Source organism: Nonomuraea sp. NPDC049269 (assembly GCF_043197155.1).
Taxonomy (GTDB): domain Bacteria; phylum Actinomycetota; class Actinomycetes; order Streptosporangiales; family Streptosporangiaceae; genus Nonomuraea.
Genome location: NZ_JBICSO010000005.1, coordinates 1 through 54845, shown reverse-complemented (window position 1 = coordinate 54845; position 54845 = coordinate 1). Strand labels below are relative to the sequence as shown.

The 54845-nt window shown below is 68.7% G+C and carries 58 protein-coding genes and 2 pseudogenes (1 of these 60 running past the window's edge); 39 read left to right on the top strand and 21 right to left on the bottom strand.

Annotated features, from left to right (window positions below; all coding sequences use genetic code 11):
- The 3 genes in view from ACGFNP_RS27825 to ACGFNP_RS27815 are tightly spaced (at most 18 nt apart) and all read left to right on the top strand, a layout consistent with a single transcriptional unit that may run on beyond the window.
- Positions 1–432: the 3' portion of a mannitol dehydrogenase family protein gene (locus ACGFNP_RS27825; RefSeq protein WP_393323802.1), read on the top strand. 1035 nt of this gene lie to the left of the window's left edge; only the last 432 of its 1467 coding nucleotides appear in the window; its start codon lies beyond the left edge, outside the window; its stop codon occupies positions 430–432.
- Between the two features lie 18 nt (positions 433–450).
- Positions 451–1833: an MFS transporter gene (locus ACGFNP_RS27820; RefSeq protein ID WP_358313669.1), complete on the top strand. Its 1383-nt coding sequence runs from the start codon at positions 451–453 to the stop codon at positions 1831–1833.
- On the top strand, positions 1830–2882 hold the full coding sequence (locus ACGFNP_RS27815) for an L-idonate 5-dehydrogenase (RefSeq protein WP_393323798.1): 1053 nt from the start codon (positions 1830–1832) through the stop codon (positions 2880–2882). Before ACGFNP_RS27820 ends, ACGFNP_RS27815 begins: the two co-directional genes overlap by 4 nt.
- 160 nt (positions 2883–3042) lie before the next feature.
- On the opposite strand, the gene ACGFNP_RS27810 is transcribed toward ACGFNP_RS27815, so the two are convergent.
- The gene (locus tag ACGFNP_RS27810) at positions 3043–4179 is read right to left on the bottom strand and encodes an FAD-dependent oxidoreductase (RefSeq protein ID WP_358313675.1); all 1137 of its coding nucleotides are present in this window, start codon (positions 4177–4179) and stop codon (positions 3043–3045) included.
- A gap of 85 nt (positions 4180–4264) precedes the next feature.
- On the opposite strand from ACGFNP_RS27810, the gene ACGFNP_RS27805 reads away from it, so the two are divergent.
- The gene (locus ACGFNP_RS27805; RefSeq protein ID WP_358313678.1) at positions 4265–4822 is read left to right on the top strand and encodes a TetR family transcriptional regulator; all 558 of its coding nucleotides are present in this window, start codon (positions 4265–4267) and stop codon (positions 4820–4822) included.
- A gap of 80 nt (positions 4823–4902) precedes the next feature.
- Here ACGFNP_RS27805 and ACGFNP_RS27800 read toward each other — a convergent pair whose 3' ends face one another.
- Positions 4903–5550, bottom strand: a complete 648-nt coding sequence (locus ACGFNP_RS27800) for a dienelactone hydrolase family protein (protein WP_393323794.1) — start codon at positions 5548–5550, stop codon at positions 4903–4905.
- 89 nt (positions 5551–5639) lie between these two features.
- Here ACGFNP_RS27800 and ACGFNP_RS27795 point away from each other — a divergent pair, with 89 nt between their 5' ends.
- On the top strand, positions 5640–6473 hold the full coding sequence (locus tag ACGFNP_RS27795) for a transglutaminase-like domain-containing protein (protein WP_393323791.1): 834 nt from the start codon (positions 5640–5642) through the stop codon (positions 6471–6473).
- A 19-nt stretch (positions 6474–6492) separates the two neighbouring features.
- A complete protein-coding gene (locus ACGFNP_RS27790; protein WP_393323788.1) occupies positions 6493–6711 on the top strand; it encodes a type II toxin-antitoxin system VapB family antitoxin in 219 nt (72 codons plus the stop codon).
- 246 nt (positions 6712–6957) lie between these two features.
- Here ACGFNP_RS27790 and ACGFNP_RS27785 read toward each other — a convergent pair whose 3' ends face one another.
- Positions 6958–7335, bottom strand: a complete 378-nt coding sequence (locus tag ACGFNP_RS27785; RefSeq protein WP_358313687.1) for a TraR/DksA C4-type zinc finger protein — start codon at positions 7333–7335, stop codon at positions 6958–6960.
- A gap of 168 nt (positions 7336–7503) precedes the next feature.
- On the opposite strand from ACGFNP_RS27785, the gene ACGFNP_RS27780 reads away from it, so the two are divergent.
- Genes ACGFNP_RS27780 through ACGFNP_RS27770 form a run of 3 tightly spaced genes read left to right on the top strand, consistent with a single transcriptional unit; the run spans position 7504 to position 9641 of the window.
- Positions 7504–7881: a hypothetical protein gene (locus tag ACGFNP_RS27780; protein ID WP_358313689.1), complete on the top strand. Its 378-nt coding sequence runs from the start codon at positions 7504–7506 to the stop codon at positions 7879–7881.
- Positions 7882–7922: 41 nt separating this feature from the next.
- Entirely contained in the window at positions 7923–9113 is a 1191-nt protein-coding gene (locus ACGFNP_RS27775; RefSeq protein WP_393323784.1) for a serine hydrolase domain-containing protein, read from the top strand.
- 45 nt (positions 9114–9158) lie between these two features.
- Complete coding sequence (locus tag ACGFNP_RS27770; RefSeq protein WP_358313695.1) at positions 9159–9641, top strand: hypothetical protein; 483 nt, start codon at positions 9159–9161, stop codon at positions 9639–9641.
- Here ACGFNP_RS27770 and ACGFNP_RS27765 read toward each other — a convergent pair.
- The 4 genes from ACGFNP_RS27765 to ACGFNP_RS27750 form a co-directional block, all read right to left on the bottom strand.
- Positions 9619–10089: a hypothetical protein gene (locus ACGFNP_RS27765; protein WP_393323781.1), complete on the bottom strand. Its 471-nt coding sequence runs from the start codon at positions 10087–10089 to the stop codon at positions 9619–9621. The genes ACGFNP_RS27770 and ACGFNP_RS27765 overlap by 23 nt on opposite strands.
- Positions 10090–10347: 258 nt before the next feature.
- The gene (locus ACGFNP_RS27760) at positions 10348–12243 is read right to left on the bottom strand and encodes a protein kinase (protein WP_393323778.1); all 1896 of its coding nucleotides are present in this window, start codon (positions 12241–12243) and stop codon (positions 10348–10350) included.
- Positions 12244–12248: 5 nt separating this feature from the next.
- Complete coding sequence (locus ACGFNP_RS27755) at positions 12249–13985, bottom strand: hypothetical protein (RefSeq protein WP_393323774.1); 1737 nt, start codon at positions 13983–13985, stop codon at positions 12249–12251.
- Between the two features lie 5 nt (positions 13986–13990).
- Positions 13991–15886, bottom strand: coding sequence for a protein kinase (locus ACGFNP_RS27750; RefSeq protein ID WP_393323771.1), 1896 nt, complete (start codon positions 15884–15886; stop codon positions 13991–13993).
- Positions 15887–15920: 34 nt separating this feature from the next.
- Between ACGFNP_RS27750 and ACGFNP_RS27745 the strand changes: the two genes are divergently transcribed.
- Together ACGFNP_RS27745 and ACGFNP_RS27740 are read left to right on the top strand one after the other, a co-directional pair.
- Positions 15921–17441 carry a hypothetical protein gene (locus ACGFNP_RS27745; protein ID WP_393323768.1) on the top strand — a complete coding sequence of 507 codons (1521 nt, stop codon included), beginning with the start codon at positions 15921–15923 and terminating at the stop codon, positions 17439–17441.
- Positions 17442–17679: 238 nt separating this feature from the next.
- Positions 17680–18600 carry a hypothetical protein gene (locus ACGFNP_RS27740; protein WP_393323765.1) on the top strand — a complete coding sequence of 307 codons (921 nt, stop codon included), beginning with the start codon at positions 17680–17682 and terminating at the stop codon, positions 18598–18600.
- On the opposite strand, the gene ACGFNP_RS27735 is transcribed toward ACGFNP_RS27740, so the two are convergent.
- From ACGFNP_RS27735 to ACGFNP_RS27725, 3 genes are all read right to left on the bottom strand, one after another.
- Positions 18597–19127 carry a PadR family transcriptional regulator gene (locus tag ACGFNP_RS27735; protein WP_358313714.1) on the bottom strand — a complete coding sequence of 177 codons (531 nt, stop codon included), beginning with the start codon at positions 19125–19127 and terminating at the stop codon, positions 18597–18599. The genes ACGFNP_RS27740 and ACGFNP_RS27735 overlap by 4 nt on opposite strands.
- Before the next feature lie 79 nt (positions 19128–19206).
- Entirely contained in the window at positions 19207–20307 is a 1101-nt protein-coding gene (locus ACGFNP_RS27730) for a hypothetical protein (protein ID WP_393323761.1), read from the bottom strand.
- 210 nt (positions 20308–20517) lie between these two features.
- Positions 20518–21525, bottom strand: coding sequence for an alpha/beta hydrolase (locus tag ACGFNP_RS27725; protein ID WP_393325073.1), 1008 nt, complete (start codon positions 21523–21525; stop codon positions 20518–20520).
- A 175-nt stretch (positions 21526–21700) separates the two neighbouring features.
- Here ACGFNP_RS27725 and ACGFNP_RS27720 point away from each other — a divergent pair.
- The 7 genes and pseudogenes from ACGFNP_RS27720 (at position 21701) to ACGFNP_RS27690 (ending at position 28425) form a co-directional block, all read left to right on the top strand.
- A pseudogene (locus ACGFNP_RS27720) lies at positions 21701–22422 on the top strand (response regulator).
- Positions 22423–23294: 872 nt separating this feature from the next.
- Positions 23295–24461 (top strand): glycosyltransferase, encoded by a 1167-nt coding sequence (locus ACGFNP_RS27715; protein WP_358313725.1) that lies wholly within the window; start codon positions 23295–23297, stop codon positions 24459–24461.
- Positions 24458–25777, top strand: coding sequence for an aromatic ring-hydroxylating dioxygenase subunit alpha (locus ACGFNP_RS27710; RefSeq protein WP_393323757.1), 1320 nt, complete (start codon positions 24458–24460; stop codon positions 25775–25777). Before ACGFNP_RS27715 ends, ACGFNP_RS27710 begins: the two co-directional genes overlap by 4 nt.
- The gene (locus ACGFNP_RS27705) at positions 25774–26286 is read left to right on the top strand and encodes an aromatic-ring-hydroxylating dioxygenase subunit beta (RefSeq protein WP_393323754.1); all 513 of its coding nucleotides are present in this window, start codon (positions 25774–25776) and stop codon (positions 26284–26286) included. The genes ACGFNP_RS27710 and ACGFNP_RS27705 overlap by 4 nt, the downstream gene beginning before the upstream one ends.
- A 7-nt stretch (positions 26287–26293) precedes the next feature.
- Positions 26294–27502 carry an MFS transporter gene (locus tag ACGFNP_RS27700; protein ID WP_393323751.1) on the top strand — a complete coding sequence of 403 codons (1209 nt, stop codon included), beginning with the start codon at positions 26294–26296 and terminating at the stop codon, positions 27500–27502.
- 3 nt (positions 27503–27505) lie between these two features.
- Entirely contained in the window at positions 27506–27892 is a 387-nt protein-coding gene (locus ACGFNP_RS27695) for a carboxymuconolactone decarboxylase family protein (protein WP_358313737.1), read from the top strand.
- On the top strand, positions 27889–28425 hold the full coding sequence (locus ACGFNP_RS27690; RefSeq protein ID WP_393323747.1) for a hypothetical protein: 537 nt from the start codon (positions 27889–27891) through the stop codon (positions 28423–28425). Before ACGFNP_RS27695 ends, ACGFNP_RS27690 begins: the two co-directional genes overlap by 4 nt.
- Here ACGFNP_RS27690 and ACGFNP_RS27685 read toward each other — a convergent pair.
- Both ACGFNP_RS27685 and ACGFNP_RS27680 read right to left on the bottom strand, forming a co-directional pair.
- Positions 28368–29060 (bottom strand): flavodoxin family protein, encoded by a 693-nt coding sequence (locus ACGFNP_RS27685; protein ID WP_393323744.1) that lies wholly within the window; start codon positions 29058–29060, stop codon positions 28368–28370. The two genes, ACGFNP_RS27690 and ACGFNP_RS27685, sit on opposite strands and share 58 nt — an antisense overlap.
- A 169-nt stretch (positions 29061–29229) precedes the next feature.
- Positions 29230–29391: a hypothetical protein gene (locus tag ACGFNP_RS27680; RefSeq protein ID WP_393323741.1), complete on the bottom strand. Its 162-nt coding sequence runs from the start codon at positions 29389–29391 to the stop codon at positions 29230–29232.
- Here ACGFNP_RS27680 and ACGFNP_RS27675 point away from each other — a divergent pair.
- From ACGFNP_RS27675 to ACGFNP_RS27665, 3 genes are all read left to right on the top strand, one after another.
- Positions 29384–29623: a hypothetical protein gene (locus ACGFNP_RS27675; protein WP_393323738.1), complete on the top strand. Its 240-nt coding sequence runs from the start codon at positions 29384–29386 to the stop codon at positions 29621–29623. The two genes, ACGFNP_RS27680 and ACGFNP_RS27675, sit on opposite strands and share 8 nt — an antisense overlap.
- An 823-nt stretch (positions 29624–30446) precedes the next feature.
- Complete coding sequence (locus ACGFNP_RS27670) at positions 30447–30800, top strand: DUF6247 family protein (RefSeq protein ID WP_393323735.1); 354 nt, start codon at positions 30447–30449, stop codon at positions 30798–30800.
- On the top strand, positions 30793–31056 hold the full coding sequence (locus tag ACGFNP_RS27665; RefSeq protein WP_393323732.1) for a hypothetical protein: 264 nt from the start codon (positions 30793–30795) through the stop codon (positions 31054–31056). Before ACGFNP_RS27670 ends, ACGFNP_RS27665 begins: the two co-directional genes overlap by 8 nt.
- A gap of 171 nt (positions 31057–31227) precedes the next feature.
- Here the strand turns inward: ACGFNP_RS27665 and ACGFNP_RS27660 are convergent.
- Both ACGFNP_RS27660 and ACGFNP_RS27655 read right to left on the bottom strand, forming a co-directional pair.
- A pseudogene (locus ACGFNP_RS27660) lies at positions 31228–31473 on the bottom strand (IS110 family transposase); the annotation flags it as partial.
- 147 nt (positions 31474–31620) lie between these two features.
- Positions 31621–31968: an Imm8 family immunity protein gene (locus tag ACGFNP_RS27655; RefSeq protein ID WP_393323729.1), complete on the bottom strand. Its 348-nt coding sequence runs from the start codon at positions 31966–31968 to the stop codon at positions 31621–31623.
- Positions 31969–32613: 645 nt separating this feature from the next.
- Between ACGFNP_RS27655 and ACGFNP_RS27650 the strand changes: the two genes are divergently transcribed.
- Entirely contained in the window at positions 32614–34149 is a 1536-nt protein-coding gene (locus ACGFNP_RS27650) for an aldehyde dehydrogenase family protein (protein ID WP_393323726.1), read from the top strand.
- A gap of 107 nt (positions 34150–34256) precedes the next feature.
- The gene (locus tag ACGFNP_RS27645; RefSeq protein WP_358313770.1) at positions 34257–35573 is read left to right on the top strand and encodes a CehA/McbA family metallohydrolase; all 1317 of its coding nucleotides are present in this window, start codon (positions 34257–34259) and stop codon (positions 35571–35573) included.
- A 65-nt stretch (positions 35574–35638) separates the two neighbouring features.
- On the opposite strand, the gene glnII is transcribed toward ACGFNP_RS27645, so the two are convergent.
- Entirely contained in the window at positions 35639–36658 is a 1020-nt protein-coding gene (gene glnII / locus ACGFNP_RS27640; RefSeq protein ID WP_358313772.1) for a glutamine synthetase, read from the bottom strand.
- 151 nt (positions 36659–36809) lie between these two features.
- On the opposite strand from glnII, the gene ACGFNP_RS27635 reads away from it, so the two are divergent.
- Positions 36810–37361, top strand: a complete 552-nt coding sequence (locus ACGFNP_RS27635; protein WP_358313774.1) for a hemerythrin domain-containing protein — start codon at positions 36810–36812, stop codon at positions 37359–37361.
- A gap of 36 nt (positions 37362–37397) precedes the next feature.
- Here the strand turns inward: ACGFNP_RS27635 and ACGFNP_RS27630 are convergent, their stop codons facing one another.
- Both ACGFNP_RS27630 and ACGFNP_RS27625 read right to left on the bottom strand, forming a co-directional pair.
- On the bottom strand, positions 37398–40376 hold the full coding sequence (locus ACGFNP_RS27630; protein ID WP_393323721.1) for an AAA family ATPase: 2979 nt from the start codon (positions 40374–40376) through the stop codon (positions 37398–37400).
- Positions 40377–40386: 10 nt separating this feature from the next.
- The gene (locus ACGFNP_RS27625) at positions 40387–41034 is read right to left on the bottom strand and encodes a hypothetical protein (RefSeq protein ID WP_358313780.1); all 648 of its coding nucleotides are present in this window, start codon (positions 41032–41034) and stop codon (positions 40387–40389) included.
- Between the two features lie 274 nt (positions 41035–41308).
- Here ACGFNP_RS27625 and ACGFNP_RS27620 point away from each other — a divergent pair, with 274 nt between their 5' ends.
- Positions 41309–41644 carry a carboxymuconolactone decarboxylase family protein gene (locus ACGFNP_RS27620; protein ID WP_358313783.1) on the top strand — a complete coding sequence of 112 codons (336 nt, stop codon included), beginning with the start codon at positions 41309–41311 and terminating at the stop codon, positions 41642–41644.
- Here ACGFNP_RS27620 and ACGFNP_RS27615 read toward each other — a convergent pair.
- Positions 41604–42731 carry a PQQ-dependent sugar dehydrogenase gene (locus ACGFNP_RS27615; protein WP_393323716.1) on the bottom strand — a complete coding sequence of 376 codons (1128 nt, stop codon included), beginning with the start codon at positions 42729–42731 and terminating at the stop codon, positions 41604–41606. The genes ACGFNP_RS27620 and ACGFNP_RS27615 overlap by 41 nt on opposite strands.
- A gap of 82 nt (positions 42732–42813) precedes the next feature.
- Between ACGFNP_RS27615 and ACGFNP_RS27610 the strand changes: the two genes are divergently transcribed.
- From ACGFNP_RS27610 to ACGFNP_RS27585, 6 genes are read left to right on the top strand one after another with little or no spacing between them, the layout of a single operon-like run.
- A complete protein-coding gene (locus ACGFNP_RS27610) occupies positions 42814–43380 on the top strand; it encodes a TetR/AcrR family transcriptional regulator (protein ID WP_393323713.1) in 567 nt (188 codons plus the stop codon).
- 3 nt (positions 43381–43383) lie between these two features.
- Positions 43384–44571, top strand: a complete 1188-nt coding sequence (locus ACGFNP_RS27605) for a cytochrome P450 (RefSeq protein ID WP_393323710.1) — start codon at positions 43384–43386, stop codon at positions 44569–44571.
- 14 nt (positions 44572–44585) lie between these two features.
- Positions 44586–45359 (top strand): SDR family oxidoreductase, encoded by a 774-nt coding sequence (locus tag ACGFNP_RS27600; protein ID WP_393323707.1) that lies wholly within the window; start codon positions 44586–44588, stop codon positions 45357–45359.
- Positions 45356–46666, top strand: coding sequence for a cytochrome P450 (locus ACGFNP_RS27595; RefSeq protein WP_393323704.1), 1311 nt, complete (start codon positions 45356–45358; stop codon positions 46664–46666). Before ACGFNP_RS27600 ends, ACGFNP_RS27595 begins: the two co-directional genes overlap by 4 nt.
- Positions 46663–46857 (top strand): ferredoxin, encoded by a 195-nt coding sequence (locus ACGFNP_RS27590; RefSeq protein WP_219539621.1) that lies wholly within the window; start codon positions 46663–46665, stop codon positions 46855–46857. Before ACGFNP_RS27595 ends, ACGFNP_RS27590 begins: the two co-directional genes overlap by 4 nt.
- Before the next feature lie 4 nt (positions 46858–46861).
- A complete protein-coding gene (locus ACGFNP_RS27585) occupies positions 46862–47413 on the top strand; it encodes a hypothetical protein (RefSeq protein ID WP_393323702.1) in 552 nt (183 codons plus the stop codon).
- Positions 47414–47441: 28 nt separating this feature from the next.
- Here ACGFNP_RS27585 and ACGFNP_RS27580 read toward each other — a convergent pair whose 3' ends face one another.
- Entirely contained in the window at positions 47442–48113 is a 672-nt protein-coding gene (locus ACGFNP_RS27580) for a hypothetical protein (RefSeq protein WP_358313805.1), read from the bottom strand.
- 23 nt (positions 48114–48136) lie between these two features.
- Between ACGFNP_RS27580 and ACGFNP_RS27575 the strand changes: the two genes are divergently transcribed.
- From ACGFNP_RS27575 to ACGFNP_RS27545, 7 genes are all read left to right on the top strand, one after another.
- The gene (locus ACGFNP_RS27575) at positions 48137–49621 is read left to right on the top strand and encodes an aldehyde dehydrogenase (protein ID WP_393323698.1); all 1485 of its coding nucleotides are present in this window, start codon (positions 48137–48139) and stop codon (positions 49619–49621) included.
- The gene (locus ACGFNP_RS27570) at positions 49618–50355 is read left to right on the top strand and encodes an SDR family oxidoreductase (protein WP_393323695.1); all 738 of its coding nucleotides are present in this window, start codon (positions 49618–49620) and stop codon (positions 50353–50355) included. The genes ACGFNP_RS27575 and ACGFNP_RS27570 overlap by 4 nt, the downstream gene beginning before the upstream one ends.
- Complete coding sequence (locus ACGFNP_RS27565) at positions 50352–51191, top strand: NAD(P)-dependent oxidoreductase (protein ID WP_393323692.1); 840 nt, start codon at positions 50352–50354, stop codon at positions 51189–51191. The genes ACGFNP_RS27570 and ACGFNP_RS27565 overlap by 4 nt, the downstream gene beginning before the upstream one ends.
- Positions 51188–51541: a carboxymuconolactone decarboxylase family protein gene (locus tag ACGFNP_RS27560; protein ID WP_358313815.1), complete on the top strand. Its 354-nt coding sequence runs from the start codon at positions 51188–51190 to the stop codon at positions 51539–51541. The genes ACGFNP_RS27565 and ACGFNP_RS27560 overlap by 4 nt, the downstream gene beginning before the upstream one ends.
- Before the next feature lie 86 nt (positions 51542–51627).
- Positions 51628–51813 (top strand): hypothetical protein, encoded by a 186-nt coding sequence (locus ACGFNP_RS27555; RefSeq protein ID WP_393323688.1) that lies wholly within the window; start codon positions 51628–51630, stop codon positions 51811–51813.
- Positions 51814–51891: 78 nt separating this feature from the next.
- Complete coding sequence (locus tag ACGFNP_RS27550) at positions 51892–52677, top strand: hypothetical protein (RefSeq protein ID WP_393323685.1); 786 nt, start codon at positions 51892–51894, stop codon at positions 52675–52677.
- 118 nt (positions 52678–52795) lie between these two features.
- Complete coding sequence (locus ACGFNP_RS27545) at positions 52796–53215, top strand: hypothetical protein (RefSeq protein WP_393323682.1); 420 nt, start codon at positions 52796–52798, stop codon at positions 53213–53215.
- 102 nt (positions 53216–53317) lie between these two features.
- Here ACGFNP_RS27545 and ACGFNP_RS27540 read toward each other — a convergent pair whose 3' ends face one another.
- Complete coding sequence (locus ACGFNP_RS27540) at positions 53318–53743, bottom strand: nuclear transport factor 2 family protein (protein ID WP_393323679.1); 426 nt, start codon at positions 53741–53743, stop codon at positions 53318–53320.
- A gap of 92 nt (positions 53744–53835) precedes the next feature.
- Positions 53836–54429 (bottom strand): TetR/AcrR family transcriptional regulator, encoded by a 594-nt coding sequence (locus ACGFNP_RS27535; protein WP_358313829.1) that lies wholly within the window; start codon positions 54427–54429, stop codon positions 53836–53838.
- Positions 54430–54645: 216 nt separating this feature from the next.
- Here ACGFNP_RS27535 and ACGFNP_RS27530 point away from each other — a divergent pair.
- A partial coding sequence (locus ACGFNP_RS27530) for a TCP-1/cpn60 chaperonin family protein (RefSeq protein WP_308016158.1) occupies positions 54646–54845 on the top strand: 200 nt, incomplete at its 3' end.

Below are 54845 nucleotides of genomic sequence, written 5' to 3'. Positions count from 1 at the left end.
GCACCGACACTGCCAGCCGACGGGCCGAACCCGGCCACGTACACTGACGACCTGGTCGAGCGGTTCCGCAACCCCGGGATGCGGCACCTGCTCCGGCAGATCGGCTCCGACGGCTCCCGGAAGATCCCGGAACGCTGGTTCGGCGCCCTCCGCTCGCTGCGCGCCGCCGCCGCCGCCACTCCGACGCTCGAGCTCGCGCTCGCCGCCTGGGCGAACGCGACCCGGCCCGCCGGCGGCGAGCAGCTGTTCGGCACGACGGACCCCGCCGCCGCGGAGCTGGCGGCCTGCTGGCACGAGACATCCGATCACGAAGACACCATCCGCCGGCTGCTCAGCGTGCTGGGCGCGGCGGACCTGGCCGGGGACGGCGCACTCGTCTCCGGCACCGCCGCCCGGCTCCCCGCACTGCGGGCCGGCCGCGTCGAGATCTGAACCCACCACGGAGTTCCCATGAAAGACAGCACACAGACGGAGCCCGCGGGCCCCGTGACAAGGACGACCCGTGACCTCGTCAGGGCGGCCATGTCCGGCTGGCTCGGCACGGCGATGGAGTTCATGGACTTCCAGCTCTACTCGCTGGCGGCCGCCATCGTCTTCAACAAGATCTTCTTCCCGGACGTCAGCCCGGCGATCGGGCTGATCGCCGCCATGGCCACCTACGGCGTCGGATACGTCGCCCGGCTGGCCGGCGCCATCTACTTCGGCCGGATGGGCGACCGGATCGGCCGCAAGAAGGTCCTGATCACCACCATCCTGCTGATGGGCGCGTCGACCACGCTGATCGGCGTGCTGCCGACCTACGCGGTGATCGGCATCCTGGCCCCGATCCTGCTGGTCGTCCTGCGGCTCATCCAGGGCTTCGGGGCCGGCGCGGAGATCGCCGGAGCCACGGTCATGCTCGCCGAGTACGCCCCCGTGAAGCGGCGCGGCCTGGTCGCGTCGCTGGTGTCGCTCGGCACCAACACCGGCACGCTGGCGGCGTCGGGCCTGTGGGCGATCCTGCTCGCCGTCCTCAGTGAGGAGCAACTGCTCACGTGGGGGTGGCGGCTGCCGTTCCTGCTGAGCTTCGTGCTCATGGTGTTCGCGGTATGGGTACGCCGCAATCTCAAGGAGAGCCCGGTCTTCGAAGAGCGGCCCGACGTCGTGGACGGCGTCGCGATGTCCCGTACCGAGGCCGAGGCCGTCTTCCAGGAGGAGAACAAGAGCGTTCTCGAGGCCGGGCTCCGGCAGCGCAAGGGCAAGGCGTTCTTCCTGGCCCTCGGGTTGAGGTTCGGTCAGGCCGGCAACTCGGGCCTGGTCCAGACCTTCCTCGTCGGCTATCTCGCCACCACGCTGCTTGTCGACCGGTCGATCCCGACCAGCGCCATCGTCTACGGCTCGTTGCTGGGGTTCGCCACCGTGCCGCTGGTCGGCCTGCTCGGCGACCGGTTCGGCCGCCGCCCCATGTACATCGCGGTGACCCTGCTGACCGTCGCCTTCGCGTTCCCGATGATGCTGCTGATCACCTCCGGCAGCACGGCCGCCCTGATGCTGGGCATGATCTTCGGGCTGAACATCGGCGTCCTGAGCCTGTTCTCGCTGGAGAGCGTCACGATGGCCGAGCTGTTCGGCTCCCGGACCCGCTTCACCCAGCTCGCCCTCGCCAAGGAGATCGGCGGCATCCTGGCCACCGCCATCGGCCCGGTCGTCGCGGCGACCCTCACCGCCGTCACCGGTAGCTGGTGGCCCATCGCGGCGATGCTCGTCGTCTACTCCCTCATCACCCTGCTGTCCACGATCCTCGCCCCGGAGACCCGCGGACGCGACCTGGTCCTTCTGGAGGACGCAGCATGAAGTCCGTCGTCGTGCACGGCCCCGGCGACCTCCGGATCGACGAACGCCCCGATCCGGTGCCCGGGGAAGCGGAGGTCCTCCTCGCCATGGAATGGGGCGGGATCTGCGGCTCCGACATCACGTACTGGAAGCACGGGGCCTCCGGGACCGCCGTACTCAGGCACCCGCTGGTGCTCGGGCACGAGGTCGCCGGCCGGATCGCCGGCCTCGGCCCGGGTGTCCGCGGTCTCGCGGTGGGCCAGCCGGTCACCGTGCACCCGGCCGAGCTGATCGGTGACGGCCGCCTGCCCGACCGGCTCGCCGGCCGTACGAACCTCTACCCCCGGATCCGCTACTTCGGATCGGCCGCCTTCGATCCCCACACCGACGGCGTTTTCAGCGAGTACCGCGTGGTCCGCGCGGCCCAGGTCCGGCCCCTGCCCGAAGGCGTCGGCACCGAGCACGGCGCCCTCGCCGAGCCTCTGGCCGTGGCGATGCACGCCGTGTCCCGCGCCGGGGATCTGCGTGGGAAGACCGTGCTGGTCAACGGCGCCGGCTCGATCGGCTCACTGGTCGTGGCCGCCGCGAAACACCGCGGAGCGGCCACGGTCATCGCCACGGACATCGCCAAGACCTCCCTCGCCGTCGCCCGCGCCATGGGCGCGGACGAGACCTTCGACGTCAGCGGCGACGCGGCGCTCCCCGAGGATGTCGAGCTGGTCTTCGAGGCCTCGGGTGCGCCGGCCGCGCTCGGCTCCGTCCTGCGGGCGACGGCCCGCGGCGGCACCCTCGTCCAGGTCGGCAACCTCCCCGGGACGCCCGCCCTCGCGGCCCTGGGCGACCTGGTGACCAGGGAGATCACCTGGATCGGCTCGTACCGCTTCGCCGAGGAGATCGACGAGGCCCTGGACGCGATGCGGGACGGCCTCGACGTCTCCCCGATCATCAGCCACCGCTTCACCCTCGACCAGGCCGCCGAGGCACTCGTCGTCGCCGCCGACCCGGCGAGCGGCAGCAGCAAGGTGATGCTGCGGCTGGGCGGGACGGCCTCGGAAGCCGGGGACGCGTAACGAAGCCGGCCATGACTCGCCGGAGTCGCGGGCAACGAAGCCGGCCATGGCTCACCGGAGTGGCGGGCAAGGAATCCGGCCATGGCTCGCCGGAGTGGCGGGCAACGGAGCCGGTCATGGCGGCTCGCCGGATCGGACGTCCGGTCAGCCGCCCGCGAGCTCATCGGCGGTTCAAGCCGGACAGCTGCCAGGCCAGACGGTGCCGAACGGCGGGGATCTTCCCCGCCAGCCTCAGGACCAGATTACGCAGCAGCCGCTTCCCGGACGCGGCCGTGGCCAGGGCGGTGAGCGTGCCGGCCAGGGCGACCACCTTCTCGGCCTGCGGCCGCTGGCCGGTGGCGTAGCCGTCGAGCAGGTCGGGCGAGGCGCCCCGCAGCACGCGGGAGAGGGTCTCGCCCAGGGTGACGGCGTCGTCGATGCCGAGGTTCATGCCCTGGCCGCCGGCGGGAGAGTGGACGTGCGCGGCGTCGCCGGCCAGCAGGACGCGGTCCTTGCGGTAGGTGGCGGCGATGCGGTGGTGCACGCGGAAGCGCGATCCCCAGAGGACCTCGTGCACGACGGCGGGCTCGGCCTCGGGCCCGCGTTCGTCCAGCAGCCGCTGGACGAACGCGGCATCGGGCCGCTGGGGCGCCTGGTCCACCGTGGCGACGATCCGGTAGGACCCGCCGGGCAGCGGCGCGACGACGACCAGCCCCGCGGGTGAGAAGTAGAGGATGACCTCGTTCCGCGGAACACCACCGGAAAGGCGCACGTCGGCGAGCGTGAACGACTCCTCGTAGGCGCCGCCGTCGAAGGCGATCCCGGCGCTCTCCCGGACCATGCTGTGCATCCCGTCGGCGCCGATCAGGTAGGCGGCACGGATCCGTTGCCCGTCGTCGAGGGTGGCGGTGACGCCTTCGGCGTCCTGCTCGATGCCGGTCACCGTGGCGGGGCGCAGCACCTTGCCGCCGAGCTCCGCCAGCCTGGCCAGCAGGAACGCCTCGGTGTCCGCCTGGGAGATCATCAAGGTGTAGGGGAAGGGCGTGTCCAGGCCGTCGAAGGGCACCGGGACGAGCACGCGGTCCCGGTCGCGGATGGTGAAGCGCGGGGTGTGGAGGCCGTGCGCGGTCATCGCCGACGCCACGCCGTACGGCCTGAGCAGTTCGAGGGTACGCGGGTGCACGACGGCGGCTCTGGAGGTGTTGAGGCTCTCGGCCTGCGCGTCCACGATCGTGACCTGGTGACCCTGCTGGGTCAGGACGATCGCCGCGGTCAGCCCGACGGGCCCGGCCCCAACGATCAGTACGTCCGAAACCATCGCTCCTCCTTGGTCAACGCTTGTTGGCATAACGCTAACCCCGGGCGAATTGGAAGTCAACAGGCGTTGGCCTACACTTGTTGACATGAGGAGATCTTCGGAGCAGACCAAGGCGCTCATCCTGGCCGCGGCCCGCGAGCGCTTCGCCGCGGACGGCTATGAGCGGGCGACGATCCGGGCCATCGCCACCGACGCGCGGATCGACCCCGCGATGGTCATGCGGTACTTCGGCAGCAAGGAGAAGCTGTTCGCCGTGGCGGCCGAGTTCGACCTGCGCCTGCCCGACCTGACCGGCATCGACCGTGAGCAGGTGGGCGCCGCCCTGGTGCGCCACTTCCTCGACCGCTGGGAGGCCGACGACGCGCTGCAGGCGCTCCTGCGTACCGCTGTCACCAACGAGGCCGTGGCCGAACGCATGCGCGCCATCTTCGCCGAGCAGCTCGCCCCGCTGGTCGTCAAGCTGACCGGCGACCCCGAGCAGACACCGACCCGCGCCGCGCTGATCGGCGCTCAGATTCTGGGCATCGCGCTGGTGCGGTACATCCTCGCCTTCCCGCCCGCGCGGCAGATGTCCGGCGACGAGACGGTCGCCTGGCTCGGCCCGACGATCCAGCGCTATCTCACAGGCCCCGCCCCGGCATAGACGGACGCCGACGGGCCTCCCCCAGCGCAGACGGACCGTCGGCGGGCCTCCCCCCGCGTTGACGGACCGTCGGCGGGCCTTCACAGCCGGGTGACGAACCAGTCCGTGGCCAGGCGGGCCACCTCCTCCAGCGTGCCGGGCTCCGCGAACAGGTGCGACGCGCCCGGCACGATCTCCAGCCGGACCTCGCCGGGCAGCCGCTGCCGCGCCCAGCGGTTGAGGTCGATGACCACCGCGTCGTCACCACCGACGATGAGCAGAGTGGGCTGGCGCACCTCGGCGAGGAAGTCGCCGGCCAGGTCGGGCCGACCCCCTCGGGAGACGACCGTACGCACCGCGTCCGGCCGCTCCGCCGCGGCGACCAAGGCCGCGGCGGCGCCGGTGCTGGCGCCGAAGAGCCCGATGCCGAGGTCCGCGGTCCTGGAGTCGGCCCCGGCCCAGTCGGTCAGCGTGGCCACGCGGCCGGCGAGCAGGCCGATGTCGAACCTGAGCTCACCGGTCACGGCGTCACGCCGTTCCTCCGCCGCGGTCAGCAGGTCGGCCAGCACGGTGACCAGGCCGGCGGCCTGGAGCTGCGCCGCGACGAACCGGTTGCGCGGGCTGTGCCGACCGCTGCCACTGCCGTGCGCGAACAGCACCACCCCGCGCGGCTCACCGGGCACGGCGACATCGGCGTCCAGCGCCACGTCACCGACCGGGATCCGCACCTCGGTTTCCGCGATGTCCATGGTCTCCCTTTCTCCCCCTCCCCTTCCCTCCCTTGGACAATCAGTCGCGGCTCCACTGGCTTGTCAGTGACCCTCGCTACAGTGCCGACATGGCAGCGAGCGCAATTGATTACAGCGGTCCAGGTGTCTTCACCCGCCTTGATGCCGATCAGTTACCACTCACCAAAGGCCTCCCGACCGCCCCAGTCGACATCTGCGAGATCGCCCAAGGCCTCGTCATCCAACCGCACGATGCCGCCTCCCTGCCGATCCCCCAGGAACGCCTGGCCGAGAAGAACCTCCGCAGCACAAGCGACATCATCCGATCGCTCACCAGCCTCGACCCCGCCCCACTGGATGTCCCACGGCCCGCGCACCTGCGAGTGGTAGGTACATGCCGCCACTTCGCCCTTCTCAGCTGCGCCCTTCTCCGCCTCCAGGGCATCCCCGCTCGCGCCCGCTGCGGCTTCGCCACGTACTTCGTCCCCGGCAAGAGCGTCGACCACTGGATCACGGAGTACTGGCGTACCGACGAACAACGTTGGGTGCGTATCGATACTGAGATCCTCGGCAGCCAAAACCTGGTCACCGCCCCCGAAGACCTGGCCACCGGAGAGTTCCTGACCGGCGGCGAAGCCTGGAGCCTCTATCGACAAGGCTCGGCCGACCCTGACTCGTTCGGCGTCACGGGAGTCGCGCACGCGTGGGGCGTGGCCGAAATCCGCGGCAACGCGATCCGCGACCTGGCGGCCCTGCAGAAGATCGAAATGCTGCCGTGGGACGAATGGGGCCGCATGGAGACTTCCTACCAGGGCGCCACCGGTCCCGATTACGACTCGCTCATGGACGTGATCGCCACGACCTGCGCCGCCGACAACCCCGAGGCCATGGCTCAGCTCTACGAGAGCGAAGACCTTGAGGTCCCGACGCACATGATCTACTGACTAAAGGCGAGCTGGCATCATGACCGAAACCCTGATCGACCTCGATGACGAAGCACCGGCCGAGGCCGCGAGGTTGCTCGGCACCTCATCCAAGAAGGACCCGGTCAACGCCGCCCTACGAGAGGTCGTTGACCGACGCAGACGGGCAGCGGCCGTAGCTCGTATGCGTGCAATGGTCGCGGCGGGTGAGATCGACTACTCGGCCCTGGACAAGGGCGATGGTGCACAGGTCGCTTGACGGAGCTGTATCTCATCGATACCGGCGCCATCTAATACAGCTGAATACGAGTGATGACACAGTGCGGCTCTGCCAGATCTACCACGACGACGTACTCGGCGACGCCCAAGTGGCCATCCTTACCGAGCGGGACCCTGCGCTGTTGCGGCCACTGAGCAGAAGCTGTATGTCCGGATATATCACCTTTCGTCTCGTTGATCTCAACGGACAGTTTGGCTATTGCCGAGAACAAGGTAGCGGCGCAGGTCAGCGGCGGCCGGAAGCGCAGCTGACGCAGGTCTTGGTGGCCGGGAGGATCATCAGGCGCTCGAAGGCGATGCGTTGCCCGCATCTCGCGCAGCTCCCGTAGGTGCCATCGCGTAGCCGCTCGAAGGCGAGGTCCAGCTCGGCGAGGTGGTTCAGGGCCTGGTCGAGGAGGGCTTGGACGTGGGCCCGCTCGAAGGCGGTGGACGTTCCCTCGGGGTCGTGCTCGTCGTCGGAGGCGGTCAACGCCGACGATGTGACGATCTCCTCCCGGTCACGGTCCAGGATGGCGACGCGGGCCGTGGTCTTCTGACGGTCCGCGTCGAGCAGTTCTCGTATGGTCGCCTGCTCCGAGGGGGAAAGCGCGGCGCGTTCGGTCATCACGCTTCTTCATCTTCCCCTCAGCCCGCGCTCATGCCTCTCGGAAAACTTCGTCTCCGTCGTTGACGATATTCCTTGCCCGGTCTATCGTCGTCTCTGCAAGAGACAATGTTCGAGGCGTGGTACTGATGGGATCCCAAGGAGGCCGTACAGACAAGTTGGTGCATCATGACCGAGCACTACCTCGGCGGAGTCGGCATCGCCGAGGCGCTGGGGGTGAGCCGGCACGCGGTGCACAAGTGGCGCTCCCGCTATCCGAGCGATTCGAGTCATCCGTTTCCCGAGCCCGACGTCGAGATCGACGGGGTTCCCGGCTGGCGGGCTGACCGACTGGACGAAATCGTGCAGTGGCGCAACGGCCTGCCAGGCCGCGGCGCGGGCGGAGGCCGTCCTTCCGCCGCACGTCAGGAGTACCTCAAGCACGCGGCGGCGCGTGGCCTGGAGCGGGGCGAAGCGCTGCGCACGCTCCTCACGTTCACCGAAGAGTTTCCCGAGATGACCGAGCCGGAGCTCTGCGCCTGGCTCATCGAGAAATGGCGCAGCTAGCGGTTCCCGGCACCACCACAAAGACCGGAAGGCGATGACGCATGCCCGAAATCGGCGGGGAGACCGCACCAGGATTCGAAGAAGTGCGTACGGCGTTCGCGGCCAATCTGGCCGGCAACCAGGAAGTGGGCGCGGCGGTAGGCGTCTACCTGCACGGTCGCAAAGTCGTCGACCTCTGGGGCGGAATCGCCGATCCCGAGACCGGCCGCCGCTGGGAGCGCGACACTTTGCAGGTCGTCTATTCCACCACCAAGGGCATCACCGCCGCCTGCGCGCACCTGCTGGCCCAGCGCGGCGAACTCGACCTCGACGCGCCCGTAGCCGACTGCTGGCCGGAGTTCGCGGCGAACGGCAAGGACCGCATCCCCGTCCGCTGGCTGCTCACCCACCAGGCCGGCCTGCCCACGATCGACCACCCGATCACCCCGGCCCAGGCGATCGCCTGGGAGCCGATGGTGACCGCGCTGGCCGCCCAGCGCCCGTCCTGGGAGCCGGGCACCGAACACGGCTACCACGGACACACCTACGGCTGGCTGGTCGGAGAGGTCGTTCGCCGGGTGACCGGCCGCAGCATCGGTACGTTCCTCGCCGAAGAGATCGCCGCGCCGCTCGACCTGGACCTGTGGATCGGGCTGCCGAAAGCCGAGCAGCATCGGGTCAGCCGGATCATCGCCGACCCGCCCGACCTGCAAGCCATGGCCGGCCTCGACCTGGACACCCTTCCCGAATCCGCTCGCGAGGTGATGAGAGCCTTCGCCGACCCGACGTCGTTGACCGTGCGGTCGTTGATGGGCGTCATCACGCCGCCGCTGGACCACAACGACCCCGACGAGCAGTCCGCCGAGATGCCCTCGACCAACGGCATCTGCACGGCCCGCGCACTGGCCCGCTTCTACGCCGCGCTCATCGGCGAGGTCGACGGGCAGCGCATCCTCTCCCCCGAGACCCTGGCCGCGGCGACCGCGGAGCAGGTCAGTGGTGTCGACCGCATCCTGCGGGTTCCCGTCCGGATCGGCACGGGTTTCGGGCTGCCGACACCCGACGCCTTCTGGTACAGCCCGACCGCCTTCGGGTTCCCCGGCTACGGCGGATCGCTCGGCTTCGCCGACCCGGCGAGCGGCCTCGCGTTCGGCTATGTCATGAACCACATCCAAGAGGGCGTACCGGACCGGCGAGCCGCCACCCTCCTCGATGCGGTCCACCGCGCCATGAAGACCCAGCCCTCCCTCTAGGCTTGCGGGCGTCCCGCATCACTCTCGCTGATTCTGGAGGCCGCTGTGGCGATGCCCAAGAAGGGGTCACGGCTCATCACCGTCGACGGCACCGTCTTCCGCTGGCGGGTCAGCCACAAGCCCACGTTCCGCGATGGCACCGGCTCCAGTCCCCTCACCTTCGCCGTCGAGCGAGCGCAGGAGCCGGGCAGCGTTCTCACGGTGACCCTCTCCTGCGCCCGGCCGGACAACTGGAACGGAGAGCGAACGATCGTGGTCCGTCCCGTCCTCGTCGCGGGATGCGTCCGGCGAGCCGTCGAACAAGGATGGAACTCCGGGCGGCCAGGCGCGACATTCACCCTCACCGTCACCGAGGACGAGCTGGCCGGGCTCCTGGGCGAACCGCCTCAGTATCTGATCCCCTTCCTGTGGGGCATGATCCCGGAAGGTGGCGGCATCAGAGATCTTCCTCGAGGCAGGCAAATCTGGCCCCGCGACGAACCGAGCACCGACGCTGAGCCGACAGCTAGTCGACGCAGCCCGGAATAGTGTTCAGCGGATTGCAATTGTCCGGGATGTTGTCACGGATAATCGAGTTCCGGATGACGACATTGGCGTTGCCGTTGGCTATTCCACCGCCGGCTGATCCCTTGTTCCGCGTGACCAGGACGCGATCGAGCGTGGTGGTTCCCAGGTTGGAGATGCCGCCGCCCAGGCTGCCGGATACGTTGTTGTCCACGGTGCTGGAGATAATGTGCGACACGCCGGTCACCTGGGTGTTCAGCCCACCGCCGTTGATCGGCGCACTGTTCCCGGCCAGGACGCTCTTGGACAGCGTCAGTGTCCCCGAGTTGAGGATCGCGCCGCCTCCGACGCCCATTGTCGAGTTCGCGTTGAGCCGACTGGAGAAGATCGTCGCTGTGGCGTCCGCATTATTGGCGAACGCGCCACCGTTTCCCGCGCGGTTGCCGGCAAGGGTGGTCTGGTCCAGAACCACGGTGCCCGCGTTGAGGATTCCACCGCCGAGGCCCGTCGTCCTTCCGCCCAGGATGGAGATCCTCTGGAATGAATTTAGCAAGAAAGCCCATCGGGCCGCCCCTATATAGAAATGGACATTTGTCCTGTCGGTAACGAATGACCTGTCGGCATCGCCGCCAATAGGGAAACATGCCTGGGCCTGGTGGATGTTCGGGGCGCATCATTGTTCGGAACAGTTGACCAAGATTTGCGGGCGCCTTTCATGGCTCTCCGGGCGCTACCAGGCCCGCGTGAAGTGCACTTCCCAGAAGCCCTTGTCGCCGGTTTCGAGTTCGGCGAGCCTCCGGACCGGCCGGCCCGCCCCGTCGAGTACGTCGACCATCCCGTCCCCGTACACCAGGAGATGGTCCTCGTTGAACCAGCCCCACAGCACGGTGCCCGTGGGCAGCGGCACCCGGGCCCGACGCTCGCCGGTGGCGGTGTCGAGCAGGCAGGCGGCGGTGGGCTTGCCTGGACAGACCGCGGCGAGCCGACGGCCCGAGGGGGAGAACCACTCGTCGGTGTTGACGGCCGCGGCGGCGTCCGGATACGTGCGCAGGACGGTGCCGTCGAGGGAGTACGCGCGGATCTGTGTCTTGCCGGCGATCCGGACGACCCCGGAGCCGTCCGGGAGCCACAGGTAGGGCTGGGTGCCGGCGCCCGGCGTGCCGATCCGGGTGAGCGTGCCGCGCCGCGCGGCGACGTCCACGACGACCGAGCCCACGGCCTCCTTGCCCGAGTACGCCGTCAGCAGCAGCCGCCTGCCGTCCCTGGACCATTGCGGAGACTTCACCTGGAGCAAGGCAGCCACGGTGGGGACGGAGAACTGCCGTCCCGTCGTACGTTCGGTGAACCGCACCTCATTGGCGTCCTCCCCCGCGAACTGCGGAAAGGCGTAGACGCCGGCGAACATGGTGCCATCCGGTGACAGGACCGTGTTCCGGTATTCGGCGAGTTGCCGGAACGTGTTGGTGCCGCGTTCGCGCACATATGCCGGGCTGCCGAGCTTCCCCTTCTCTTGATAGAGGTACGAGGTCAGCCGAATCGGGTCAGAGGGATGCTCGTAAACCGTGCCGGTGAGCCCAGGGACGGTGAACGTGCTGGTGGCCGCGGCGGGCGAGCCGCTCAGCCGGAGTGGCGGCGGCGAGGGTGTCGTCAGCGCGGGGCGCGACGGGTCGGCCGCGAGCCCGCGGGCCACCGCGACCAGGGCGAGCGCGACGGCGACGGCGCCCACTCCGGTGGCGAACCGGCGCCGGAGTGGCCTCGGAGACGGGCGCGCGGGCTCGGCGGCTGCGGTCCCCTCCTTCAGCACCCGGTCGGACGGGGGGAGACCGGCCGGGCGGCCGAGCAGCCGCAGCAGCACCTCACTGGCTCGGGGCCGGGCCGCCGGGTCCTTGGCCAGGCAGGCGGCGACGATCTCCCGCAACTCGCCGTCGAGCGTGCCGAGGTCGGCGTCCTGATACAGCACCCGGTTCACGATCGCGGCCAGCGAATCGGCGCCGAACGGCGGCCGACCGGTCGCGGCGAAGACCATGGTCGCGCCCCAGGCGAACAGGTCGCTCGCCGGTCCGGCCGGGACGTCGTCGAACTGCTCCGGCGCCATGTACGAAGGAGTCCCGATCGGCCCGCCCGCGGTCGCCTCACCGTCCACCACGCGGGCGATGCCGAAGTCGATGACCCGGGGCCCGTCGCCGGCGAGCAGCACGTTGCCGGGCTTGAAGTCGCGGTGCACCACTCCCGCCCGGTGGATCGCGACCAGCGCGGTGACCGTGCCGATGGCCAGCCGGTGCAGTTCGCGCCGTCGCAGCGGACCGCGTTCGCGCACCGCCTGCTGCAGCGACGGCCCGTCGACGTGTTCGCTGACGATGTACGGCACGCCGTCCGCCGTACCGGTGAGCAGGACCTGGGCGGTGCAGAACGTGGCCACTTGGGGCAGCACCTCTGCCTCCCGCCGGAACCGGGCCGCCGCCTCGGCGTCCGGCACGGCCCTCAACATCTTGATCGCGACCCGCTCGCCGTCGTCCCCCTCGGCCAGGAACACCACTCCCTGGCCGCCTTCGCCGAGCCGTCCCAGGATCCGGTAGCCGCCGAGGGCGGCCGGGTCCCCGGGGTGTGGCGACAGGGCGTTCGGCATTCCGGTCAGCTCCTGATGAAGTTCAGGCTCAGGATCTGTCCGCCGGTGCCTGTGATGTCGGCGAGCACGCGGACCTGCTTTCCGGTGAAATCGGTGATGTACAGGCGGAAGGTGTTCTTACCGGACCAGGCGGCGTTGATGAGGTGGGCCTCGTCGTACCAGCCGATGGTGAAGTCGTGGACCGAGCTGGGGACGGAGTACCGGCGTGCTCCGGTGGCGGTGTCCCAGACGCACGTCGGGCCGTGCCTGCAACTGGTGGTGACGAACAGCCGGCCCGTCGGGGAGAACCATTCCTCCCCGATGGGGTGGCCGACCCAGTGCATGGTGCGGGTCACGTGGCCGGCCAGGTCCCGGAAACGTACGCCCAAGAGGGCTTGCGGCGTGAGGTAGTGGCCGGCGACACCGTTGCCGTCGGGGGTCCAGTGGTAGGTCGGCGAGACGGGGTCGCGTTCGCTCGGCTCGGGCTCCGAGGTGGGCACGAACGTCGAGGTCCGCGCCATGATGTCGAGGACCACGAAGCCGCCGGTCCGGGCGGACTTGTTCTGCTGCCAGTTCGGTATGACCGTGAGCAGCAGGCGGCGGCTGTCACGCGACCAGTAAGGGTTCCGGGCGATGTCGGGGGTCGCGGCGACGGGCAGGGTGAAGCGGGCGCCGGTACGCCGGTCGGTGACGACGACGTCCTGGTGATCCGACACGGGGAAGTAGAAATCGTTCAGGGTGGCCAGCCAGCGGCCGTCGGGAGAGACGGAGGCGGAGATGTTCTGTCCGTCTACGCGTTCGAATTTGTCCGAGTCCGGCACCCGCACATAGGAGGCTGTCTCATGCTTCTCCCCGCCTGCGGCGTACGAGGCCAGTTTGATCGGGTCGGCGGGGTTCTCATACAGGGTTCCTCCGCTGGGCAGGGCGATGCGCTTGGTGGCCCGCGGCACCGGTCCGGTCGACGCCGCCGCAGGCGTGGACGCGACAGCCGGAGCCGACACGGCGGGCGTAGCGGCGGCGGCCATGGTGGGCCTGGGCACGGGCCGGTCTTGGGTGGCCAGGTACGTGACGCCTCCCGAGACCAGCGCGATCGCCAGACCGGCCGCGGAAAGAACCAGCACACGGGACCGGAGCCGGCGGGCAGGCGCCTCCGGTGGGGCGGCGGGGAGCGCGACGTCCAGCACCCCGGAATAGCCGATCAGCCGCAACAGCGCGTCCGTGGCGGTGGGCCGATCAGCCGGCTCGGCAGCCAGACAGTCGGCCACCAGGTCGCGCAGCGCCCCCTCCAGCAGGCCGAGATCGGCCGCGCCGTGCAGCAGCCGGTTCACCCTTGCTGTGGCCGAGCCGCCGCCGAAGGGCGACTGACCGGTCGCGGCGAAGGCCATCGTGGCGCCCCACCCGAACATGTCCGCGGGCTGCGCGGCGGGCAGCCCCTTCAACTCCTCCGGGGTGCTCCAGGTCAGCGTGCCCGCGTCCACAGTCGCCTCGTCGAGGCCGAGCGGGTCGCGCCCGCCTTGCACGGGGTGACGCAGCCGGGGGCCGTTGGGGCCGAGCAGCACGGTGTCGGCCCGTACCGCGCCGTGGAAGACGCCCGCCTGGTGCAGCGCCGCCAGGCCGGTCATGGTGGTGACGGCCAGCCGCTGCAGCTCCGCGCCGGTGAGCGGCCCGCGCGAGCGGATCTCCTCCTCCAGGGTGGGCCAGCCGGTCTCCTCGCCGATGATGTAGCCGAGATCGGTGATCTCCTCAAGCGGACCGTCCGTCATCGCGATCACCTCCGGACCATGGTCACGCTGAAATCCTTGCCCCTGGCGGCGTAGTCCTTGGCGGCGATCGTCAACAGGACCCGGGACGCGTGGCCGAGCGGATCCATGACCAGCACCCGGTCGAGTCTGCCGCCCGGATCGAGCACGAGTACGTGATCCTCGTCGTACCAGCCCCAGAACTCCGCGAAGGGGAACTGGCGGGCGAGCAGCCCGACGGTTGTGCGCCGGCCGCCCTCGGCGAGGTCCCAGATGCAGTAGGTACCCCCGCTGGGGCAGGAGGTGGCGAACAGCTTCCCGCTCGGGGAGAACATCTCCGGGCCTCTGGCGTATCCCACCCAGTTGAGCGTGCGCGTCTCGCGTCCGGCCAGGTCGCGGACCCGCATGCCGTAATCCTTGGCTGTCTGGTAGGTCACCGCGACGCCCGTTCCGTCCGGCAGCCAGCCGTAAGCTCCCAGGTCACGAGGCTTCGCGCCGGCGGTGACGATCGTCGCGGCCTTCCGGGTGGCCAGGTCGATGATCACGAATCCCGAGGGCACCGGGTTCTCCCTCCCATCGACCTCCGTTCCCCTGGTCGTGGTGACCAGCAGCCGCCGACCGTCCCGCGACCAGGTCGGGAGCGTGGCGGGTCCGGTCGCGACGGTGAACTTCTGGCCGCCGGCCCGGTCGACAACGCTGACCGTGCCGGAACGGATCAGCGCCAGCCATGCGCCGTCAGGGGAAGCGGCTATCTCCGCCGCCTGCTCGTCGAGCTTGCGGAATCGGTCCGTGCCGGGGGCGCGCACGTAGACGTTCTCGCCGGTACGGTAGGCGACCACCTGTACCGGATCGGCGGGGTTCTCGTACAGGCTCGCCGCCGGCCCGGGTAAGGCGAGGCTGCCGACCGGCGAGGGCGGCGGCGACGGGGTGGGCTCGGCGGCCAGCGTCACCACCGACGGCGTGGGGGTGGCGGAGTGCGTCGCGGGCGGTGGCGGAGTGCGGGACAGCAACGTGTACACCGTGCCCGCCGAGGCGAGCGCGATGACCAGCCCGCCCGCCCCCGACAGCACCGCGAACCGCCACGACCGTCGCGGTGGCTCGGCCTTGGGGATGACCGGAGCGAGCTCGCCGGGAGCCACCGTGAGCAGGGAGTGGCCCACCAGCTTCAACAGAACGTCGCCCGCCGCCGGGCGTAACCCGGGATCCTTGGCCAGACAGTCCGCGACCACCCCGCGCAGATGCTCGTCGAGCATGCCCAGGTCGGGATCCGCGCGCAGGACCCGGTTCGTCGTCGCCGACATCGAGCCGCCATCGAACGGCGACCGCCCACTCGCGGCGAAGACCATCGTCGCCGCCCAGGCGAACACGTCCGCGGCGGGCCCGGGCGGCTCACCGGCGAAGTGCTCAGGAGCCAGGTAGGCCAGCGACTCCACCCTCCTGGTCTCATCCTCGGCGGTGGTCACCACCTCCTGGGCGACGCCGGTATTGATCACCGTGGGACCGTCCGGCCCGAGCAGCACGTTGTCCGGCCCGAACGCGTCGTGCACCGCCCCGGCCTGATGGATCGCCACCAGCGCGGTCATCGTCGAGATCGCCAGCCGGTGCAGCGCCGCACCACGCAGCGGCCCCGACCCGGCGACCGTCCGCTCCAGTGTGTCGCCGTCCACGAACTCCATCACGATGTACGGCAGGCCGTCCGCAACACCGCTGTCGATGATCTGGACAGTGTGGTAGGCGTCCGGCAGTCGCACCTTCTGAACGGCCGCCAAGACCGCGGCGGATCGAGACCGGAACACCTTGATCGCGACACGCTCTCCCGTGTCGCTTCTGGCCAGGTAGACGCTGTCGTCGGCCAGCGGTCCGTCGATGCTGTACTCGCCCAGTCTGCGGGGGTCCCCCGGGCGCAGCGAAGCCACCTCAGGCATGCACACCTCCGGTCGAGACAACCGTAGATCAATCATGACCCGGCTGCGGCATTTCCTCTTTTCGGTCGACGTGGAAAGTGCGCTGACGAACTCCGTATCATTCATGATCGTGATTCTCTTGGTGGTCCTGGGCATCCCGACGGCGCTCGTATGCGGCTCGATATTCTTCGCGACGCTGTCGGCTCCTCGTGGCCGGTGGACTCGTATGAGCCTGTATCCCCTGGCCGGGGGAGCGGTCGTGGCGACTTTCGGCATCGCGGTGATGGCGCTTACCGCGTGGTCCACGCAAGAGGACAAGCACTATGACGACTTCGATTCGGCATTGATCGACCTGGCAGGCATATTCGGTGGAGCACTGCTGATTTTCGGGTTGGGCCCCTTCGTCCCATGGCTGCTGGGACTGCTCCGGCGCCCCGCCGACTTTCTGCCTGCCGTACGTCATGTGTGTGGCGCACCCGCCCGAACCGCGGCGGGAGTGGCGACGACGATGGCCGCGGCCGCCGTCGCGACAGCGCTGATGATCATCGCACCTGCCATGACGGCGCAGGGAAAGGCGGACTACTATCCCGATGCCCGGCCAGGCGCACTCGTCGTGGAGGGCTTCTCCGCAGGTCAGACGGCCACCGTGCGGGCGGCCATCCAGTACGAGTTACCCGGCGTACCCATCGCGGAGAAGAGTGCTGATCGCGGACCGGGCTTCCTCAATGTGGGGACCGACTACGGCACCTGGCCTGATCCCTATATTGGTGACCAGGCGTTGCTGCGTTACCTCACGGGCGACCCTTCGACGCCTTATGACAAGGGCACGGCCGTGGTGGTCTCGACAGACAACGAAGAAACCGACTCCGCGGAGATCCGGTACTCCTCGTCCGCGACCGACGGCTCTCCCGTTACCAAGGCCATTCCGAAGATCACCATCAGACCCCCTGATCCCCGTTTCGGAAGACTCTTCATTCCCCGCGAGATGGTGCAAGACCTTGGTTTCCAGCTACAGCCCGATCAGTTCATCATCGACCCTTCGCACTATCACGTTTCGGCGACCGAGCAGGAGCGACTCGACCGCCGACTGGGCGGAATCGCCGACACTTACGTCGAGCAGGGATATCAGGCACCGACCGAATGGCTGTACGTCGTTACGCTGCTGATTCTCATCGCCCTCGCCGGCGCGCTGGCCGCCACCCGCTCGGCCGGCTCGGCGCGCATCCTGCTACGAATCAGCGGCGGCTCAGTCGCGGCGCTGCGGTTCCTCATCAGTTGCCGAGCGGCCGTCGGCGCGGCATGCGGCACGGCGATCGGCGCGACCGCCGGGTGCGCCATCGGCCTGTTCCTGGTATGGCCCATGACCACCTCGATCGACTGGGATCCGCCCCCGCGAGCACCCTTCGAAACCCCATGGACGGCGATCGCCATACCGATCGCCTCCCTGCCCGTACTCGCCGCCGTGATCGCGGCCCTTGTCTCCCCCACCTGGCTCATTCGGTCGGCTCGCACCTCGATACGCGGTCCTTTGACTGCTCCCGAGCCGCAGAAGATCGCTCCCACGTCAGAGCCTTAGCAGGGCGTCCGATCGGTGGGGACGTCGCTCATGCGAGTCCGGCTCAGAGACTTTCGGCCATGGGACGACAGCCGCCGAGGCAGGCGGGAAACAGAAGTGAGCACCGCCACCAGCCGCCGGTGATCGCTAACGTCAGATGATCGAGAAGAGCCTGCGTGCAGGATCGAGTGGCGCTCCACGATGGCTAAATCTGGATAGACCCGGGCATGGCTGACGGGCTCCTCCTAAGATCCAGCCCATGAGGAAGGACGACACCGCCGACATCGCCAGATGGCTGTGGCACGAGGTGGACCCCGGCGACTGGTCCGGCGAGGCGCTGCGGCTGCTGGGCGAGGGGCGTGGCCGGTTGGTGCCGGTACAGGAGCATGAGCGGCAGTACACCGGCGACCGCGAGTTTCGCGGTCTCGTCGTCCCCATTTCCTTGGAGGCAGAACCGTCCACCGCGTTCCGGCGGCACGCCGAGGCAGTGGAGAACGCGATCGGCGCTGCCAACAGCGTTGGCAGTCATGGCCCGACAGGCCCCTGGTACGAGCGGTCGCCGGATTGGGGAGCCCCTTTCCTGCGCTGGCGGCGGCCAGGCACCGAATCGCTTGAACTACGCGCCGCCGAGACCGGCGCGGAGCTTTCCCTGCAGCCGACGGAGCCGTATGAGGAATGGCGGGCGGCCGCGTTCGAGTGGGGAGAGCCGTCGCATTCGCCGGGTGGTTTCGTCATCGAGTATCTGGACGCCGCCAATGAGGGGCTCAGCACGCCGGGCGGGTTGCGGGTGCCTCGGTGGGCGGCGCTGCCACCTTTGCTGTCGGCGTTCGTCCGCACGTTGCCCGCCGAGACGTGCGCGATCGGCAGGAACGTGAGCGTGACCGTGTTCGGGGGAAATCGCCAGGTTCTTGCCATCCATTCCGCCGAGCGACTGACCGTCGTGGGCTGGTTCAAGTACTTTGTGCCGGACGAAGGACTGGGCTGGTCGCAGCGGGTCGAACGGACCGTGCGATCGTGGACGTTCGACGCGGGCGGTCCTGGCGAAGTGGATGGCGACTGGCTGGCACGACACCTCGTCGAGATTCTCAAGACGGAGAAAGTGTCCTCGATGGCGAAGCTGGGAAAGCATGTCCACAGCCTGGAGAACGCCCACACGGTGCTCCTCGGCCTGGGGTTCTAGCACGACCCACTCCTTCGGTGAGTCCAGTTCCTCTCACATGCCTCGAGCCAGCGCAGGTCCGCCTGAAGCCGGAGCACGATGCCCTCCAGCAACAGCGCCGCGTCCGAGCGGTCCGGCTCGGCCATGGCGGCGCGCTGGGCGTCACGCAGGCGGCGCAGCAGTTCGCGGCGCTGGGTGTCGACGATGGTGATCGGATCGGCCAGCCCGGCCGCCGCGGCCGCGATAAGCTTGAGATGGAACTCCGCGAGGTCACCTCTTGGCCAGTCCACCTCGGCGATCCACTCGGCGACTCGCTGTTGACCGCTGGGGGTGAGCGCGTACACCTTGCGATCCGACCGGTCGGAGCCCTCGGCAGACCTCTCGACCTCTAGCAGCCCGGCCTTTTCCAGCCGGGTCAGCGTGACGTAGACGTGCCCGGCGTTCATCGCGTCACCGAGAGGGCCGAGCGCGGCGCGCAGCCGCGCGCGCAGCTGGTAGCCGTGCGAGGGCTCCTTGGCCAGCATCGCCAGCACCACTTCTTGCTGCATTGGGCCCTCCCATAACCGTTATCCCACTATATCTAACGGTTAGCCCTGGCGGCGGCAAGCACCCCAGACGCTGGTCGGCTCACCTTCCTTGTGTCTCGGCTTCGTCTGCGGACATGGTGAGGCCGCCGCCGCTCAGGCTGAGGGAACGGATCGCCTCAGGGACTCCTGTCAACCGTGGATCGGTGGCGCCATGGAAGGCGGTGTCACTCACCTGGAAAAGATGAGGGCTCTTGAGCTCCAATCCGCACAAGTTCCAGAACTCGTCCCGCTCGACCTGGGGACGTGGCGGCACGGCCAACTGGACCAGAGCCGAGCCGACGTGTGGATGTTCATACCGAGTGTGCGCAGCCACGTATTTGGCCAGCCGCAGCTCGGCCTCCGCAGGCAGATCGGCGACCGGCCCTCTCACCGGCTCGGAGCCCCGTTCTGTCGGCGGTATCAACGAGTTGACCCACTCTCGCGTCGTCCCGTGGACCTCGCCGGCGAGATCGCGCAGGTGGCCCGCGAACCAGAGAGCCAGGCCAGGTCCTCCTTTCCGGACCCAGTCTTCGACCAGCCGACGGAATGCCTCCTCACGCCGGCTCGCCCGGCGATGCGTGCTTGCGGCAAGGATGGACTCCCCCGCGCCGGCGAACGCCAGGCACAGAGGCCGGACCGGGGTCTGACCGGCATGGTGGGCGTAACGCACCATACGGATCTCCAGCATCGCCTGGTGCAGGATCGTCGCAGCGGCCAACGAGCTGTCGTCCAGCGGCTCCTGCCGTCGCTGCCGCGGTGTCCGACGAGATGGCCGTGGCCCGGTCGGGGTTCGCGCGTCGAGGGCCCGGCCCGCCGCGGACAGGTGCCATGCCAGATCGTCCGGATGGACGGTGGCACGAACCGCCCGCAGGATGCCGCGTTTCCCCATGCCGATCGCTACCTGATTTGTCCCGCAATCTATGGTGATCGCGGATGAGTCGCGGGAATCAAAGTGTGTATCGGTGACCTCGTCAAGCCACAGCCATAACTCGGCGACTTCGCCGGCCGGCCGTTCAGCGGTATACCGGCGTCGGGCGGCCACCGCCAGGATGCCCGTCAACCGAGTGCCGATCCGTTCCAGCACCAGCGAGCGAACCTCGGCGGTGGCCAGGTCGTAGTCGACGCCGATCCCCGCAGCGACCTCCGTCGTCAGCGTCACCATGGGCGCTCTCACGACGCGCCCTCGTCCCGGCGGGGCCGGCGCCACTGCACGCGAGCCGTCAGGCGGCGATCCAATCGCCGAGCTGGGAGGTGACAGCCCTTCAAGGGCTGCCTACCCAGGATCTCTCAATGAGCCGATCGCGCGATGCCGGTTCACCCAGCCCCAGCTGCGCTACCAACCGTGTTGAGTCAGCTCTTCGGCCTGTACGGGCTACGAAACCGAGCGCGTCGCCTCAGCCTTCGCGGGGGTGAAGGTCCAGCCCGGCAGGCCGGGCAGTGGCCCGGTCGGCAGCGGACGGGCCTGCGGGCTGGACGCCTGGTCCGGCGGTACGGCGGCGCACCGGGCCCCCTTGGCGGGCACGATGAGCGACACCAGGTAGCGGTCGAACGCGCTGGTGACGCACTCTCCCCGGCCGTAGATGTGGTGGCCCCAGCCTTCGTAGGTGAGGAGCCTGGCCTCGCGGCCGATCTGCCGCGCGGCACTCACCGCCCACGGGTATCCGGTGGCGGGGTCGTGGAGAGCGTTGACGAGCAGCAGCGTCGGGGTCGCATCAACGTGCAGGCGACGCTGCGGGTTTGGGATCGGGGTGGGCTGGCCCAGGCAGTTGACGGTCAGCAACATCGCCCTGGGGCCGTAGCGCATGTCTGGCGCGATCTTGGCCGTGGTGCGAAGGTGGCTGGAGTACTCGCGGTAGTCGCGGATCGGCAGATGGAAGTCCTGGCACATGATCTGAACGGTGTTGTTGTACGTCTCCTCCGCCTGCGCGGGAGCCGCTGACATCAGTTGCGGGGTCGCGGCGCCGGTGTCGATCGCCACCAGCACCTCCGCCAGTTCTTTCCAGTAGGGCCCGTAGAAGGCGCCGATCACCTCGTTCTCGAGGACCATCCGAGGAAGCGGCGTGTCGGGTTGGCCGGGCACGTGTAACTCGCCCCGGTCGGCGCGGGCCCGCAGGTTCCCCCAGAACGCGCGAACGTCCTGGCCGTGCAGTGCGCAGGCGGTGTCCTTGGCGCACCAGGTGACGAACTCGTCGAAGGAGTCCTGGGCGGTCCATGCCACGGACCTCAGGAACGCGTTGGTGCCGAGGCTGTGGTCCACGTTGCTGTCGAGGGCCAGGGCGCGTACTCGGTGGGGGAAGCGTTCGGCGTACTGCTGGCCGATCAGAGTGCCATACGACAGGCCGTAGTAGGTGAGCTTGTCGTCGCCGAGGGCGGCGCGCAGGACGTCCAGGTCTCGGACAACGCTACCGGTGTCGACGTGGTCGAACAGCGGCCCCGTACGGGCTCGACAGTCCTGCTGTCCGGCGAGCTCATCGTCGACAGCCCACCGGGCGGCCCGACCAGGATCATCGCCGACATCCCGCGCCCGTACTGATCACATGTCACACAATGGCACCATGCGTGTGATCATCGCCGAAGACGCGGCCCTGATGCGGGAAGGCCTGACCGCCCTGATGCGGGAAGGCCTGACCGCCCTGCTGCAACGCTTCGGCCACCAGGTCGTGCACGCGGCCGAGGACGCCGACGAACTGCTGGAGGCCGTCTCCGGCCACCGTCCCGACGTCGTGATCACCGATGTGCGAATGCCACCGCGCAACCTCGACGACGGCCTGAGGGCCGCACTGGCGATCCGCGCCGAACACCCCGACATCGCCATCCTGGTGCTGTCGCAGTACCTCGGCGACGCCTACGCGGCCAAACTGATCGCCGAGCCCGCGAACCGCCCTCGCGGCGGCGGCGCCGGCTACCTCCTCAAGGACCGCGTCGGCCGGGTCACCGACTTCATGCACTCCCTCGACGTCATCGTGGGCGGCGGCATCGTCATCGACCCCAGGTCATCGGGCACCTCATGTCCCCCGGGCGCCCTCACGCGCTCGACACGCTCAGCGGGCGTGAACGTGAGGTCCTGGGCCGGATGGCGACCGGAGAGACCAACGCCCACATCGCCGCCGGCCTGCACATCACCGACGGCGCGGTCGTCAAGCACATCGGCAACATCTTCGCCAAGCTCGGCCTCCAAGCCCAGGACGGCAACCGGCGCGTCCTGGCCGTCCTCACCTACCTCCAGGGAGCCCGGCCGGACCTTGGGATGCGCGTCTTGAGCGGCGAGGCGAGGTAACCGACTCGCGACACCTGTAACCCGCCACGCAACTCTTCACTTTCTGCGATCAGTCAGTGGCATTATGAAATCGAAGATCGAAGCCCGACCCGCGATAGGGATGCAGGTTGCTTGCCTTATCGTCAGAACCAGCGACTACGAGCGCGCCACCGTTCGTAAACTCGGGAGACGTTCGGATAATAACGTCGCGAATAAAGCCCCGAGGCTTTATGCATGTGGGTGGAGCAGGATCGACTAAAGGTCGCCGCGGCCTGGCCGGCACAGCGGTGACCGCCGTGAGGTTTTTGAAACCAGGGCTTGGCACCATCCAACCGGGTCGGCCCGGCAGCTTCAGCACGTTGCTGCCAGCGATGATCCGTTCAGGGCGTTTGTGCTGATGAAGAAGTGTGGTCAGGGACAGGGTCGAACTGCCGATCTTCCGGTGGACGGTGGCCGGGTGACCTCGGGCTCGCCGACTGAGCGGGCACTGACTCTGTCGCGGGACGCTCATGTGTCGCGTAAGACGTCCCATAGCCGTCATTGACGAAGTTGCGTCAAGCAGAGTGGTGGTAGCTGACAATTGCGAGGCGTTGACATCGATTGCACATCCCGGCAGGCTTTGCGTAACTGCCTGGGGCAGGTGGTGAACCCGGTTTTTTTCGAGGTTGTTCCGAATAGCGTCGATCGATGTGTCCCCTCAGCGATGGTGGGGAATGCGTAGAGCCTCGTAACAGTAACTGGACGTCGACGGTCTCTTTCGCCTGCCGTTCGTGCGTCGCCGTCTCGACTCGTTTCTGAAGGCAGGGAGGTGTCGCGGTCTTGGCTGCTGTGGCGCATCCAGAGCCAGATCTTGAGTCGGTTTGGTCGTCTTCTTTCGATGGATCGGAGATCTGATGCGCGTCGCCCTCCTCACCACGACTCAGCATGGTCACCTGAACCCGTATGTTCCGGTGGTCAATGCGCTCCGAACTGCCGGCAGTGAGGTTGAGCTGCTGCTGTTGTCCGCGGACGGTGGCGCGCTCGACGAGCAGCGTCGCCAGGCCCTGGGCAAGGCCCAGGTCCACGCGATCGGGCAGGTCGAGATGGCGCCGTGGAGCGGCGACCCGGCGAAGATCGGCCCGATGCTCCAGTCGTCGCCGGTGGCGGACCAGACAGCTGACGCGCTCCGTGCGACGGCGCCGGACTTCGTGCTCGTCGATTCGCTGCCGGTCACGGCGTCGGCCATGGTCGGCGCACAGGCGTCCGGCGTGCCGTACGGGATGATCTGGGCAAATCTGGGTGGAGTATGCCCGAGCGAGCATCGACGAGGTCGCTGGCCGTACGACGAGCAGGTCGGCGACTATTTGACCGGGCACGGAGTGCTGTGGTCGACCCGGACTCATTCGGCGCGTTCACCGATTCTCAATTTGATGCCGACGATTCCTGCTCTCGTCGGGGACGACGCGGTCACCGACGACGGTGTGCAGCTGGTCGGGTTGCCGGGTGCGGCGGGGACCCGCGGCGACGAGGTCGCCTTCTCGGGCCTGGATCGGATCGACCCCGACCGCCCGTTGGTGTACGTCTCCTTCGGCACGATCTTCTACCGGCGGCCGGACCTGCTGCGCACGGTGATCACCGGGGCGGCGGCGACCGGTGCACAGGTGATCGCCGCGGTAGGAGATCTCGCCGAGGAGCTCGCGCTGCCCGACGAAGTGCTCACCGCCCCGTATCTGCCGCAACGTGAGGTGCTCGAGCGCGCCGACGTGTTCATCACCCATGGCGGATACAACTCCGTGGCGGAGTCGATCCGGGCGGCGACACCGATGCTGGTGATCCCGCTGGCTGTGGATCAGCCTGTCCAGGCGTACTTCGTGGGTAGCGCGGGCTTCGGGACGGCGTTGGAGCCGGCCGGCGTCACCGAGCAGGCGGTCGCTGACGCCGTCACCGATCTGCTCGATCCCGCCCGGGACTACCGGGCCCGGCTACGCGCCGCGCAGCCGGAGTGCGGCGATTCTGCCGTTCGCACGGCAGAGCTGGTCATCAGCACGGTCGAGACGCTACAGCGAAAGGGAGAGCAGTGACGATCGAACCGCGGCGGCCGGTGGGCGACCCGATCGTGGTCGATGATCTCGAGCGCCTCTCGTTCCGGGTGGATCGCCGCGCCTACACCGACGACGACCTGGCCGCACAGGAGATGACCAGGATCTTCGATCGCTGCTGGTTGTACGTCGGGCACGAATCGGAGGTGCCCGGGCCGGACTCCTACGTGGCACGCGACGTCGGCGGGCGCCCGGTGGTCATGGCGCGCGGGTCCGACGGGGTGATCCGGGTGTTCGCGAACAGCTGCACTCACCGCGGGGCTCTGATCTGCTCGCAGCCGGCCGGGCAGGCCAGATCGTTCCGGTGCCCGTATCACGACTGGACGTTCTCCAACCAGGGCGACCTGGTCGGGGTCCCGATCCCGGACGGGTACGGGCCAGGCTTCCGGAAGGCGGACTTCGGTCTGGCGCAGCACCGTAGTGACGGTTACCGCGGTTTCGTGTTCGTCACCTTCGATCCGGAGCAGCCGCGCACCTTGACCGAGTACCTGGCGGGTGCGACCGAGTACCTCGATCTGATCGACGACCAGTCCGAGGTCGGGATGGAGGTGATCCAAGGTGCGCAACTCCACGGAGCTCGGGCCAACTGGAAGCTCATGATGGAGAACAGCGTCGACATCTACCATTTCCGGGCCCTGCACAAGCGTTACGTCGGCTACATGGAGTCGCTGGGGTCGGTGCCACCACGACGACGAGGCGGCTTCGGCTGCGCCCTCGGACTGGGGCATGGAGCCAACGAGCTGCCACCGGCGGCAGCCCGCCCGCTCGCCTACTGGACGCCGATGTTCGGCGCCGAGGTCCGGCCGCGGATCGAGGCGACGGCCGCACGGTTCGTCGACCGGTTCGGCGCCGAACGCGCCCAACGGATCACCGGCACCAATCGTGCGGTGCTGATCTTCCCCAACTTGATGATCATCGACGCGATCGCGATCACGATCCGCAAGATCGACCCGATCGGCGCCGGCCAGATGGCCATCACCTCGGTCGCCCTGGCCCCCAAGGACGAGGATCCGGACATCCGCGAACTCCGCAAGAGCCACTACCTGACGTTCCTCGGCCCCGCCGGCTTCGCCACTCCCGACGACATCGAGATCGTCGAGTCGTGCCAGCGGGGTTATCTCAACCGCGCGGTCCGCTACTCGGATCTGTCACGCGGCATGAACAAGGAGGTCCCCGAGACGACCGACGAGCTTCCCGCCCGCGAGTTCTGGCGGCAGTGGGACCGGCTGATGCACGGCGACGACGGTCACCTCGAGGTCACCCACCGGGCCGAGATGCAAGGGGCGGAATTACGATGATCACCGAGCTGACGGTCGACGAAGCGGCCCAGGTGCGGTTGTGGCACCGGGTGAGCCAGTTCCTTTTCCGTGAGGCGCGACTGCTCGACGAGTGGCGCCTGCTCGAGTGGTACGACGAGATGCTGACCGACGACATCCGCTACTCGGTGCCGGCCACCGACGTCCGCGGCGAGACGGCCGATGCGCTCGGGCTCATCGACGACGACGCCGCCCGGCTACGCCAGCGGATCGAACAACTCCTCAACGGTGAGGTGTGGTGCGAGAACCCTCGGTCGCGGACGAACCGGATGATCAGCAACGTGGAGATCCTGACCGATCGGGGCACGCACCTCGACGTGGCGGCGAATGTCATCGTGTACCGGTTCGGGCACGGGCGCTCTGACGCCTACGTCGGAAAATGCCGGTTCGAGCTCGTCGTCGAGGGCGAGTCGTTCCGGATCCGGAGACGGGTCGTGGTGCTCGACCACGAGACGTTGTACGAGCACGGAAAGCTCAGCATCATCCTGTGAGCGGACAGTGACGGCGGCCGACCCTGGCAGCGTCCCACCCGTTGCCGCCGCCCAGCCGAGTCTCCCTCGCGAGGTCTACGTCCTCAGTGTCGTTGGTGGCTGCGTCATGCTGGGCCTGGGACTGGTGCTCCCGGTGCTCCCGGTGTACGCGGCGACGTTCGGGGCCGGGCCCACCCAGATCGGAGCGCTCGTCGCCCTGTTCGCGTTGATGCGGCTGGCCACCAGTCCGTTCTGCGGCCGGCTCGGAGTTCGTTTCGGGGAGCGGCGAGTCCTGGTCGCCGGCCTGCTGTTATGCGCGGTCTCCTCGGCCCTGACGGCGTTCGCCGGGTCCTACGAGCAGCTGCTCGTGTTCCGCAGCCTCGGCGGCGTCGGCTCAGTGCTGTTCTCGGTGTCCGCACTGGCGACACTCCTGGCGATCTCGCCGGCCGACCAGCGGGGCCGGGCCAGCGCCGTGTTCGAAGCAGGCTTCCTGCTCGGCGGGATCTGCGGACCAGCACTGGGCGGGCTCCTCGCTCTCATCGCCCTGTCCGCGCCGTTCCTGGCGTACGCCGTGCTGTTGCTGGCCGCCGCGGTACTGACACTGGCGGTGCTCCGCACCGGCCGAACCGCCGGCGCGGAGCCTGGCCGTGACGTGGTCCGGCTACCGGTCCTGCTGCGGGATCGACGCTACTTGGTGGCTTGCCTGGCGGCGTTGGCGCAGGGATGGGTCTTGTTCGGGCTGCGCAGCGCACTGGTCCCCACGGTGGTTGTGGCGTGGCGACATGACGTGACGTGGGTCGGGTGGGCGTTCACGATCTCCGCCGTCGTTCAGGCGTTGCTGATCATGCCGGCCGGCTGGGTTGTCGATCAGGCCGGCCGCCGGCCCGCCATGATCGCCGGCACCGGTGTGGCCGCGGCGGCGATCACCGCCTTGGTGTTCGTGGACGGGTACGCCTGGCTCGTCGTCCTGCTCAGTGTGTACGCGGCGGGATCAGCGCTGCTCAACGCCGCACCGGCCGCGCTGATCGGTGACGTCGTCGCCGGCCGGGCCGGCAGTGGCGTCGCCGTCTTCTCGATGTGCACCGATGTCGGCGCCGTGGTCGGACCGGTCGTCGTTGGGCTCATCGCCGAGCGGGTGAGCGTTCCGGCCGCCTTCGGCAGCGGCGCCGCGCTGCTGGTCCTCGCCTTCGTGGCGTCGTGGACGTTGACAACTGTTCGGCCAACACCAAGGAGTTGATCGATGGACCAGCCGTCTGCCCGACATGAGCGGGGTGAGGCCATGTTCCAGCAGGTCTTCGGCCGCGAACCGCGACCGGGTTCCTACCCGGAGTTCCTGCAGATCACCGTCGACCACTTGTTCGGTGAGATCTGGACCCGTCCGCACCTGAGCGTCGAGGAGCGCGAACTGGTCGCGCTGACCGCGGTCACGCTGGCGCGGACCGATTGGGAGTTACGCGGCCACATCGGTGCCGCCCTGCACCTCGGGATGTCGCGAGAGAAGATCGTCGAAGTCATCATTCAGCTCGCCTACTACGGTGGCTGGCCGGTCGCCAACAACGGGCTGCGCGTCGCCCAGGAGGTCTTCGCCGAGCTGGACGGCGCCACCGGAAAGGACGGCGGACCATGACCAGTGAACCGTCTCCCCTCGACCCGGCCGAGAAGGTCGACCTGTGGCGCCAGCGGTTCTTCGAGGCCCAGGCGGCCGCGGAGGAGTTCATCCTGGGAGAGCACGGCGAAGCAGGCCTGGCCGCGTGGATCCAGGCGAACTCCCGCATCACCGCGCAGCTACTGCAAGCGCAACGGCCCGACGGGGTATCCGCCACCGATCACTTCATGACCCGGCTGCAGCGTCAGCTGTTGCTGTACGACTCGGCAGTGACCAGTGAGCCCCAGCCCTCGGGCACCGTCCTGCGCAACGCCGACTGTGGGATCCTCAGGTACCGCAAACAGGCCGCCCGCGCCGGCGTCGTACTGACGTTCTCGTCACCGTGCCCGTACTGCCAGGAACTCAACACCGCCATCGCCGCCCGCTACGTGGAACCGGACGTCACGGTGTCGTGCGAACAGGCGGGCGACGGGTGCACCTGGCGCGCGGAATCTCCTCACGCTCCAGGAGAGGACGCGGCCGGATCACCGCACCGCGGACGAGCCGGTGATTGAACCAACGGCAGTGCCGTGCGGTCGTTGACCGGCGACCGGCTGACGTCGAGCGTCATGCCGAGTTGCCGGCCCACGGCCACACACAGGTCGAGCGCCGCGGTGCGGGTCAGGTCTTGATGATCGTTCTGGGTGAAGCACGCCGACGCCACGTTCTTGTTCCGTAGGCGCAGGTACCACGGGAACAGCGATCCCAGTGCGGGCTCGGTCAGCATCGTGCGCGAATGCACGATCGTCCCCACCAGCAGGTTGCCGAACGGGCGTTGACTGGCGTTCATGAAGCTCTTCAAGCGTTCCTGGAAGATCTTCAGCACCGCGGGTACGTTCCCCGCGTACACCGGCATGGCGAGCAGCATCGCCTGCGCACCCTCGGCCAGATCGACGACATGCTCGAAGTCGTCGTCGAGCGTGCACCGGCCCACCTCGGGATCAAGGCAGGTGTCCTCGCCTTCGCACATCGCGATGCGATGGTCGATCAACCGAATCCGCTGGATCTCCGCGTCACCGACCTCCCGGACGACGCCGGTGATCGCCGCCTCGAGCAGCGCGTCGGTCAGCGACGGGAGACGCTTCTGCGTGCAGGATAACGCAACGATCTTCATCCGAAGGGTCTCCCCTGTCCGCTCAGCGCCACCCAAGACCGGCCACCTGGCGAAGCCCCCGTCGCCGCACATTGAGGCCCCCTCAACTTACCCACAATTGGGCGCTACCGAAATGGGTATCGAAAAACCACGAGTGCGCTCGTGGTCGCAGTGCATGGCTAACACCAGGCGGCTCCTTCCATACCCTGGAGACGAACTTCCGGGCTCATGCGCTGAGCTGCGGTCTCGGCGACTTCGACGACCGGCCGTACAGTTCCCGGTAGACCTCGCGCAGTTCGACGGCTTCGGCCAGGCCGTACTCTTCGACGCCCGCGATGACCTCCTTGGCCCGCCAGTACGCGCTGCGGGTAGGAACCGCAGTGGACACCTCGACACTGTCGAGTGAACGCAAAGGCCGGCTGTACGTCGACCTCGCTCGTGCGCATGCACAGCGTCGTCAGGTTGATGAGGCGGTGGCCGTGCTCCTGGAGGCCGAGTCCATCACGCCGGAGCAGATCCGCAACCATCGCGTGGTCCGCCAGTTGGCGTCTGACCTGCTAACCATGCAGGATCCCGCCTCGCCTGACCTGCGTGGGCTGGCCGAGCGAGTGGGCGCGTAGAAAAAATGTGACTTCGCACCTGCCGTCCATTCATTGGCGGGCCAACGTCAAGCAAGGTCTTCGCAGGCGGAGCCTGCCTCGGGAGGGCGTCCGAGCGAAGCGAGGCCCTCCAGGGGTCGGGGCTTTGGCCCGACTGGAGGCAACGTCTGAGCCCCGCAAGCGCGAAGCGCCCAGAAAGCGAAGCCCGTTGTGCGCCGCAGGCGCCCTCAGAAGAACGTCCGGAGCGAAGTGGAGGCCCTCTGTGGCGGGGCGGGCATCAGACGGCCAACCACCGAATCGGATTACGGGTGGGTACGAGAAAGGCCCCCCAGGATGAGGGCCTTCCAGCGTATGTGCGGCCGGAGGTACTCGAAACCCCAACCTTCTGATCCGTAGCAAGGTCAGGGCCGTCCAGACGCATCCGTAGCCGTGTTTGGACGCTGCTTTGGGCCGCTCTTCGAGTGGGTCGCGTCTACGACCCTTCATGATTGTCCGGAGTTGTTGTTAGCAAACGCGTTAGCAAGATCGACACTCTGTACCGCTGTTCGCGCTCTCGCCCAGCACTCGTCTCCCCGTGTCTTCTCATGCCTGATCGGCCCGATCGGAGGAGGGGTGGTCATGGCTCCAAGGTGCCGACCGTCCGACGGCACGGTGGTGACGCCTGAGCCGAAGGCCGGACTCGTCATCCGGCAGAGGTCTATTCTGACGATTAGGCGTTCCGGAACCCGCCGCCAACGACACGAGGACGCCGACCACCTACATCAGGGTCTTGACCTGCAGTTCCAGGGTGGAAAGGGTTCAGTTGCATCGGTAGCGTGGAGGCGTAACAGCTTGGAGGTCAACGATGTCCACCCCGCATCAAGACAGCGAGGCGCTGATCCCTCGTCCGCCACTGACCACCGCCGCCCTCAGGGCAGCAGTTGCCCAGATCACTCCGGCCTACCTCAGCCAGTTTGTCGACCACCTCGACCAGGCGACAGAGCAGGCGGCGCGGCAGAGCACCGTGGCACCTCTGCAGAACTTCTTGCAGCAATGGGGTGAGTTCGTGGCGATTCAGCGCTATCCCGCCCGAGCGGCCCGCCTGCACGCATTGGAGAGGGAGGTCGCCACCGCGACCGACAGAGCCAAGTTGGACTCAGCCTTGGCCGAAATCAACGAGATCACGACATCCGCACGCCGAGAGGTCGTCGGTGAGTGACGCCTGGACCTGGGAGTACAACCCCGACGCCGAGCATGTCATTGCTGGGCTTCCTCCGACCGTCATCCTTGAAGTTGAGCGGCTTGCCGACCAACTCGCAGTTCTCGGGAAGGATGCGGTCTGCGCCGGTAGAGGCCCGTTGCATGGGGGAGGTCTTCGGACGCTCGATCTGTTCGGCGGCCGCGGGTTCCTCAACTTCATCGTCGCGGAGCATCTGCGCGTTGTGCTGATCGTTCGCGTTACCTGGATAGATTGACGCGCCCTCGCCTACACCTCAGAAAAGTTGAAAAGGCCCGCACCCAGGTTCTCCCTTAGGTGCCAGTCGGCTTTCAAGGATCGTGGGCAGATCCAAGCTCAGGCTCGTCAGGATGCGGGCGACGACCGCTAGAAGGAAAGTGATCCTGAAGACATCCCAGGAGCTTAGGTGTCAAGCCGCGAGGTCTTGGGTGTGGTGTGGCCAGGCGGTGGCTTCGTTGTAGGGGGTCCGGGTTTTGAGGCAGCCGTGCAGGATGCCGACGAGTCGGTTGGCGAGTTGGCGTAGTGCGGCTTGGTGGCTGAGGTCGCGGGCGCGTTGTTTGTCGTAGTAGGCGCGGGCGCCGGGTGAGGCGTTGAGCGCGGCGAAGGCTTGGCTGCTCAGGGCGTCGCGGAGCCGGTCGTTGTGGACATAGCGGGCGCAAGACCGACCGGCTGGATGAGCCCGTTCAGCGCGCCAGCATCGTTCAGGACAGTCCCACATGGACCAACGCCCCCTCCCCGGTCTTCCTGGAACGCGCCCGTACGGCGGTGAACTGCAACCCAAACTGCAACCCGGATCAGAGCGTCAGTCCTCGTAGTCCTCGAACTCCCACAACCCGATCCGGCCGATCTTCTCAGCGAGTTCGCCCCATGTCGGGGCCTCCAGTACGGCGATACGGTCGCTCAACCAGCGCGTCACCTCGGCGGGACGCAGCTCGCGAACGAAGAGGTAGTGCCGGCCGATGAGGAAGTGCTGATGGCGCAACTGTTCGGCAAGGGCGGATGGAGTGCACACGGTGATCTGGAACTGCTCGTCACCCGGCTCGTTCTGCGGACCGACGTACATCTCCAGGAGTTCGCATGCGTTGGTGGGATCGTCGATGCCACGGCGTTCAAGATCCGGCCAGCGGAAGAGGGGCACGCGTGCTCTCATCACCCAATGATCGCGCAGCCAGCAACGCGGAGGAGAGCTGTCAGCTTGGGAAGCCTTTCGAGATCATGGCCCCTGGCCTGGGGAAGCGGTGACCTGCGGGCGACGCCTACGCCGACGGCGTCCGCCTGGACTTCCTGACCGTCGACGAGGTCTACGGCGCCTGCACCAACTACGCCTGTTCCTGCAACAACACGGGCAGGCCTACGTACTGCGGGTGCGTTCCTCCTTCACCCTGACCCTGGGCGGCGGCACCAGCCTGACCTGCGCCCAAGCCGTGGCCCGGCACTGCAAGCCCAAACGCGCCTGAACCATCCGCTCGGCCGGAGACGGCTCCGAAGGCGAGCGCACCTACGCCTGGGCCTGGATCGCCACCGCCAGCCCCGTCCACTATCTGCTGATCCGCAAGCACCTCAAGACCGGCGAGCCAGACGGTCAACGCCCCGGGGAGTGCGAGGGGCCGGGGCCCCGCGCCGGGGTTTGGGGCGCAGCCCCAATAGACACTGCCTGAGCGCAGCGAAGACCGTGCTTGTAAGCAGGGAACGCAGCCTGAGCGCAGCGAAGACCACGGTTGTGGGCCTGAGCGTGGTGGAGGGTGTCGTTTGGGGGATGATTGGCTGTGTTGAGGACCGAATGAGGAGGGCACCGGTGACCCGTCAGATCGTCTCCGTTGTGGGTGGTAAGGATGCCGCCGGCACCGACACCTACGAATCGACCAACCCCGCACGCATCACCGAGGTCGTCGCCCGTGTCGGCCTGGCCGATGCCCAGACCTTCGCCGACGCCTGCCGCACCGCCAAGGAGGCTCAGCGGGAGTGGGCCAAGGTTCCGGCCCCGGTCAGAGGGCGGGTGATCGCGTCGATCGGGCGGCTGGTCGAGGCCAATGCCGAGGCGCTGGCGCACCTCGTCACGCAGGAGATCGGCAAGCCGTACGCCGAAGCCCTGGGCGAGGTGCGGGAGATCGTTGACACATGCGACTTCTTCCTCGGCGAGGGTCGCCGCCTGTACGGGCAGACCGTGCCGTCGGAGATGCCGGACAAGAAGCTGTTCACGTTCCGCAACCCGGTCGGAGTCGCGGCGGTGATCACCGCCGGTAACTTCCCGGTCGCGGTGCCGTCCTGGTATCTGGTTCCGGCGCTGCTCTGCGGCAATGCCGTGGTGTGGAAGCCGGCCGAGTACGCGGCGGCGTCCGCGCACGCGATGTACCAGTTGTTCGCCGCCGCGGGGCTGCCCGACGGGGTGCTGAACATCGTGTTCGCCGACGGTGTCCAGACCTTCCGGGGGCTGGAGCAGGCGCTGGAGGAGGGCACGGTGCACAAGGTCGGGTTCACCGGGTCCAGCGAGGTGGGCAGGAAGATCGGGGAGCTCACCGGGCGGCACCTGCAGGCGGCCTGCCTGGAGTTGGGCGGGAAGAACCCGATGGTGATCATGCCGGACGCCGATCTCGATCTGGCCGTCGAGGGGGCGTTGTTCTCCGGGTTCGGTACGGCGGGTCAGCGCTGCACCAGCCTCGGTACGGTCATCGTGCATGAGAGTGTGCACGCGGAGTTCGTCGAGCGGTTCGCCCAGGCCGTACAGAACGCCAAGATCGGCGACCCGGAGCAGGACGTGCTGGCGGGACCGCTGCTCGACCAGAAATTCGCGGATCGGTACGAGGAGTACCTGACCTGGATCCAGCCCCACCACCAGGTCGTGTCAGGAAATGTCGGAAAAATCTCCAAAGAAAGCCCGCGCCGCGACTTCACCGGCGACGGCGGCCTCTACTACCACCCCGTCGTGGTCGATGGCGTCAAGGCCACCGACCAGCTGTTCCTGGAGGAGACGTTCGGGCCCATCGTGGGCGTGACCACGTTCGAGACCATCGACGAGGCCATCGAGTTGGCCAACCTGCCCGGCTACGGCCTGTCCAGCTCGATCTACACCACCGATGCCAGGCACGCGTGGAAGTTCCGCGAGGGGATCTCCGCCGGCATGGTCAGCGTCAACAACTCCACCTCCGGCGCCGAGGCGCACCTGCCTTTCGGCGGCAACGGCAAGTCCGGCAACGGCAGCCGCCAGTCCGGTATCTGGGTACTCGACCAGTTCACCCGCTGGCAGGCGATGAACTGGGACCACTCCGGCCACCTGCAGAAAGCCCAGATGGACGTCGTGGACATCGCACCGGATATGAGCTTCCGGCTCTAGATCCTTCTACCTTGAAGGAAGAAAGCCACCCTGCCGGGAAGCGCGGGCTTCCCGGCAAGTGATGGTCGTGTCACGATATCGGCGCCTTCGATTACAGGGAGAAGCCGATGAGTGACGATCCGACACCGTTAAGGACGATCAAGACCAAGCGGACGCTTCGGCTGCGGGCAGGCTTCCCCTGCCGCTGGAGCGTGTGGAGCGCCAACGGCAAAGGCTGGTTCCCGCGCGACACCCCACCGGCGCGCGACCTCGACGGCCTGCCGTACTTCCACGGCGACGACCTGGTGCTCGACGTCCCGCGCGAGCCGCTGACGATCAGGGCGGCCAGGGGCATGGAGTACGGCTCGGCGGAGACCACGCTCGTGCCTGGCGACGGCGAGACGCTGGTCGAGCTGGCGCCGCAGCGCATCTACGACGCGGCTGCCCGCGGCTGGTACGGCGGTGACCTGCACGTCCACCTCAACCGGCCGTCCCGGTGGGTGGCCGACTCGCAGCACGGCGAGGACCTGCACGTGATCAACCTGCTGCCGGGCGACGAGCAGGACATGGCGGCCGTCGAGCACTGGTCGGGCCGCGATCTGCCGTGGTCGGACGAGACGCACGTGGCCCGGGTGGACCTCGCCCACCACGCGCTCGGCCCCGAAAGGTGCCACGACACGGTGCGGAAGCTGCGCGAGCGCGGCGCGCTCATCGGCTACGCCAACGCCTTCTACGGCCCGGTCGAGACGCCCGAGCAGCTCATCGGCGCGGGCGATCCGGAGTACGACGCCCGGTTGTCGGTGGTCGACGCGGCGCTCGGCCTGGTCGACAGCTTCTGTTCGGCGATCGGCTCGGACCGCGCCTACCGCAGGCTGATCGGCGCGGGCAACCGCGTCGCCGCCGTCGCCGGTACGGCCCAGCGGCTCGGGCCGATCGGGCGCGAACGCACGTACGCGCACGTGGACGGGCGGCTGACCGCCGAGTCCTACGCCGACGCGGTACGGCACGGCCGCACGTTCGCCACGACTGGACCGTTCCTTGAGCTGTCGGTCGAGGGCCACGGCCCCGGCGCCACGCTCGACCTGACTCCCGGCAGCAGGGTGCGGGTCATCGGGCGGGTGATCGGGCCGCTGGTGGAGAACGTACGGCTGCTGACCGCCGACGGCGAGCTGGCCGCGGGGCCGCCCGGCGAGGTGACGGCGGAGCTGACGGTGATCTGGCCGACCTACGTGGTGGCGGTCGCCGAGGGCGGCGGCCAGGTACGGGCGCACACGAGCCCGGTCTATCTGGACGTCGAGAGCCGGCGGGTGGCCAGGGAGGAGGACGTGACCTTCTGCCTGCGCTGGCTGGAACTGCTGGAAGAGCTCGTCAAGGACCGGGTGAGCGCCGACTACCTGGCGGTCATGCAGGAGGCCCGAAGGGTCTACCAGTCCCGCCTGGCGTGAGAAACGGAGGAACGCGGGCCCCATCGGGGGTGCCCGCGTTCCTCCGTCTCACTTCACGACCGGGGTCAGACCTGGCCGGCCTTCTCCAGGGCCGAGCAGCAGGTGTTCACCAGCAGGCGGGTGACCACGTACGGGTCGACGTTGGCGTTGGGGCGGCGGTCCTCGATGTAGCCCTTCTTCTCCACCTCGACCTGCCACGGGATGCGTACGGAGGCGCCGCGGTTGGAGACGCCGTAGCTGTACTTGTTCCACGGGGCGGTCTCGTGGGCGCCGGTCAGGCGGCTCTCGATGCCCACGCCGTACTGGGTGATGTGCTCCATCGGCTTGTCGCCCTCGCCGAGGGCCTCACAGGCGGTGATGATGGGCTCGTAACCCTCGCGCATGGCCTTGGTGGAGAAGTTGGTGTGCGCGCCGGCGCCGTTCCAGTCGCCACGGGCGGGCTTGGCGTCGAGCGTGGCCTCCACGCCGAACTCCTCGGCCGTGCGGTAGAGCAGCCAGCGGGCGATCCACATGTGGTCGGAGACGTCCAGCGGACTGGCCGGACCCACCTGGAACTCCCACTGGCCCGGCATGACCTCGGCGTTGATGCCGGAGATCGCGAGGCCGGCGGCGAGGCAGCGGTCGAGGTGGAGCTCGACGATCTCACGGCCGAAGATGGCGTCGGCGCCGACACCGCAGTAGTAGGGGCCCTGCGGGGCGGGGAAGCCGCCCTCGGGGAAGCCCAGCGGGCGGCTGCCCTTGAAGAAGGTGTACTCCTGCTCGATGCCGAACCACGACTCCTGGTCGGCGAACTGCTCGGCGATCGGGCGGAGCAGGGCGCGGGTGTTGCTCTTGTGCGGAGCGCCGTCGATCTCCTCGACCTCGCACAGGACCAGCACGTTGGCGCCGCCGCGAATCGGGTCGGGACAGGTGAAGACCGGACGGAGCACGCGGTCCGACGAGTGACCCTCCGCCTGGTTCGTGCTGGAGCCGTCGAAGCCCCAGACCGACGGCTCGGCTCCGTCAGCGAGGATCTTCGTCTTCGAGCGCAGAAGTGCGGTGGGCTCGGTGCCGTCGATCCAGATGTACTCAGCCTTGTAGCTCACGTCGGTCCTTTCAGGATGTCTCACAGCCACGCCGAGTCTTCCGGCTGACCGTTTCCCGGTTTTTGCCCGAATGTGAACGTCGTGTTAATCAACCCGGGTAGGACCGCCCGATTCCCCGGTCATGCGATCATTTGTTACAAAGGGGGATTTAGTGACCATTGACCTCGAAGAGGCCCGCAGGCCGCGCGGACCCAAGCACGACCCGGAGGCGCTCACACCGGCGCAGCGGCAGCTCGGCCGGCATCTGGTCGACGTGCATGACGGCTACCGCCAGGAGATGCGGCAGGTGCGGGACGCGCTCGACCAGGTCGCCGCGGGCGCCCTCGACGCCGCCGCGCTGCGGTCGATGATCAATCAGCTGACCATGCGTCAGAACTACTGGACGCTGGGCGCGTTCTGCGCGACCTTCTGCCGGTTGGTGACCGTGCACCACACGATCGAGGACGAGGCCATGTTCCCGGCGATACTCAAGCGGGACGACTCGCTGGGGCCGGTGATCGACAAGCTCAAGGAGGAGCACGAGGTCATCGCCGCGCTGCTGACCCGGCTCGACGAGGCCTGCGTGGCGCTGGTCGCCGGCGACACCGGCCTCGACCAGGTACGGGCCGAGGCCGAGCGGCTGTCCGCCGTCCTGTCCTCGCACTTCGCCTACGAAGAGGAGGAGCTGGTCGAGCCGATCGGCCGGCTCGACGTGCGCATCTAAGCGGTTCCGTCCGCGTCTGAGCGGTCCCGTCCTTATCTAGGCCCTCCCGTCCGTTCCTCTGCCGTCGTAGCCGAGCAGCCGCATGGCCGTGTCGGGGTCCATCGCGGCGGCAAGCAGTTGCGCCCTGGCGTGGGCCTGGTCGCGTTCGTGTTCCGCCTTGGTCTGCGCCGCTCGTACGGCCTTGATGGCGATGAGCGCCAGGCCGGCGCCCACGATCACCGCCACCACGACGACGAACAGGACGAGCAGCAGTCCGGGCGAGGCCAGCCCGACGACCGGGGTCGCGCCCGTGAGGGCCAGCCCGGTGATGAGCGCGAGGACGACGAGCGCGAGCAGGCTGGCGACGACCACCCACGTCCGGCGCCGGGGCGGCGGCGGCTCCGCCGGGAGGGGCGGTGGCGCCGCCGCGTAAACGGGCGTCGGATCGGGAGCCCACGGTACGAACTCGGGCCGGCCCGGCTCGGCGACCACCGCGGTGGGCCCGGCGACGATCTCAGCGGTCACCACGACCGGCTCGGCGGACACGACAGTCCCCACCGGCTCGGCGACCCCAGGCTGGAAAACCGGCCCTGCGCGCCAACCACCGGACTGACCTGGCTGACCAACGGGCTGGCCATTCGGCCGACTCGCGGTCTGGCCGTTGGGCTGGTGGGCAGGCTCCTCCTCCACGTGGCCGGGCAGGTCGCGCTCGATCCGGCTGTGCTCCTTGTGTGCCCTGGCCGCGTCGCGGTGGTACTCCTCCAGCTCCTGGTACAGCTCGTCGGAAGAGTAGATCGTGCCGTCGATGAGCGGCCCGGCCGCCCGCTCGATGATCGCCACCACGTCATCGCCGTTGAGCGTCTTGTGCGTCTCCAGCGCGTGCGCGAGGCAGAGCACATCCCTGCGATGCTCCTCCAGCAGCCGCTCGGTCTTCTCCAGCAGCCGGACCAGGTTGAACTCGATCCGCTCCCCCAGCACGTCGGGCGCCAGCTCGGGCTGACCCCGGCTCGGCTCCCGCTCGGTGATGCCGATGGGCCCGCCACCGCCGCCGCGCCGCGGCATCGCCTTGCCGCCGTGGATCTCCAGCTCCTGCAGCGCGGGCAGCGAGGTGACGCCCGAGCCCATCCCCCAGTACGACTCCATGAGCGCGGTCAGGTACGTCGCCGAGTGCAGGTCGCCGGAGACGCCGGAGGAGTTGTCCTCGCTGAAGAACATCCGCTCCCCGGCCAGGGAGGCGAGCGAGACCATGATGTCGGCCTCGTACTCGGACTTCCACCGGGTGAACTGGTCCTCGGGCTTGATCGAGGCGACCATGCCGAGGTAGTCGGCTCCCTTCTCGATCGTGGCGATGTCGATCTCCAGGTGGAAGCGGGTCACGTAGGCCACCACGGCGTGGCACGCCTCGTGCACGGCCACCGCGTGCCGTTCCCGCTCGATGTACTCGACGTCCTCGGGCGGGCCGAGCTGCTTGAGCCGTTTGGCCCGCAGTACGTCGGACCAGGAGATGACCTCGCGGCCGTCGCGGATCGCGGTGATCAGCGACTCGTTGACCAGGTCCTTGATCGTGGCGCCCGTCGCGTAGGGGGTGATGGTGGCGAGCTTGTCGATCTGCTGCTCGGTCAGCTCGTGGTCGACCTTGTCGAAATAGCCCTGGTACGTACGGACCCGTCCGGCCTTGGAGGGGTAGCCGACCTTGTAGATGCGGTCGATGCGGCCGGGCCGCAGCAGGGCCTCGTCGAGCGCGTCGGGCCGGTTGGTGGCCATCATGACGAGGATGCGGAACTTGGGCGGCGGCTTGGGGCGCATCCCGAGCAGCCGCCTGATCAGGCGGTTGAAGAACCCGCGCGGCTTCTTGAGCCCGGACAGCTCGGTGAGCAGGGCCTGCAGGGTGCCCGGGTCACCGCTGTTCATGCCACCGCCGCCGCCCATGAAGAAGCGGTTGCGGGTGGCCGGCTCCGCCACCTCCCGCCGGGCGCGGAAGGCGAGCACCGAGCGGCTCTCCTCGGACAGGTAGTTGACCCCGTGGCAGCCGGAGAAGCCCCCGCCCTGCCCCGGCGGGCCCTGCTGGGCGAGCCGGCCGCGCTTGCCGAGCGAGTCGGCCTCGTCGAAGAAGACGATCACCCCGCCGTACCTGAGCGCGAGCTTGCGCAGCTTCCTGAAGAGCGTCTTGACCTTGAGGATGCCGATGCCCATGAACATGTTCGTGAACGCGCCGGGGTCGACGAACACGTACGGCTTGCCGGTCTCGCCGGCCACCGCCTCGGCCATCAGCGTCTTGCCGGTGCCCGGCGGCCCCCACAGCAGCAGGCCGCTGGGCACGTAGCCCCCGCGCTTCTCGATCTCGTCGGGCCGTTCGAGGAAGACGATGTTCTCCTGAACCCGTTCGACCACGTGGTCCTGTCCCCAGACGTCGGAGAAGCGGGTCTTGATGTCATCGGGGAAGTACGTCTCCACGCCGCCTCTGGACAGGAACCAGAACAGGCCGACGAACTGGATGATGACCACGAAGAACAGGAACACGATCTGGACCAGGAACGGCATCGCCTTCCAGATCAGCGCGGGCGCGCTGAACAGGGCGAGCAGCGGGCTGGTGTCGAGCACCGCGCCGAGTACCAGCGCGATCAGCACCACCCAGAAGATGATCTTGGCGGCGAGGGCGAAACGATACCTGGTCCAGTCGTCGAACCGCCGGTGGGACCACCGCTCGAACCCGCCGAAGACCCCCTGGCTCCAGAAGCGGTGGTAAGCCGACCATCGCTCGCTGACGAAGAAGTGCAACTGCCGCAGGGCCTCGACGCCCAGCAGCCAGAAAATCCATTGATAGGCGTACGCGATGGCGCGCATGGCCTCGCCGAAGGACACGATGCCCTCGAAGTCGGCCATCACCTTCCAGGTGAGAACGAAGAAGGCGAGGACCAGCCCGATGAGGAACTTGCTCCGGGCCCAGAACGGCATCTTCTTCCTGGTCATGGCTTCGGGATCAGCCGGGCCGCTTCCGGGCGCGCGCAGCCCGCTGTGATGCGTGGTCGTGGTCAATGGTGCTCCTTCATCCGGGCAGCCGGAGCAGCTTGAAGGTTTGCTCGATCTTGTCGAACTCAGCCGAGCGCGCTCGGAAGCAGATGGACTGGCAACCGATGAGCATCACGGAGACCGTGGCTGCCTGCTCGTCGAGGATGGCGGTGTGGTCGAAGGTCTGGACGTCGGCGCCGATCTGGTAGTTGAAGCGGACCCGCACTCCCCTGGCGCCGCGGTCGAGCTGGAGGATCTGATCGCTGATCAGCTCGAACCCCTTGAACAGCGGCTGCCGCCCCGTTTGAGCCGCCTTGGCCTCGTAGAGCGTGCGGACCTGCCCGGTCACCGGCAGGATGAAGTCGCGGAGCCGGTCCAGCGAGATCGTGTTCCGCTGCTCGTCCGTGAGCTTGTGCACGGTGGCGTAGACGAATGGATCCGTTGAGCTGAGCAGGTGTTCGACGGACGGCTGCGCCGACTGGTCGAAGGCCGTGGACCAGACCTGCTGGCGCCGCAGCCGGGCCGCCTCCGAGTTCGGATGGTCGCCGGTCAGGTAGAGCTCGATGGCTTCGGTGTTGAGCTGACTGAAGGAGGAGGGCACCTTGAAGTAGGTGGTGCCTTCCCTGTCGCGTACGTAGGTGAACTCAGGCTGCCCGCACGCTGACAGCATGAAGATCGCGGTCATGAGCGCGATCCAAGCCCGTGTCTTTTTCACCTGGGCTTACCTCCGCTTTACGGACCAACGGAGTTGTTCTGCCCGTTTTCATGTGAAATGAGGCCGAGTGCACGGTGTAAAATCTTGACCAAATCTTGGCCGTACATTGGCTTCAGTTGTTACAGATCCGCACAGATCGGATGCGGGCTCTTGTGCGGACGCCCGTACAACGTTGGCGTCCCCCCATTGGTTCGACCGGCAAAGTAGCGAAAGATAGAAGGATCCCTGCTACCCGGAGCGGACAATGACAGAACCGGCCATGGAGACTGTGGACAGCTTCGGCATGATGGCGGAGCGGATGTTCGCCGACATCTGGTCGCGCGGTGCCCTCTCGGTCAAAGAGCGCCGCCTGCTCCTGCTCGGCCTGCTCGTCGGGCAGGGCATTGACGAACAGGTGGAGGTCCAGCTCGACACCGCGCTGCGCGCGGGCGACCTGGATGAGAGTCAGCTGCGGGAGGTCGTGGTGTTCCTCACCCACTACGCGGGCTGGACTCGCGGGTCACAGCTGAACAACCAGGTCGAGGATCTGATCGAACGCGTCAGGCGGGATCGATCCGGTAGACGGGACCTTGGAGGCTGAGCGCGTACAGCTCCCCGTCCAGCCCCTCGCCGAATGACGAGAGCTGCTCGACCTGCCCGACCTTGGCCTCCTTGTCCAGCTCGTCGACGGGTGCGGCCTTGACCCACCCCGCGCAGAAGTCGCCGTACAGGAACTGACCCTGCAGCCAGGGGATCTTGCCCCCTCGGTAGACGTAGCCGGCGATCACCGAGCAGTTGCCGCCCTGGTGGAGCGGGTAGGTGATCACCGGGTCGGTGAGCTCGCGGCCCTTGCCGCCCCTGAAGGGTTGGTCGCCTTCGCGGAGGTTCCAGCCGTAGTTCTCGCCGCCCTCGGATCCGGCCGGCTGGTAGTCGACCTCCTCCCACCGGTCCTGCCCGACGTCGCCGATCCAGAGGTCGCCGTTGTCGCGGTCGAAGCCGAACCGCCAGGGGTTGCGCAGGCCGTACGCCCAGATCTCGGTCCGCGCGCCCTCCTTGCCGACGAACGGGTTGTCGTCGGGGATCTTGTACGGCGTGCCGCGCGGGTCGATGCGCAGGATCTTGCCGAGCAGCGTGCCGAGGTTCTGGCCGTTGCGGTGGGGGTCGCCGCCGCTGCCGCCGTCGCCGAGCGCGATGTAGAGGTGGCCGTCGGGGCCGAAGGCCAGTTGCCCGCCGTTGTGGTTGGCGTAGGGCTGGTCCTGGGTCAGCACGTCACGCCTGCGGGTGGCCTTCTTGCCGTCGTACGCCCATTCGGTCACGTGCGTGTCGCCGCTCGCGTCGGTCCAGTCGAGGTAGAGCCAGCGGCCCGACGGGTGGAAGGCCACGCCGAGCAGGCCCTGCTCGTTGCCGCCGCTGACCTCTCCCGACAGGTTCACGATCGTGTCGCCGTCGAGGGTCTTCAGCCGGCCGCCCTGCTCGGCGACGTACAGCCGCCGGTCGCCCTTCCGTACGGCGAACGCCACGGGCTTGGCCAGCTCGGCGAGCTTGGTGAAGCGCAGCTTGCCGGGGGTCGGCGCGGGACTGTCCTGACTCACGACGGGACCGGGCGAGCCCGTAGCGGACGGGATCGGGGGCTGGGCGGCCGAGCATGCGGTGAGCGTGACGGCTAACACGGACAGGGCGCGGCGCACGCCGCCTATCCTTCCATGCCATCCCAAACCTGGATAACTATCGCCTTGCCGGAGGACACCTGCTGAACTATCGTCTGGACATGTGTCCAGCGATGTCGTGACAGAGTCCACCCGGCGGCGGCTGAACCGGCGGCAGGCCGACACCGTGCGGCGGCTGACCGACGCGGCGGTCGAGGAGGTGCGCGAGAGCGGCTTCGAGGGGCTGACCGTCCGCAACGTGGCCCGCAGGGCGGGTGTCGCCCCGGCGACCGCCTACACCTATTTCTCCTCCAAGAACCACCTGGTCACCGAGGTGTTCTGGCGCCGGCTCAACGCCCTGCCGCCGATCGAGACGACCGGCGAGGCGGGCCAGGTGATCACCGCGCTCCGGGAGATCGCCCTGCTGGTCGCCGACGAGCCGCGCCTGGCCGCCGCGTGCACCACCGCCATGCTCGGCACCGACCCCGACGTCCAGGAGCTGCGGCTGCGCATCGGGCTGAGCATCCGCCGGCGGCTGCGTACCGCGCTCGGCCCGGCCGCCGATCGCAAGGTACTCAACGCCCTGGAGATCGCCTACGCGGGCGCGCTGGTCCAGGCCGGGATGGGCTACATCTCCTACACCGAGACCGCCGACCGCCTGGCGGAAGTCGCCGAGCTGATCGTGAGGTAGCCCGTGGACCCGCTCTTATACAGCCCCTACGACTACGCCGTCCACGAAGACCCGTACCCGATCTACGCCCGCCTCCGCGAGGAGGCCCCGCTCTACCGCAGCGACGACCTGGATTTCTGGGCCGTCTCCCGCCACTCCGACGTGGCCGGCGCGTTCCGCGACCACCAGCGCTTCTCCAACGCCAACGGCGTCTCCCTGGACCCCAGCGCGTGGGGGCCGGCCGCGCACCGGACGATGTCCTTCCTGGCCCTGGACCCGCCCTCGCACACCCGGATGCGCTCCCTGGTCGCCAAGGGCTTCACCCCGCGCCGGGTGCGCGAGCTCGAAGGCGGCATCCTGCGCCTGACCGAACACCATCTCGCGCCCGCCGTGGCGCGTGGCGACTTCGACTTCGTCGCCGACTTCGCGGGCCGGTTGCCGATGGACGTCGTCTGCGAGCTGATGGGCGTCCCCGAGGCCGACCGGGACGAGCTGCGGCGCCTGGCCGACCTGGTCATGCACCGTGAGGACGGGCTGTTCGACGTCCCGGTCGCCGGGATGGAGGCGGCGCTGACGCTCATCGGCTACTACCAGGACCTGGTCACCGAGCGGCGGGCCAGACCGGGGAGCGATCTCACCTCCGCGCTGCTGGCCGCCGAGGAGGGCGGCGACCGGCTGGCGGAGGAGGAGGTCGTGGCGTTCCTGTTCCTGATGGTGGTGGCGGGCAACGAGACGACCACCAAGCTGCTGGCCAACGCTCTGTACTGGGGCTGGCGCCATCCCGCCGAGCTGGCCAAGCCCATGCGGGATCCGGGCCGGGTCACCGACTGGGTGGAGGAGACGCTGCGCTTCGACGCCTCCAGCCAGATCCTGGCCCGCACGGTCGCCACCGACACCGAGTTGTACGGCACGACCGTGCCCGCCGGGGACCGCCTGCTGCTGCTCGTCGGCGCGGCCAACCGGGACCCGCGCGTGTTCGACGACCCGGACCGCTACGACCTGGACCGCGACACCTCCCAGCTCATCAGCTTCGGCGGGGGCAGGCACTTCTGCCTGGGCGCGAACCTGGCCAGGCTGGAGGCCCGCATCGCGCTGACCGAGTTCGTCAGGCGGGTCCGCCACTACGACGTGGACGAGGGCGGCGTGGCGCGCGTGCACTCGGTCAACGTCCGCGGCTTCGCCGCACTGCCCGTCTCCGTTTCCGCCGCCTAGCGATTGGGCCGCCCATGCCGCGCTTCGCACCGCACCCGCTACGCCGCCCCGCGCTGGTCGCCGGAGCCTCCTCCGGGATCGGCGCCGCCACCGCCGCCCTGCTCGCCGCCAAGGGCCACCCGGTCGCCCTCGGCGCCCGCCGGGCCGACAAATGCCGCGAACTCGCCGATGCCCTCAGTAAGGAGGGCGCGGAGACGTTCGCCCACGCGCTGGACGTGGCCGAGTCCGACTCGGTCCAGCGCTTCGTCTCGGCCGCGGCCGACGCGCTCGGCGCTCCCGAGATCGTGGTCAGCGGGGCCGGCGACCTGAGCGCGGAACGGGTCCACGAGCTGGACTCCGCGGGCTTCGCCGCCCAGGTCGGGGTGCACCTGGTCGGCGCGCACCGCCTGGTCTCGCACGTCGTGCCCGGCATGGTCGAACGCGGGCGCGGGGACGTCGTGCTCGTCTCCTCCGACGTCGTACGCTCACCGCGCACCCGGATGGGCGCCTACGTGGCGGCCAAGAACGGCATCGAGGGCATGGCCAGGGTGCTGCAGATGGAGCTGGAGGGCACCGGGGTGCGCGCCTCGATCGTCCGGCCCGGCCCGACGATGACCGGCATGGGCATGGGCTGGGACGCCGAGACCACCGGTGAGGTCCTGGAGGAGTGGGTCAAGTGGGGGCTGGCCCGCCATCCGTACTTCCTCCGGCCGGAGGACGTCGCCGCCGCGATCGCCGTCGTCGTCGAGGCGCCCCGCGGCACCCACCTGACGCTCGTGGAGGTCCAGCCGGAGGCGAAGGTGCGATGAGAGAGCCGATGCTCGTCTCCGGTGGCCCCGACCATCTGGCGGAACTGCGTACCGACCCGATCGCACTGATGCGGCGGGTGCGCGAGGAGTGCGGCGCGGTCGGCGAGTTCCGGCTGGCCGGGCGGCCGGTGGTGCTGCTGTCGGGCGCCGAGGCCAACGAGTTCTTCTTCCGCGCCCCGGACGAGGAGCTCGACCAGGCCGAGGCGTACCCGTTCATGACGCCGATCTTCGGCGAGGGCGTCGTCTTCGACGCCACGCCCGAGCAGCGCCGCGAGGCGCTGCACAACCAGGCGCTGAAGGGCTCCTTCCTCAAGGGGCACGCCGCCACGATCGCCGCCGAGGTGGAGCGGATGGTCGCGTCATGGGAGGAGGAGGGGGAGATCGACCTGCTCGACTGGTTCGCCGAGCTGACCATCTACACCTCCTCGGCGTGCCTGATCGGCAAGCGGTTCCGTGAGCAGCTGGACCGGCGCTTCGCCGAGCTGTACCACGACCTGGAGCAGGGCACCGACGCGCTGGCCTATGTCGACCCGTACGCCGACATCGACAGCTTCCGCCGCCGCGACGCGGCCCGCGCCCAGCTCGTCACGCTGGTCGAGGGCATCATGGCCACCCGCTCGGGTCCGGCGGGTGAGGACCGGGACCTGCTCGACGTGCTGATGTCGCTGGGCAGGTTCTCGGCGGACCAGATCACCGGGATGTTCATCTCGATGATGTTCGCCGGGCACCACACCACCTCGGGGACCGCGGCCTGGACGCTGATCGAGCTGCTGCGCCACCCTGACGTGCTGCGGGAGGTCGTCGCGGAGCTCGACGGGCTGTACGCCGACGGGTCGGAGGTCAGCTTCCAGGCGCTGCGGGAGATCCCGCTGCTCGAATCGGCGGTGAAGGAGGCGCTGCGGCTGCACCCGCCGCTCATCCTGCTGCTGCGGGTGGCCAAGTCCGAGCAGGAGGTGCTCGGCCACCGGATCCCGGCGGGGACGATGGTCGGCTGCGGTCTGGCCGTCTCCAACCGGATCGCCGCGGACTTCCCCCGGCCGGACGCCTTCGACCCGGCTCGCTATGCCAAGCCGCGCGAGGAGGATCTGGTCAACCGGTGGACGTGGGTGCCGTTCGGGGCGGGCAGGCATCGCTGCGTGGGGGCCAACTTCGCGATGATCCAGCTCAAGGCGATCTTCTCGGTGCTGCTGCGCGACTGGGAGTTCGCTCTCGCCCAGGAGTCCGGCTCCTACCGCAACGACCATTCCAAGATGGTGGTCCAGCTCGCCCGGCCCTGCATGGTGCGGTATCGGCGGAGGCGGCGGTGAGGGTCGTCGCCGATCTGGACCTGTGCCAGGGGCACGCGATGTGCGAGCTGGAGGCGCCCGAGGTCTTCGAGGTGCCGCGCAAGGGGAAGGTCCGCGTGCTCGACCCGTCACCGCCCGAGTCGATGCGCGAGCAGGTCGAGGCGGCCATCCGTTACTGCCCCACCCGGGCGCTGTCGACGTCTAAGGAGTGACGACATGCCGGCCTTCCCCCGTGACGAACTCGAAGAGATGGTGCGCCGGTGGCTGGCGGCCAACCGCCGGTGCGAGGAGCTCGGCGACTGGCGCCCGCTGGCCGAGCTGTACACCGAGGACGCGACCTACGGCTGGAACGTCGGCCCGGACCAGGACTTCATGGCCGTCGGCCGCGACGAGATCCGCGAGTTGGCCCTCGGTTCGGAGATGGGCGGCCTGGACGGCTGGTCCTACCCGTACCAGAGCATCCTCATCGACGACCGCGGCGGCGAGGTGGTCGGTTTCTGGAAGCAGGTCGCCGACGCCCGCCGGCCGGACGGCACGGCGTACGAGGTGGCGGGGATCGGCGGCAGCCGGTTCAGGTACGCGGGCGGCTTCCGGTGGTCGTGGCAGCGGGACTGGTTCGACCTGGGCAACGTGACGTCGGTGTTCGTCGAGATGATGAAGGCGGGGGTGCTGTCGGACGGGATGAAGCGCCGCCTGGACCGGGCCGCCTCCGGCGCCGCGATCCCCGGCTACTACCGTCGCGGCCAGGCCCCGGCCTCCATCTGGTGACGCGGACGCCGCGCGGGCCGCGTCCGCGTCAGGCGGGCACGTGCGGTGTGCCGTCCTTCATGGGTGGGAAGCGGAAGGCGGCCGCCGTGGTGCCGCGCGTCATCCTAGTGATCTCGGCCTCCCCCACGGGCTCGGTCTCGTCGTCGATGATGACCTCCCACCGGCAGTGCGGGACGCGGTCACCGGGGACGCGCGGCGGCCGGTGCACCGGGCGGATCCGGGCGCGCGGGTTGACCGCCTGCGCGGTCCAGTCGAAGGTGCCGTCCTCGATGTGATGGCACATGCCGCGGATCGCGCGCTCGCCGAACGGCTCCACGTCCAGCAGCGCCCCGCAGGTGCGGAGCTGGAAGAACCCGTGGGTCTCCGAGACGAGCTCGTACTCGACGTCCATGTAGTGCTGCGCGAAACCGGGGTCGAGCTGCAGGCACTTGAAGATGGCCGACACGCCGTCGCCCTCGATCCGCATGATCTCGCGGATGCGCTCGGTGTAGATCGGGCTCGCACCCTGCCACTCCTGGATGGCGATCTCCTCGACGACCCGCTGCCCGTACCGCATGCCGACCGCGATCAGCGTCGAGCGGTCGAGCAGATGGACGATCAAGGCGTACTCCCGGACGAGACGGACCAGTGCCTCCTTCGACAGGTCCTCATAGCGGAAGCCCGGATCGAATTCTCCGGAATAGTCCTTGCGTGCCGTCATACGGTGAACTGTAGTCTGGACATGTGTCCAGAACAACCGATCGCTTGTTCGGCGCAGGCGCCACTTCGCCGCTCCTGATCGACGGGCGGCTCGTCCCCGGCGACCACCGCTTCGGCACGCTCGACCCGGCCACCGAGGAGGTCCTGGGCGAGGCCGCCGACGCCACCCCCGCCGACCTGGACCACGCCGTCGCCGCCGCCCGCCACGCCTTCGACTCCTCCCCCTGGGCCACCGACCTCGCCCTGCGCGTACGCTGCCTGCGCCAGCTCAGCGAGGCTCTCACCCGCCACGCCGAGGAGCTGCGCGAGCTGACGATCGCGGAGGCGGGCGCGCCCAGATTCCTGACGTACGGCGCGCAGCTCGACACGCCGGTGGCCGACCTGCGCTGGTTCGCCGACCTCGCGGAGCGCTACGACTGGGAACGGGACCTCGGCCGGGCCGCGCCCATGGGCCTGGCCAGCGACCGCCGCGTCGTCCGCGAGCCGGTGGGCGTGGTCGGCGCGATCACCCCGTGGAACTTCCCGCACCAGATCAACCTGGCCAAGCTCGGCCCGGCACTGGCCGCGGGCAACACGATCGTCCTCAAGGCGGCCCCCGACACGCCGTGGTGCGCGGCGGCGCTCGGCGTGCTCATCCAGGAGGAGACGGACATCCCACCGGGTGTCGTCAACGTCATCACCGGCGCCGACCACGCACTGGGCGCCCGGCTCTGCGCCGACGCCCGGGTGGACCTGCTGTCGTTCACCGGCTCGACCGGCACGGGACGCGCGGTCATGCGCGCCGCCGCGGACGGCCTCAAGCGGGTCTTCCTGGAGCTCGGCGGCAAGTCGGCGTTCATCGTGCTGGCCGACGCCGATCTCCGTGCCGCCTGCTCCTACGCGGCCTTCGCCGCGCTCACCCACGCCGGGCAGGGCTGCGCGCTGACCACCCGCCTGCTCGTCCCGCGTGAGAGGTACGACGAGGCCGTGCGCCTGACCGCGGCCACCATGAGGAAGCTGGGCACCGGCGACCCGGGCGACGAGCGCACGGTGTGCGGGCCGGTCATCTCCGCCCGCCAGCGCGACCGGATCGAGGGCTACCTGAAGCTGGCGGTCGAGGAGGGCGGTGAGTTCGCCGCTGGGGGCGGGCGCCCGGCCGGCCGCGACCGGGGCTTCTGGATCGAGCCGACCCTGATCACCGGACTCACCAACGAGACCAGGACGGCCAGGGAGGAGATCTTCGGTCCGGTGCTGGTGATCCTGCCGCACGACGGCGACGAAGACGCGGTCCGGCTGGCCAACGACTCGCCGTACGGGCTGTCCGGCGCGGTCCACGGTGGCGACCCGGAGCGGGCGCGGGCCGTGGCGCGGCGGCTGCGGACCGGCACGGTGAGCGTGAACGGCGGCGTCTGGTACGCCGCCGACGTGCCGTTCGGCGGCTACAAGCAGTCGGGGATCGGCAGGGAGATGGGTGTGGCCGGTTTCGAGGAGTACCTGGAGACCAAGTCGATCGCGGAAGGGGTGTCATGAAGCGCTTCGAGGGAAAAGTCGCCATCGTCACCGGAGCCGCCCAGGGCATCGGCCGGGTCTACGCGCGGGCCCTGGCCGCCGAGGGCGCGAGCGTCGTGGTCGCCGACGTCAGCGAGCAGGGCGCCGCCGTCGCCGACGAGATCAAGGGCCTATACGTACGTACCGACGTGTCCGACCCGGACTCCGTCCAGCGGATGACCGACGCGGCGGCGGAGCGGTTCGGCGGCATCGACTACCTGGTGAACAACGCCGCGATCTTCGGCACGATGCGGCTGGACTTCCTGCTGACCGTCGACTGGGACTACTACCGGCGGTTCATGGCGGTGAACCTGGACGGCGCCCTCCTGTGCGCCCGCGCCGCGCATACGCACCTCGCCAGACGCGGCGGCGGAGCGATCGTCAACCAGTCCTCCACCGCGGCCTGGCAGTACTCCGGCTTCTACGGCCTGGCCAAGGCCGGGATCAACGGCCTCACCCAGCAGCTCGCCCACGAGCTCGGCGGCATGGGCATCAGGGTGAACGCCATCGCGCCCGGCCCGATCGACACCGAGGCCAACCGCGCGGTGGTACCCGCGGGGGTGGTCGACCGGATCGTCCGGGACAAGCTGGCGCTCAAGCGAGTGGGGACCCCGCAGGACCTGGTCGGCATGTGCCTGTTCCTGCTGTCCGACGAGGCCGCCTGGGTCACCGGGCAGATCCTCAACGTCGACGGCGGCGAGGTGTTCCGATCATGACCTATGGCTTCGCCGGACTCGGCCAGATGGGCGCCCCCATGGCCAGGCACCTGATCGGCCTCGGCCTCACCGTCTACGACACCCGGCCGGAGGCCATGGCGCCGCTGGTGGAGGCGGGGGCGCGGGCCGCGGCGGACGTCGGCGAGCTGGCCGCCGCCAGCCGGTTCGTCTCCGTCATGGTGCGCGACGACGACCAGGTGCACGAGGTCGTGTCCGGGCTGCTGCCCGCCGCCGAGCCGGGCACCGTCATCGCCGTCCACTCCACGATCCGGCCCGGCACGGCCGTGGAGCTCGCCGGGCTGGCGGCGCCGTACGGGATCGAGGTCGTCGACGCGCCGGTCAGCGGCGGCTTCATGGGAGCGCAGGCGGGCACGCTCGCGGTCATGGTCGGCGGCGGCGACGACGCGTTCGCCCGCTGTGAGCGGCCGTTCGGGGCGTGGGCGGACCTCGTCCTGCACGTGGGGCCGGTCGGCGCGGGCACCCGCGCCAAGCTGGCCCGCAACCTGCTGCACTTCGTCGCCTTCGCCGCCGCCGCCGAGGCGCAGCGGCTGGCGGAGGCGTCCGGGGTCTCGCTGCGCAAGCTCGGCCGGGTGGTCCGGCATTCGGACGCCGTCACGGGCGGGCCCGGAGCGATCATGCTCCGGGCCACCACGGCTCCGCTCGGCGAGGACGATCCGCTGTACGGGATCATGCGCCACGTACTGGCTCTCGGCGAGAAGGACCTGGACCTGGCGCTGGAGCTGGCCCGCGACCTCGGCGTGGACACCCCCCTGGCCGAGCTGGCCCGCGACCGCCTGGCCGACGGCCTCGGCCTGCTTCGGAAGGAGATCCCATGACCGACGAACGCCGGGAACGCGGGTTGGAGATGATGCGCCAGGTCTACGGCTGGGAGATCGGCGACGCGCCGGGCGACTTCTTCGGCATCACTGTCGACCACCTCTTCGCCGAGATCTGGACCAGGCCCGGCCTGTCCATGCGCGACCGGCGGCTCCTGCTCATCGGCGCGCTGGCAAGCAGGGGTTTCAACGACGTCCTCGACATCCAGTTGCCGGCCGCGCTGAGTAACGGCGAGCTGTCCCCGGACGAGCTCCGCGAGATCGCCATCTTCCTGACCCACTACATCGGCTGGCCCCTCGGCGCGCGTCTCAGCGTCCAGATCGACGCCCTCATCGCGAAGTCGGTTTAGAATCTTGAATATCTCAGACGGCGCATAATAAATGGCGAACACGTGGGTCCGGACGCCGTGACCGCGCTTGGTCGTACGATGGCGGTATGAGCCGTAAGGCCGTCGCCATTCTGGCCGTCGCCGCCACCCTCATGCTGGCCGCGACGGTGGTCGTGATTTTCCGCAGTCACACCTCCGAAGAGGCCGCGACAGGGGTCCGAAATACGCGCGCTCCGCAGGACATCTCGTCCTACTGGACCAAGGAGCGCATGAATGAGGCCAGTCCGGGGTGACAAAATCGGTCGCCCGAATGAGGCGACCGGCGAAACCCTGTTTCCTCAGACGCGGGCGCGGCCTTATTGTCATCCCTCGTGCGAAAACTTCTGATCATGACGCTGACCGCCGCGTCGATGCTCTCCTTATCCACCACGGCCACCGCCGCGACGACGGCGACCCCCGTCAAACACCCCAAACTGATCGCCAACCCGCTCTACGAGGCCGGCGCGCTGCCTGCCACGACCTGCGAGGAGCCGCCGGTCAAGCGCAACGATCGCAAGTCGGCCCGCGCCTACGTCGACGCGGTGATCGCCTGCCTCGAGTCCACCTGGGAGCAGCACCTCACCGGCGCCGACCTGCCCTTCAGCAAGGTCAAGGTGCGGTACGTGAGCAAGCTCCCCAAGACGTACTGCGGCACCAGGGAGACGGAGAAGGAAGACTCCACGGCCCGCTACTGCGGCAAGACAGGCGAGCTGGTCTTCCAGCTCGGCAAGACGTGGCTCGACGACCCTTCCGACCTGTGGCTGTTCAACACCGTCAGCTACATGTACGGGTGGCATGTGATGAAGCTGGTCGGAATCGCCGACGCCTATGACGCGGTGCCGTCCAGCGGCAAAACCGAGACCCGCGAACTGGCCCGGCGCCAGAGTCTCCAGAACGAGTGCTTCAGCGCCGCGTTCCTCAAGAGCGTCTGGCCGCTGAAGGGCAGGACGACCAAGGACTGGACGTATCTGCTGAGCATGGTCGAGGGTGACGCTCCCGGTGAGGCGCGCTGGTACGGCAAGAAGGCCAACGTCGTCGCCTGGTACAAGCGCGGCTTCGCCACCGGCGACCCGGGCTCGTGCAACACCTGGACGGCCCCCTCCTCAAAGGTGGCGTAAGACCGCGTGTGGCGCTGATCACCTCGTATGTGTGCACTCCTGCACAGAACAGGGTGACGGATCTTCGTAGTGTCCCTGTTGCCGGGCAGACCGGTGCACTCGAACGGGGAGGAAACCCATGCGTAAGACCCTTGCAGCAACCCTCTTGGCCGGCTCCATGGCCGTCAGCGCGATCGCCCTCGCGCCCGGTGCGCAGGCCGCCACCCAGGCGGGGACGGCCGTCGCCGCGGCGTCCACTGGTTCTGTCCACAACTGGGGCAAGTTCTTCTCCAGCGACCGCAAGGCGTACACCTTCGGCCAGACGGGCAAGCGCAACGGCATCGTCGTCACGGAGTGGCACGGCGTCGACAAGGTGGGCGGCAAGCGCGCCTGGGTGTGGTTCGAATACTACAAGAACGGCGGCTGGCACAAGTTCAACCGCTCCTGGGACGGCAAGGTCGTCGGCACCTGGAGCGGGCGCGGGATCAAGAAGGTCTACACCTTCACCTGCTGGGCCGGCAAGCTCGACAACTGCGGCCGTAAGTACCGCATTTACTAATCGCCGTATTCGCTAAGCGCTCTATTCGCTAAGCAATTCTTGCTGACGACATCCGGCGGCTGCCCCACGGCGGCCGCCGGATTCGGTTTTCCTTCCAGTCGCTCAAGCGGTGAGGGCCCGCGCGACCGTGAGACTGTCCTCGTAAATGTGGTACCGGGTGATGAGTCCGTCCTCGACGGTGAGATGCAGCGCGAACGGTGAGCTGTAGGCGGCGCCGTTGGCCTTCACCGTCTGCACGATCTCCCCGAGGACGACGGCGTCCGCCCCATCGACCAGGATCCGCGCCACCGACGTGCCGTTCAGCTCGGGCACGTGATGAGCGGCCAGCGACCGGAAATGGTCCGCCACATCGGCCCGGCTCGACCGCGGGCGGATCCACGGCACGGCCGGATGCCCCTCAGCCGGCCAGTCGAGCCGCCAGTCGATCGGCTCGGCGAACAACTCGGCGACACGGTCGACATCGCCCTCGGCGATTCGGCCTAGCAGTGCTTCCACGATGTCACGGGTGCCATGGGCGTCAGAAGTCATACCGCTACCCTTTCGACCCTGACGCGGCCTGTCGATTACCTGCCAGGTAAGCGAATCTCGTACCGACGGCTAGAAGTGACCGGCTTGGCGAGTCACCGCGCGGCGGGAAAGACGCAGGACAGGGCGCGGCGCAGGGTGCCGGCGAAGGATTCGGTGCTGCCGGGCTCGAGCCAGTGCCGCCCCGCCACGCGGATGGCGCCCGCGACCGCGGCGGCCGTGACGGCGGGGAACAGGTCGCGGCCGGGGTCGGTGCCGGTGCGCGCCGCGATCGCCTCGGCGAGCGGGCCCTCCGCCATGGTGAACGCCTTCAGCGCCTCGCCCTCCAGCTCGGGCGTCGACATGATCATGCGCAGGCCGGCCTTGTCGGGCTCGGGGTCGGTGAAGATCTCGATCACGGCCGCGATGACGGCCTGGTCGAGCGGCTCGTCGGCGGCCCGGGAGCGCAGCGCCTGCCCCACGCGGCGGGCCTGGTCGGCCTGGAAGGCGCAGATCGCCTCCCCCCTGCTGGAGAAGTAGTTGTTGTAGGTACGGGATGAGACCCCCGCGGCCGTGGCGATGTCGTGGACGCGCACCAGGGCCAGCCCGTGGGGGCCCTGCTCGATGGCCAGGCGCAGCGCGGCGTGGCTGATCGCCTCCCTGGTGGCCTGCTTGTTGCGCGCCCGGAGGTCCATGGCGTCGTCGTTCATGGGTCGACTCTATCCGATGTTGCGCGCCATGCACTATGTGCGTGTCACGCAAGTTGTGGGTAAAGTGCGATGAGACGCCTGGCACTCACACCTGGAGAGTGCCAACCGCAAGGCGTGTGCCGGGGCGGTGAGGTCCGCCGGCGGGTCGCTGACCTGCCGGGAGACCGTCCGTCGCGGGCGCCGTCCCGGCAGCCCCCATCAAGAGCAGGAGCAGCAATGGCTTCGAAAATGATCGCCTTCGACGAGGACGCCCGGCGCGGTCTCGAGCGCGGCATGAACCAGCTGGCCGACGCCGTCAAGGTGACCTTGGGCCCCAAGGGTCGCAACGTCGTGCTGGAGAAGAAGTGGGGCGCTCCCACGATCACCAACGATGGCGTGTCCATCGCCAAGGAGATCGAGCTCGAGGACCCGTGGGA

What these genes read in the sequence shown, in the direction of transcription:
- ACGFNP_RS27585 (WP_393323702.1), top strand. Translation starts at nt 46,862, where the DNA reads ATGCCGGCCTTCCCCCGTGACGAACTCGAAGAGATGGTGCGCCGGTGG.
- ACGFNP_RS27815 (WP_393323798.1), top strand. Translation starts at nt 1,830, where the DNA reads ATGAAGTCCGTCGTCGTGCACGGCCCCGGCGACCTCCGGATCGACGAA.
- ACGFNP_RS27545 (WP_393323682.1), top strand. Translation starts at nt 52,796, where the DNA reads ATGCGTAAGACCCTTGCAGCAACCCTCTTGGCCGGCTCCATGGCCGTC.
- ACGFNP_RS27655 (WP_393323729.1), bottom strand. Translation starts at nt 31,968, where the DNA reads ATGAGAGCACGCGTGCCCCTCTTCCGCTGGCCGGATCTTGAACGCCGT.
- ACGFNP_RS27820 (WP_358313669.1), top strand. Translation starts at nt 451, where the DNA reads ATGAAAGACAGCACACAGACGGAGCCCGCGGGCCCCGTGACAAGGACG.
- ACGFNP_RS27730 (WP_393323761.1), bottom strand. Translation starts at nt 20,307, where the DNA reads ATGGTGACGCTGACGACGGAGGTCGCTGCGGGGATCGGCGTCGACTAC.
- ACGFNP_RS27690 (WP_393323747.1), top strand. Translation starts at nt 27,889, where the DNA reads ATGACCAGTGAACCGTCTCCCCTCGACCCGGCCGAGAAGGTCGACCTG.
- ACGFNP_RS27560 (WP_358313815.1), top strand. Translation starts at nt 51,188, where the DNA reads ATGACCGACGAACGCCGGGAACGCGGGTTGGAGATGATGCGCCAGGTC.
- ACGFNP_RS27600 (WP_393323707.1), top strand. Translation starts at nt 44,586, where the DNA reads ATGCCGCGCTTCGCACCGCACCCGCTACGCCGCCCCGCGCTGGTCGCC.
- ACGFNP_RS27775 (WP_393323784.1), top strand. Translation starts at nt 7,923, where the DNA reads ATGCCCGAAATCGGCGGGGAGACCGCACCAGGATTCGAAGAAGTGCGT.
- ACGFNP_RS27595 (WP_393323704.1), top strand. Translation starts at nt 45,356, where the DNA reads ATGAGAGAGCCGATGCTCGTCTCCGGTGGCCCCGACCATCTGGCGGAA.
- ACGFNP_RS27620 (WP_358313783.1), top strand. Translation starts at nt 41,309, where the DNA reads ATGACAGAACCGGCCATGGAGACTGTGGACAGCTTCGGCATGATGGCG.
- ACGFNP_RS27715 (WP_358313725.1), top strand. Translation starts at nt 23,295, where the DNA reads ATGCGCGTCGCCCTCCTCACCACGACTCAGCATGGTCACCTGAACCCG.
- ACGFNP_RS27645 (WP_358313770.1), top strand. Translation starts at nt 34,257, where the DNA reads ATGAGTGACGATCCGACACCGTTAAGGACGATCAAGACCAAGCGGACG.
- ACGFNP_RS27800 (WP_393323794.1), bottom strand. Translation starts at nt 5,550, where the DNA reads ATGGACATCGCGGAAACCGAGGTGCGGATCCCGGTCGGTGACGTGGCG.
- ACGFNP_RS27670 (WP_393323735.1), top strand. Translation starts at nt 30,447, where the DNA reads ATGTCCACCCCGCATCAAGACAGCGAGGCGCTGATCCCTCGTCCGCCA.
- ACGFNP_RS27755 (WP_393323774.1), bottom strand. Translation starts at nt 13,985, where the DNA reads ATGACGGACGGTCCGCTTGAGGAGATCACCGATCTCGGCTACATCATC.
- ACGFNP_RS27735 (WP_358313714.1), bottom strand. Translation starts at nt 19,127, where the DNA reads ATGCAGCAAGAAGTGGTGCTGGCGATGCTGGCCAAGGAGCCCTCGCAC.
- ACGFNP_RS27740 (WP_393323765.1), top strand. Translation starts at nt 17,680, where the DNA reads ATGAGGAAGGACGACACCGCCGACATCGCCAGATGGCTGTGGCACGAG.
- ACGFNP_RS27565 (WP_393323692.1), top strand. Translation starts at nt 50,352, where the DNA reads ATGACCTATGGCTTCGCCGGACTCGGCCAGATGGGCGCCCCCATGGCC.
- ACGFNP_RS27695 (WP_358313737.1), top strand. Translation starts at nt 27,506, where the DNA reads ATGGACCAGCCGTCTGCCCGACATGAGCGGGGTGAGGCCATGTTCCAG.
- ACGFNP_RS27810 (WP_358313675.1), bottom strand. Translation starts at nt 4,179, where the DNA reads ATGGTTTCGGACGTACTGATCGTTGGGGCCGGGCCCGTCGGGCTGACC.
- ACGFNP_RS27785 (WP_358313687.1), bottom strand. Translation starts at nt 7,335, where the DNA reads ATGACCGAACGCGCCGCGCTTTCCCCCTCGGAGCAGGCGACCATACGA.
- ACGFNP_RS27555 (WP_393323688.1), top strand. Translation starts at nt 51,628, where the DNA reads ATGAGCCGTAAGGCCGTCGCCATTCTGGCCGTCGCCGCCACCCTCATG.
- ACGFNP_RS27535 (WP_358313829.1), bottom strand. Translation starts at nt 54,429, where the DNA reads ATGAACGACGACGCCATGGACCTCCGGGCGCGCAACAAGCAGGCCACC.
- ACGFNP_RS27705 (WP_393323754.1), top strand. Translation starts at nt 25,774, where the DNA reads ATGATCACCGAGCTGACGGTCGACGAAGCGGCCCAGGTGCGGTTGTGG.
- ACGFNP_RS27795 (WP_393323791.1), top strand. Translation starts at nt 5,640, where the DNA reads ATGGCAGCGAGCGCAATTGATTACAGCGGTCCAGGTGTCTTCACCCGC.
- ACGFNP_RS27540 (WP_393323679.1), bottom strand. Translation starts at nt 53,743, where the DNA reads ATGACTTCTGACGCCCATGGCACCCGTGACATCGTGGAAGCACTGCTA.
- ACGFNP_RS27745 (WP_393323768.1), top strand. Translation starts at nt 15,921, where the DNA reads ATGACCCGGCTGCGGCATTTCCTCTTTTCGGTCGACGTGGAAAGTGCG.
- ACGFNP_RS27760 (WP_393323778.1), bottom strand. Translation starts at nt 12,243, where the DNA reads ATGCCGAACGCCCTGTCGCCACACCCCGGGGACCCGGCCGCCCTCGGC.
- ACGFNP_RS27780 (WP_358313689.1), top strand. Translation starts at nt 7,504, where the DNA reads ATGACCGAGCACTACCTCGGCGGAGTCGGCATCGCCGAGGCGCTGGGG.
- ACGFNP_RS27790 (WP_393323788.1), top strand. Translation starts at nt 6,493, where the DNA reads ATGACCGAAACCCTGATCGACCTCGATGACGAAGCACCGGCCGAGGCC.
- ACGFNP_RS27625 (WP_358313780.1), bottom strand. Translation starts at nt 41,034, where the DNA reads ATGACCGCGATCTTCATGCTGTCAGCGTGCGGGCAGCCTGAGTTCACC.
- ACGFNP_RS27750 (WP_393323771.1), bottom strand. Translation starts at nt 15,886, where the DNA reads ATGCCTGAGGTGGCTTCGCTGCGCCCGGGGGACCCCCGCAGACTGGGC.
- ACGFNP_RS27580 (WP_358313805.1), bottom strand. Translation starts at nt 48,113, where the DNA reads ATGACGGCACGCAAGGACTATTCCGGAGAATTCGATCCGGGCTTCCGC.
- ACGFNP_RS27570 (WP_393323695.1), top strand. Translation starts at nt 49,618, where the DNA reads ATGAAGCGCTTCGAGGGAAAAGTCGCCATCGTCACCGGAGCCGCCCAG.
- ACGFNP_RS27805 (WP_358313678.1), top strand. Translation starts at nt 4,265, where the DNA reads ATGAGGAGATCTTCGGAGCAGACCAAGGCGCTCATCCTGGCCGCGGCC.